Here is a 54,787-nt window from a genome sequence, read left to right as displayed (position 1 = left end):
CACCTCGCGGGCCGGGTCGAAGCCGCGGCCCGTCGGGATCCGGCTCAGGGCCACGGAGACGGCCGCCGGGCCCTTGCCGTCGTCGTACACGACGTAGGCGAGCGGCCCGGCCTCGTCGGCCGTCCCCCGGCCCTCCTGGCCGCTGAACGTGCCCCCCGGCAGCAGCCTCTCGAGCGTCCTGACCACTTCGCGGGCGGAGAACCTGCCCGCCGCGGGCGTGGCCGTGCCCTTCGCGGCGACGGAGGAATCGGCCGGACCGTGAGTGCTGCCGGACGGTACGAGCAGGGCCCCGCCCACCCCCACGAGGGCGAGCCCTGCCGCACCCCCCGCGACGGCGGCCCGCCGCCGCAGCCGCAGCCGGCGACCGCGCGCCTGGCCCGCGGCGGCGAGCGCCGCCCGGTCGGTGTCGAAGGAGCCGCCCGCGTCGCGCAGGGCGACGGAGAGCTGCTCCTCGAAGGGGTCGGGGAACTGGTCAACGGGCATGGCACACCACCGGTTTCCGTGGCTCGAAGTGATGAGAGAAGTCGTGGGGGTCGTGTGCGGGCGCGACGCGAGCGGGCAGCTCGCCCTACGGCCGCGCGTACTCGCCGATGTCCTCGCCCAGCAGCTCCCGCAGCCGGCCGAGAGCCCGCACGCACCGGGTGCGCACGGCGGCGGAACTGGCGTTCATGGCCCCGGCCGTCTCCTCCACGGACCGGTCCTCCCAGTACCGCAGGACGAGGACGGCCCGGTCCTTGGCGGGCAGCCGGCCGAGGGCCTGCAGCAGCGTCAGCCGCAGCGTCACGTCGGCTCCCGCGCCCGCGGCGCGTTCGGGGACGACGTCCACGGCGCGCTCGCCGCTGCTGCGCCGGCGCTGGTGCGCGAGGAAGGCGCGGGTGAGGACGGTCTGGGCGTACGCGGCGGGGTTGTCGGCGCGCGCGACGCGCCCCCAGCGGACGTACAGCCTGCCGAGGGTCTCCTGAACCAGATCCTCGGCGAGGTGCGTGTCCCCCGCGGTGAGCAGACAAGCGGACCGGTACAGCTGCCCTGTCCGGGCCGCGGCGAACTCCGCGTACTCGTCCGCGCGGGCCTGTCTCATCGGCTCTCCCTCTTCGCTCTGTCCGTCCGTACCGTCCTCAACCCCACCGATGCGCCGGCCTCGCGGAAATGTTTCAGGGCCGGCGGAAACTTCTTCTCCCGGAGCCGGTGTGCGCAACCTGCCCCGGTTTGCCGCCACTTGCGCCGGAGGCAGTCTCCGAGAGGCCGTCGAAAGCGGTTCTCCGCCCACAACCACGTGGTTACAGTGCTGCTGTAGTCACGCAATGAAGTCACCCCGGTGCACCGGAGTAACACCGGCGCACCGGACCGCGGGAAGTCGGGGAGCTGCGCGTGCCAACTGCCATTGCCGTGACCGGCGCCGATCTGGCGCTGCCGCCGCAGGACGAGCGGACCCTGCCCGCGGCCGTCCTCGACGGCCTGGACCGCCGCCCCCTCGACGAGGCCGTCGCCGCCGTGCAGACCCTCGTCGACCAGCACGGCCATGTGATCGTCCTGTACTCGCGGGCCACACCGCCGGCCGTCGTACAGCGGCTGCACACCGTGCGCTCCCTCCTGGAGAGCGACCGCGTCGCCCTGTTCCGGCCCGAACTGCCCCCGCTGTCCGTCGCCGTGCTGGCCCGCCAGTTACGCCAGCTGGCCTCCTGCGACCTCGGCCCCGGCGTCCTCGCCTCCGCGGGACGGCTGCTCACCCACTACATCCACGCCGGCGCCCTCCTCGCCTCCGTCGCCCGCCTCGACCGCGTCCCCGTCGGCCTGAAGTCGCACGCCCGCTCCTGGATGCCGGGCAGCCAGTTCGGCGTCCTCGCCCACCCCCAGCCCCGGTTGGTCAAGGCCGACCCCGAAACGGTCCTGCCCGGACCGGAGTTCGGCACCTGGATGCTGGTCGCCCGCGGCCAGCTCCAGTCCGACTGGGTCACCGGCGTCCTCGCCCCCGCCTGGCAGGCGCAGGGACTGCGCGAGAGCGGACTGCCCGCCGAGTCCGCCCACTGGTGGGGCACCGGCCGGCTGATCGAGTTCTGCGCCTACCTCCCCGACCTGCCGGTCCTCTACCAACTGGTCGCCTCCGTACGCCAGACCGTCTGCCACTGGTGCGGCATCGACGTCATCGGCGACCGCTGCGTCTTCTGCTCCGCCACCCCGCCGCCGCCCGCCGAGATCACCGCCCGCCCCGCCCGCGCGCTCACCGCGGGCGGCTGAACAGCCCAGGAACCCAGCGCGTCCGTCCCGCTCGACCCGACCCCAACGAGGTTGCACGGAAATGAACTCCCGTCAGCGCCGCGGCGTGATCCTCCTGCTCCTGTCGGTCCTGTGCGCCCTCGGCGCCTTCGCCGGTGTCCTCTCCGTCATCGACGACGTGCGCTCCAAGGTCGGCCCGGAGGTCGCCGCGTACCGGCTCAGGGCGAACATCGCGCCCTACACGCCGCTCACCACGGCCCAGTTCGAGAAGATCGAGATGCCCGAGCGCTGGCTGTCCGACAACGCCGTCACCGACCTCGCCGCCATCCGCGGCAAGATCGCCGTGACGACCCTGAAGAAGGGCTCCCTGCTCCAGACCGACATGATCGTCGACCAGCCCGCCCTCCAGGCCGGCGAGCAGGAGGTCGCCATCATGATCGACGCGGCCACCGGCGTCGCCGGCAAGATCACCCCCGGCTCCTCCGTCAACGTCTACGCCACCTTCGAGGGCGCCAAGCAGAGCGACCCCGACCAGTCGAAGATCATCGTCACCAACGCCCGCGTCCTCGACGTCGGCGAGCTCACCGCGCTCAAGCCCGACGCCGACGACCGCACCCGCCGGCCCACCGACGCGGTCCCCATCACCTTCGCGCTGTCCACCCGCGACGCCCAGCGCATCACGTACGCCGAGTCGTTCGCCAAGCGCGTCCGGCTCGCCCTGGTGGCGCCCGGCACCCCCACCACGGTCCCCGACCAGGACCGGACGTACGAACTCGCCACGGACAAGTGAGAGGCCGCCGCCATGCCCACGAGGATCCTCCCGGCCGTCGGCGACGCGGACGCGGTCCGCTCCCTCACCACCCTGCTCAGCCAGCTCCCGGACGCCGAGCCCCTCACCCCCGTCACCGACTCCACCCAGCTCGTCGACGCCCTCGCCCGCCTCGCCGCGGAGTCCGTCGACGAACTCCCCGAGGTCGTCGTCGTCCACGAACGGATCGGCCCCGTACCGGCGTTGGAGCTCGTGCGCGAGGTCGCCCTGCGCTTCCCCGCCGTCGGCGTCGTCCTCGTCACCACCGACGTGAGCCCCGGCCTCTTCCAGGCCGCCATGGACGCCGGCGCCCGCGGCCTGGTCACCCTGCCGCTGAGCTACGAGGAACTCGCCAGCCGCGTCCAGTCCGTCGCCCAGTGGTCGGTCGGCGTCCGACGCCATCTCGGCCACGGCGGCGACGTGTTCACCGGCGTCGGCGGCACCGTCGTCACCGTCAGCGGCGCGAAGGGGGGCGTCGGCGCGACCCTGCTCGCCGTCCAGCTCGCCCTCGCCGCCCAGGCCTCCGGCCGGCCCACCGCCCTCGTCGACATGGACCTCCAGACCGGCGACGTCGCCTCCTACCTGGACGTGCAGTTCCGCCGCTCCGTCGTCGACCTCGCCGCCATCGCCGACATCTCGCCCCGCATCCTCGCCGAGGCCGTCTTCCGCCACGACAGCGGCGTCGCCCTGCTCCTCGCGCCCGGCGAGGGCGAACGCGGCGAGGAGGTCACCGACCGCGCCGCCCGCCAGATCGTCGGCGCCCTGCGCTCCCGCTACGAGGTCGTCGTCGTCGACTGCGGCGCCCAGCTCGCCGGCGCCGGGGCCGCCGCCGTGGAGATGGCCGACCGGGCCCTGCTGGTCACCACCCCCGACGTGGTCGCGGTCCGCGGCGCCAAGCGCGCCGTCCGCATGTGGGACCGGCTCCAGATCCGCAAGGCGGAGGAGACCACCGTCGTCGTCAACCGCCACGGCCGCGGTGCGGAGATCCAGCCCGCGCTGATCCAGCGCATCACCGGCACCGCCGTCGCGGCCACCACGGTCCCGGCCAACTTCAAGGAACTCCAGGCGGCCGTCGACGCCGGCCGCGTCCACGACCTCGACGGCAAAGGCGCCGTACGGCAGGCGATGTGGGCGCTCGCCGGGGAGCTGGGGCTGGTCCGGGCGCCCGGGGGCGAGCCGGCGCGCCGCGGGGGGCGCGCCCGGGAGCGGGGCGCGGGCGGCCTGCGGCGGCGGAAGGAGTGAGGGGGATGAGGGGGACCGCGAAGGCGATGAGAGCGGGACGGCTCGCACGGGACCGGGGTCAGGTCACGATCGAGTTCCTCGGCATGACCCCGCTGATCATCGTGACCCTGGCGGTGGTCTGGCAGTTCGTACTGGTGGGATACACGTTCTCGCTCGCGGGGCATGCCGCCGACGAGGCGGTGCGGGCGGGGACGGCGGCGCCACGGGGGGAGGAGCGGTCCGCGGCGTGCGAACAGGCGGGACGCAGGAACCTGCCGCCGGCGTGGATGGGGAACGCGGAGGTGACATGCGGCGGCGAGGGCTATGTGACGGCCCAGGTCACCCTGTACGTCCCCGTCCTCTTCCCGGGCCTGGTCGACTTCCCGTTCCCGGTGCACGGCCACGCCGGCGCCGTAGAGGAAGAGGACGGGGACTGACATGCGGCACGCACCCGCACGCCGGGCACGGGACCGGGGCCAGGTGGCCCTGGAGTACCTGGGTTTCCTCCCGCTGCTCCTCCTCGTCGCGCTGGCCGCCGTCCAGTTGGGGCTGATCGCGTACGCCGCCCAGCAGGCCGGCACCGCGGCCCGCGCGGGCGCCCGCAGCGCGTCCCTGGCCGGCGACGCGCAGGGGGACTGCGCACGGGCGGTGAGCGGCCGGCTCAACGCCCGCTGCGGCGGCCCCGTGTTCCTGGGCGACGAGGTCCAGGTCACGTCCACCGTCGACATCCCGTCCGTCATCCCCGGCATCGCCGACTTCGGCCAGGCCCACAAGACGGCCACCATGCCGGTCGACCACCGAAGCCCATGAGGAGGAACCGAAGATGAGCCTGAGGGCCCGCATCACCTCCCCCGAGGAGAACGGCGGCCGGGGCGAGGACGGCCACCTGGTCTCCTCGTACCGGGCGAAACTGCTGGAGGAGATCGACCTCGCCGAGATGAGCTCGCTCGCGGCGGCCGAGCGCCGGGCACGCCTGGAACGCGTCCTCGGGCACATCATCAGCCGCGAGGGCCCGGTGCTGTCCACCGTCGAACGCTCGCAGCTGATCCGCCGCGTCGTCGACGAGGCCCTCGGCCTCGGCATCCTGGAACCGCTCCTGGAGGACGCCTCCATCACCGAGATCATGGTCAACGGCCCCGACGCGATCTTCGTCGAGCGGGCCGGCCGGGTGGAGCAGCTCCCCCTCCGCTTCGCCTCCGACGACCAGCTGATGCAGACCATCGAACGCATCGTCTCCACGGTCAACCGGCGCGTGGACGAGACGAACCCCATGGTCGACGCCCGGCTGCCGTCCGGCGAACGCGTCAACGTCATCATCCCGCCGCTGTCGCTGACCGGCCCGACCCTCACCATCCGCCGCTTCCCGCGCTCCTTCACCCTCAACGAGCTGATCGGCTTCGGCTCCCTCGACGAGTCCATGGTCCATCTGCTGGCCGGCCTGGTGCAGGCCAGGTTCAACGTGATCGTGTCCGGCGCCACCGGCACCGGCAAGACCACCCTGCTGAACGCCCTGTCCGGGCTCATCCCCGACGGCGAACGCATCATCACCATCGAGGACTCGGCGGAACTCCAGCTCCAGCAGTCCCACGTGATCCGGCTGGAGTCCCGCCCGCCGAACGTCGAGGGCAAGGGCCGCATCACCATCCGCGACCTGGTCCGCAACTCCCTGCGGATGCGGCCCGACAGGATCGTGGTCGGCGAGGTCCGCGGCGGGGAGTCGCTCGACATGCTCCAGGCCATGTCCACCGGCCACGACGGCTCCCTCGCCACCGTCCACGCCAACAGCGCCGAGGACGCGCTGATGCGGCTGCAGACGCTGGCCTCCATGAGCGACGTCGAGATCCCCTTCGTCGCCCTGCACGACCAGATCAACAGCGCCGTCGACGTCGTCATCCAGCTCACCCGCTTCGCCGACGGCGCCCGCCGCATCACCGAGATCGCCCTGCTGGAGAGCCACGGCGGAGAGCCGTACCGGCTGGCCACCATCGCCCGCTTCAACGCCCGGCCGATGACCGCCGACGGCCGCGTCCACGGCGTCTTCGAGTACTTCCCCCTGCCGCGCCGCACCGCCGACCGCCTCCACATGGCGAGCCAGCCCGTCCCGCAGGCCTTCGGCGTGGCCCGCACCCTCGACGAACTGACGACCAGGGAAGCCCGGTAGCCGCATGGACCTCGACACCCTCATCAGCCTCACCACCGGCGCCGCCCTGCTGACCTGCGCCCTGGCCGTCGCCGGCCTGCACGTCTACGCCAGGGGCCGCGCGCAGCGCGCGGCGCTCGTGGAACGGCTGTCGTACACCGGACAGGTCGCGGCGAGCGGACGCCGGCGCCGCTTCCGCGCCCTGGACCGGCGGCTGCGCCGTACGGCGGCGGGCCGCAGGCTGGAACGGAGACTGGTGGCGACCGGACTCGACGTCACACCAGGGGAGTTCGCCGTCTGCATGCTGGCGGCGGTGGCCGGACTGTGGCTGATCGGCCAGGCCGCCCTGGCCCCCTTCTTCGGCCCGCTGGCCGGACTCCTGGGCCTCTGGGCGGCCTGGCAGTTCCTCAACTGGCAACGCCAGAAACGCATCGAGCGCTTCATCAACCAACTCCCCGAACTGGCCCGCATCCTGGCCAACGCGACCAACGCCGGACTCGCCCTGCGCACCGCGATCGGCATGGCGGCGGAAGAACTCGAAGCTCCCGCCGGGGAGGAACTCGCCAAAGTGGCGAACCAGTTGGCCGTCGGCCACTCCCTCGACGACGCGCTCGGCGAACTCGCCGACCGCCTCCCCTCCCGCGAACTGGTCGTCCTCGTCACCACGTTGGTCCTCTCCAACCGCGCCGGCGGCCAGGTCGTCGCCGCCCTGCGCAACCTGACCGAGACCCTGGAGGAACGCAAGGAGACCCGACGCGAGGTACGCACGCAGCTGTCCCAGGTGAACATGACGTCCTACGCGGTGCCGGCGCTGGGCGTCGGGGCGCTGTTCCTCATGGACAGCGTCGAGGACGGCACCCTGGACCGCATGACCGGCTCCGCCGTCGGCCAGGCCTGCGTGATCGTCGCCTTCGCCCTCTACGCCGTCGGCTACGTCCTCATCCGCCGCATGTCCCGCATCGACGTCTGAGGAGGGAACCCCCGGCATGGATCTCCTGCTCGCACTCCTCATGGGCGTCGCCGTATGGGGCGTCTTCACCGGCATCCGCATGTACCGCGCCGAGGTGAAACTCCCCGGCGACCTCGCCCTGGCCCTGGAGGTCGGCTCCACCCGCACCGGCGCCGTGGGCTCGCTCGTCGACCGCCTGGGCATGCGGTACGCGCCCGCCGTCCTGCGGCTCATGGGCCCCCGGCAGGTCGCCCGCTACCGGCGGCGCATCGACCTCGCCGGCAACCCCGGCGGACTCACCGTCGACCGCTACGCGGCCCGCCGCGCGGTCTACGGCGCGATCGGCGCCCTCGGCGTCCTCGCCGCGCTCCTCCAGGGCAGCTTCCTCATCGCCCTGCTGATGTTCGCCTTCGCCGCGTTCTGGTCCGAGGTCGGCATCTGGTCCGCGATCCGCGTCCGCAAGGACGCCATCGAACGCACCCTGCCCGACTTCCTCGACGTGCTGGCCGTCGTCGTCAGCGCGGGCCTCGGCTTCCGCCAGGCCCTGGACCGCGTCGCCTCCCGCTACCAGGGACCGTGGGCGGACGAGATCCGCATCACCCTGCGCCAGATGGACCTCGGCGTCAGCCGCCGCGAGGCCTTCCAGGAACTGCGCCGCCGCAACGACTCCGAACAGGTCGCCATGTTCGTCACCGCGCTCCAGCAGGGCGAGGAACTGGGCGCGCCGATCGTCGACACCCTCGTCTCCATCGCCAAGGACATGCGCCGCACGGACGCCCAGAACGCCCGCCGCAAGGCCGCCCGCGCCGTCCCCAAGGCCACCCTGATGATCACCACGTTCATGGTCCCGGCCACGATGCTCCTCCTCGGCGCGGGCATGCTGCTCGGCTCCGGCACCGACTTCAGCTCGATCACGGGCGAGTAGGGGGGAGGGGGATGGCCATGACGGCGGCGGCGCGACGGGAAGACAGAGGACTCAGAGCACTGTTCGGACGTCGGGCAGCGCCCCGTGAACCCGTCACCGGCCCGCCGCTCACCCTCCAGATCAACGCCCTCCAGGCGATGTGCCGGCAGGTCTTCGGCTTCCGCCTCGCCATGATCGCCCTGGCCGCCCCGGCGGCGCTCCTCAACGCCACCCCCGGCCTGGGCGTCCGCCTGGTGGGCGCGGCCGTCGTCATCACCTTCATGGGCTCCTACGTCCTCTTCCGCGACTGGGAGCGCTTCGGCCCCCTCCTCCTGCGCCACCCCAGCCTCCTGGCCGTCGACACCCTCTTCGGCACCCTGCTGCTGGTCTCCGCCGGCCCCGACACCACGCTCGCCTACGTCAGCGTCTGCACCCCGCTGCTCGCCGGCATCGTCTACGGCTGGCGCGGCGCCGCCTGCTTCGCGTCCCTCCAGTCGCTGATCCTCCTGCTGGTCCACGCCACCCTGGAGCGGGAGTCGGGCACCGGCCTCGCCGAAAGACTCGTACTGCCCGGCTTCTGCCTCATCACCGGGGCCGTGGGATCCACCCTGCGCGGCCTCATGCTGCGCTTCGGCACCGCCACCCAGGCCCTGACCGCCGTCCGGGCCCGGCTCGCCGTCACCGAGGCGGTCGCCGCGGAACGGGCCCGGCTCGCCCGCGAGATGCACGACTCCGTCGCCAAGACCCTGCACGGCGTCGCCCTCGCGGCGGACGGCCTGGCCCACTCCGCGGCATCGCCGCACCCCGACCCCGAGCGGGTACGGCAACAGGCCGAACTCGTCGCCCGCGCCGCCCGCCGGGCCGCCGCCGAGTCCCGCGAACTCCTCACCGACCTGCGCCGGGAATCCGACCCCGCACACGGTGTCGACGTCCTCGCCGAACTCGCCACCCTCACCCAAGACTTCGCGGCCCGCACGGACCTGCCGACCACGTACCACGCCATGGGCGACCACGCCTGCCTCCCCGTCCCGCCCGCCGTCGCCCGCCAGCTCCTGACGATCGCCTCGGAAGCCCTGGAGAACGCCCACCGCCACGCAGACCCCTCCCACATCCAGGTACGGGCGGGCGTGGACGGCGACCTCCTCCGCGTCGGCGTCCTCGACGACGGCCGCGGCCTGCCGGCCGACACCGACCTGCAACGACTGCGGGCCGACGGCCACTTCGGGATCGTCGGCATGACCGAGCGGGCCGCATCCGTCGGCGCCCGCCTCACCATCGGACCCCGCCCGGACGCCCTCGGCACCGAAGTCCTCCTGGAGCTCCCGCTCGACGCCCTGACCGACCACCCGCTCACCTCATGAGAGGAGGCCGCCCGATGCCGAACCAGCCGCCGCCCGGCCGGGAACCCGTCCGCACGACCGCCCCCACGCCCGTGCGTGTGGTCGTGGCGGACGACAACCCGGTGGTCCGCGCGGGCCTGACCGCACTGCTCCACCACCGGGAGGACATCGACGTCGTCGCGGAGGCCGCGGACGGCCGCCAGGCCTACGAGGCCACCCTGCGGCACCGGCCCGACGTCGTCCTCCTCGACGTCCGCATGCCCGGCGTCGACGGCCTCTCCGTCCTGCCCCACCTGGCGCCGATCGCCCCGGTGCTGATGCTCACCTACAGCGACGAGCACAGGATCGTCCAGGAGGCCCTGCTGCGGGGGGCCGGCGGCTACCTGGTCCACGGGGAGTTCACCGTGGACGAGCTGCTCTCCGCCGTACGGGACGCCTGCCGGGGCCGCGCCCACTTCACCCCGACGGCGGCCACCGCGGCCCTCGCCCACCTCCGCGCCGGTGCGACTGCACATGCTGACGTAGACTCAATCCCCCCATTCTCGGGAACTTTTACGGAACCGCTTTCGCAACTGCAATCGCCTGTGGGACAGTCACGGACAGGGTTCCGGCTCAGCGGGAGGGAGGCGGAGATCATGGACCTGATCGCCTCGGGCATGAACAACCAGCAGATCGCCGCCGCCTGCTTCATCAGCGAGAAGACGGTCAAGAACCACATCAACCGCATCTTCGCCAAGCTGCACAGCAGCAGCCGCGCCGAAGCGGCGGCCAAGTGGCTGGGCGCGGCGGTGACGACATGACGCGCCGCCGGGTGACGACTTGGGCCCGGCTTTGGGCCCTGGGGCCCTCCCCCTCTTCCCGCCGCTCGCCCTACGTTCCTCGTGCCGGTAACGCCTCATACGGAGAGGAACGCCATGAGCGACCTGATGCTGAAGACCACCGTCGCGGCCAGGACCCGGGTGAGCGGGTGGGCCGACACGACGGTCCGGGCGATGCGCCGGCGCGGCGACCGGGGGCAGACGGCGGTCGAGTACCTGGGCATCATCGCGGTGGTGGTGGCGATCGTGGTGCTGATCGCCAACACGAACCTGGGGGCCACCATCGTCAACAAGCTCCGGACGCAGATCGAAAAGGTGGCGCCCTGATCCGTTGCCGCGGATACGCCGACTCAGGGCAGGCCTTCCCCATCTACATCACGGTGGTGGCGGGCCTGCTCTTTGTCGCGTTCGCGTTCTTCGCGGTCGGTCAGGCGGCGGTGAAGCGCAACGAGGCGCAGACCGCCGCGGACGCCGCGGCGCTGGCGGCGGCCCAGGAGACCAGGGACGAGCTCGCCGACCTGTGGGCGCTGGCCGTTCTCGACCCGACGAAGTGGCTGGGCATCTTTCAGGGCGAGGGCGGAAGCGACCAGTGTGACCGGGCGGTCGAGCTGGCCGCGATGAACGACGCTTCGGCCCGATGCGTCTTTGACGGCTCTCTGAGCTACAGAGTCGAGGCGGCCACGAACAAGCCCATCGGCGAGTCGGTCGTTCCCGGCACGGCCGGCAAGCGGGCGCACGCTGACGCCGTCGCGGTGATCGAGCCGCTGTGCGACTTCGTCCTACCCGGCCAGACCCCGCCGGGCAACACACTGCCCACGCTCAAGTGCGACGACGACGTCGACTGGGTGCTGGACCCGGCGGACCTGACCGACCTGCCCGGGCCCGAGGACCTGTTCGACGTCCACCTGGCCGACGGCTGACGAAGAAAGCGGAGTGATGAACATGCGATGCACGGCGAAGGCCCGAAGGGGGATGGTCGCGCTGGCGGTCGTCGCGGGGCTCGCCCTGGGCTCGGCCGCGTGCGGGAGCGGAGGTGACGGCAGCGACAAGAAGCCCCAGGCCTCGCAGTCCGCCTCCAAGCCCGAAGGATCGAAGCCCAACCCGCAGGAGGCGCAATCAGAGGCGCCGATCGCCGAGGTGAAGGGCCCCAGCGGACTCCTTCTCCGCATCACCTCCGCGGTACGGGATTCCGGTGGCTTCGTCACCGTCAACGGTTCCCTTAAGAACGACGGGGCGGAAGTGGCCGTGATTCCCCAACAATTGAGCGGCAACGAAACCGAGATCATCAACAACGGGCTGTCCTTGGGCGGCGCGACCCTCGTCGACTCCAAGAGCAAGAAGCGCTACTACGTACTGCGCGACACCGAAGGCCGACCTCTGACGACCACCGGGTTCTCGGCCCTCAAGGCCGGCGAATCGATCGACGTCTTCCTCCAGTTCCCGGCCCCGCCCGCCGACACCGCCGACGTCTCCTTCCAACTCCCGCTGTTCCCCAGCGCGGTAGTCAAGATCTCCGGGTGAGGCCGCCATGACCCCACGCCTCACCCTCGCGGTCGTCACGGCCACCTTGGTGATCGTCGGCACGGCTCCCGCCGCGCACGCCGACACCTCGCCCAGCGTCCCCCCGGGCACCGAACCCACCGCCGCCGCACCCGTGAAGGTCGACGCCAACGACCCGGACCTCAAGCTGCCCGAGGGCGGCACCCTCGCCGAGCCCAAGGTGCTGGACATCAAGGAGGTCGTCGAGGACGAGTCGGGTGACGAGCGGCGCGAGGACACCAACGCGGACGTGACGTTCGCCCTCCAGGCGGAGGTCCTGTTCGGCAAGGACAGCGCGCGACTCGGCGCGGCGGCGAAGGCACGGGTCGCGGCGATCGCCGCCGAGATCAAGAAGCAGAACACCACCCTGGTCCGCGTCTTCGGCTTCACCGACAACCTGGGCTCCTCCGCCCACGGCGACGTCCTGTCGAAACAGCGCGCCGACGCCGTACAGGCGGAACTCGCCGGCGACCTGAACAACCCGGGCATCACCTTCGAGGTGCGCGGCTACGGCGAGCAGTACCCCATCTCCGACAACTCCACCGAGGAGGGCCGCAAGAAGAACCGCCGGGTGGAGGTCACCTTCCCCCGCACGACGAACTGACGACCTCGACCCGCACCCCGGCCCCCATCCCCCACCCCGCCATCGCACCGGCCTCCGCCTCCAGTACGTGCCGGGCTCGTGGGCGGGGCAGGCCCAGGCGGTTCGGGGGCATGGTGCGCACCGTGAGGACGCGCAGGTCGCGGTCCAGGTAGGCCACGTCGATGGGGATGCGCATGCGGAAGGTGTGGACGCTGTTGGCGGGGGACAGGAGCAGCACCCCGTCCACGGACGTCCGCCCCAGCAGCCCCCGTGTGCGGGCGCGGTAGGAGGACGCGATCTCCAGCGGGACGGTGACCGCCCCCGCCTCCCCCTGCACGACCAGATGACCCCGTCCGTCACGCCAGCGCGCCATGGCGCCCTCCCTCACCGGATCCGTAAAGCACTTGTCGTCGCGGCGGACGGCGGATAGGAAAGGATCATGACCGCACTCGGCGCCCTCTTCCGACCCCAACTGCCGCCCGAACGGCTGCGCGAGATCGCCCGTCTCGCCGACGGTACCGGGCTGGACGAGCTCTGGCTGTGGGAGGACTGCTTCCGGGAGGCGGGGATCTCCTCGGCGGCGGCCGCGCTCGCCTGGACCGAGCGGGTCCGCATCGGCGTCGGGCTGCTGCCCGCCCCGCTGCGCAACGTCGCGCTCACCGCGATGGAGGCGGCCACCCTGCACCGGATGTTCCCGGGCCGTGTCGTCCTCGGCGTCGGCCACGGCGTCCAGGACTGGATGGGCCAGGTCGGCGTCCGTGCCGCGTCCCCGCTGACGCTGCTGCGTGAGTACACCCTCGCCCTGCGCGGTCTGCTGAACGGCGAGCGGCTCACGAGCGGGGGGCGTTACGTGACGCTGGACGACGTCGCCCTGGACTGGCCCCCGCAGAGCGGCGCCGAGGTGCTGGTGGGCGGCATCGGCCCGCACACCCTGCGGCTGTCCGGCGAGGTCGCCGACGGCACCGTCCTCAACGAGTCCTTCTCGCCGGACGGCGTGCGCGAGGCCCGCCGGATCATCGAGGAGGGCAGGTCGGCGGCCGGCCGGGACGACGGACACCACCGGATCGTCGTCTACCTCACCACCGCCACCGGCCCCGACGCCTCCGCGCGCCTGAACCGCGAACTGGCCGCGACCGGCCTCACCGGCGCCCCCGGGCTGGGCGTCGCCGGCGACGCGGCCACGGTCGCGGAGACCGTCCAGCGGTTCGCCGACGCCGGCGCCGACACCGTCGTCCTCCTCCCGACGGCCGACGAACCCGACCCCGAGGGTTTCGTCCGGTTCGCCGGGGACGCCGTACGACCGCTGGTGAAGTGACATGACGCACACTCACGGGGAGAGAGCCGCCGCCGGGCGCACCTTCGAGGACCTCGTCGCCGAAGGCGCCGCCGTGCCCACCGAGGGGTGGGACTTCTCCTGGTTCGAGGGGCGGGCCACCGAGGCGCGGCCCTCCTGGGGGTACGCCGTGTCGCTGGCGGGACGGCTGGCCCTCGCGAGCGCGGCGCTCGACCTGGACACGGGCGGAGGGGAGGTCCTGGACTTCGCCCTCGGCCGTGCCGCCCCCAGGGCCCCGGTCCTCACCGTCGCCACCGAGGGCTGGCCGGCGAACGTGGCCAAGGCCACCGCCCTGCTCCGGCCGCGCGGCGTCGCGGTCGTCGCCGTCCCCGAGGACGCGCCCCTGCCCTTCGCCGACGACGCCTTCGACCTGGTCTCCAGCCGGCATCCGGTACGGCCGCCGTGGGCGGAGATCACCCGGGTCCTCCAGCCGGGCGGCACCTACTTCGCGCAGCACGTGGGCCCGCGCAGCGTCTTCGAACTCGTCGAGCACTTCCTCGGCCCCCTGCCGGACGAGGTCAGCTCCGCCCGCCACCCCGACCGCGAGCGCGCCGACGCCGAGGCCGCCGGCCTGGAGATCGTCGACCTGCGGGCGGAGCGGCTGCGTGTCGAGTTCCACGACATCGCCGCCGTCGTCCACTTCCTGCGCAAGGTGGTGTGGATGGTGCCGGGCTTCACCGTGGCGGGCCACGAGTCCCGGCTGCGCGCGCTGCACGAACGGATCGAGTCCGAGGGCCCGTTCGTCGCCCACAGCACCCGTCACCTCGTCGAGGCGCGCAAGCCGTCCCGCTGACCGGGAGGGGAGGCGGTCCGCCGCCATCCTGGTCATTGCTGACCAGACATCAACAACCCATTGAGACAACGTAGTTCTCGATCGGGAAGCGGGTTCGTGTCCGCACCCCGGCCGGTACGGCCGGGAACCGCCGCCGAAACCGCTTGCCCGCTCGCCGTGCATCCGCCGCCCACCGCCCGGCAGCCCGCGCGCCACCCGCAGCCTCCGCGACCTTCAAGGCTCCCTGCCGCTGCAACGCCGCGAAGAGGGCCGCCCCCAAGGCCCGCACCCCGGCGCGGAATCGGACATTCCATGTCACTCCGCAGCAGAGTGACCCTCATCTCCACGCGGTTTCCACATTGTTATCGCGAACAGCTCGCATCTGCTTCCCGCCTCACGTAAGTTCAGTTTCAGGCCATTCGCGTGAGCAAAGCTGCGCGGGCGTCACCGCGCGGAGGAGGGGGCCGCGCGGTGCCGTCGGCGTCAAGGGGACGCACGTGTCCGGGGTAGCCCGTCGGAGGGACCCCGGGCGCGGCGACCCGCCGCGAGGTGAAGTGGCCTCAACGCCTCCACTTCCACCGTGTGCGACCTGGTTCGCCTGCGAATCCGCCGTTTTCCGGCCATGATTCACCCGAATGCCTGCCTCCGGGCGACCATCGCCCCGTCGCCGCGCGATTTCGGAGAGTAATTGTGGTGCGCCGATGCACGCGGCATCCCTCACGAAGGGTTATGGTGGGAACCCCCCCTCGGGCCGGTCCGTCTCCCCCCCCACGGACCGGCCCGTTTTTCTGCCCGCATCCGGGTGACTCGACCGAAGCAAGCGCCCGAGCACCCCACCCCGCTCGCACCCGACCGCTCCCGGAGAGGTAGGCTGCGCCTCGCGGGGACCGCCACCGCACGGAGGGGCTGACAATCACGTGAACCTGCGCGACAAGCTGCGCGGCCTGTTGGTGAGGCTGTACGCGCGCCGGGTGGAAGGCCACCTGGACCACGCTCAGGTGCCCAAGCACATCGGCGTCATCATGGACGGCAACCGCCGCTGGGCGAAGGCCGCCGGCTCCACCACCGTGCACGGCCACCGGGCGGGCGCCGAGAAGATCGAGGAGTTCCTCGGCTGGTGCTCCGAGACCGACGTCGAGGTGGTCACCCTCTGGCTGCTGTCCACGGACAACTTCGACCGCGCCAAGGAGGAACTCGTACCGCTCCTCGGCATCATCGAGGACGTCGTGCGCACCCTCGCCGCCGACGGCCGCTGGCGCGTCCACCACGTGGGCACCCTGGACCTGCTCCCGGCCGGCATGCAGCGCACCCTGAAGGAAGCCGAGGAGAGCACCGCCGACAAGGACGGGATACTGGTCAACGTCGCCATCGGCTACGGCGGCCGCCAGGAGATCGCCGACGCCGTGCGCTCGATGATCCTCGACGCCCACGACAAGGGCGTCCCGATGGAGGAGCTCGCCGACTCCGTCACCGTCGACATGATCGGCCGCCACCTCTACACCAAGGCGCAGCCCGACCCCGACCTGGTGATCCGCACCAGCGGCGAGCAGCGGCTGTCCGGGTTCATGCTGTGGCAGACGGCCCACTCGGAGTACTTCTTCTGCGAGGTCTTCTGGCCGGCCTTCCGCAAGGTCGACTTCCTGCGCGCCATGCGTGACTACGCCGCGCGCCACCGCCGCTACGGCGGCTGACAACCGGACACGGGCAGGGGCGCGTTTCAGCGCCGTGGAGCGGTCACACGCGGCCCACTGGGCCGTTCGAGTACCCCGTTCGGGGCAGAAGTAACGCGGAGTTCACCGGTGCGCCGTCATATGCCGTGGCATGGCGGCGTGTGTTCGAGGGAATAAGCCAACCAGGTCGACGCCCGAACCACGGGTGTCGGATCTCAGCGGACGGCACGGGGCCGTCCGCCCGGGAGGCCCCTTGCACCAGCCCGACCGTGCGGTCCGCACGGACGCAGCGGAGGGCCGGTTCTCGGCCCGTGCAGACGGCCGACTTCCGGCCCAGTTCCACTCCGTCGCTCCCCGACCTCATCCGAGGGGGTACGTCCTTCCGTGGTGACCAGCACAAAGCGCCACAAGCCCGACCGGCGCACCTACGTTCTCGACACCAGCGTCCTGCTGGCCGACCCGAACGCCCTGACCCGATTCGACGAGCACGAGGTCGTGCTCCCCATCGTCGTGGTCACGGAGCTGGAGGCCAAGCGGCACCATCCCGAACTCGGCTACTTCGCCCGGCAGGCCCTGCGCCTGCTGGACGACTACCGGGTGCAGCATGGACGCCTCGACGCCCCCATCCCCATCGGGGACCTGGGCGGGACCATCCGTGTCGAGCTCAACCACTCGGACCCCAGCGTGCTGCCCACCGGCTACCGCCTGGGGGACAACGACTCACGCATCCTCGCGGTCGCGCGCAACCTGCAGGCCGAGGGGTTCGACGTCACCGTCGTGTCGAAGGACCTCCCCCTGAGGATCAAGGCGTCCTCGGTCGGCCTGCTGGCGGAGGAGTACCGCGCCGAACTCGCCATCACGGACGCCTCCGGCTGGACCGGGATGTCCGAACTGAGCCTGTCCGGCGAGCAGGTGGACATCCTCTTCGAGGAAGGCCGCGTCTACGTCCCGGAGGCCGCCGACCTCCCCGTGCACACCGGTCTGACCATCCAGTCAGAACGCGGCAAGGCACTGGGCCGGGTCACGCCCGACGGCAACGTCCGCCTCGTGCGCGGCGACCGGGAGGCGTTCGGCATCAAGGGCCGCAGCGCCGAGCAGCGGATCGCGCTGGACCTGCTGCTCGACCCGGACGTCGGCATCCTGTCGATGGGCGGCCGGGCCGGCACCGGCAAGTCGGCGCTGGCGCTGTGCGCGGGTCTCGAGGCGGTGCTGGAGCGCCGTCAGCACCAGAAGGTGATGGTCTTCCGTCCGCTGTACGCGGTGGGCGGGCAGGACCTGGGCTATCTGCCGGGCACCGAGGCCGAGAAGATGGGCCCCTGGGCGCAGGCGGTGTTCGACACGCTGTCGGCCGTCGCCTCCCGCGAGGTCATCGAGGAGGTCACCGCCCGCGGCATGCTGGAGGTCCTGCCGCTGACCCACATCCGCGGCCGCTCGCTCCACGACGCGTTCGTCATCGTGGACGAGGCCCAATCCCTGGAACGGAACGTGCTGTTGACCGTTCTGTCCCGGATCGGCGCCAACTCGCGGGTCGTTCTGACCCATGACGTGGCGCAGCGGGACAACCTGAGGGTCGGCCGCTACGACGGTGTCGTCGCCGTGGTGGAGAAACTGAAGGGGCATCCGCTCTTCGCGCACGTCACCCTGAGCCGGTCCGAGAGGTCCCAGATCGCGGCACTCGTGACCGAAATGCTGGAGGACGTGCAGATCTGACCCGCTCACCCCGTTTTACGGGGCCCGTACGGCAGTTGGCGCCGTCCGGCAAAGGCCGTGAGCCTAGCCGGGCGGCGCCTCCATGTGTGGCCGAACCCTGAAATTCCCGGGGCCAAACGGGGTGTGAGCTTTCACACGCAACTCGGAATTGCCTCGCGGCGTCCGGTTACGGCAAAGTCTCATTCCTGTCAGGCCCCGCATACGACACACGTGTACCCCCAGCGGTCCACAGCATCGAAGCACCACCTTCAACTCCATATCCGCGTCGTATGCCGCCCGAGCATCACACGGCTCTCCCGCAAGGGAGTCGACCACCGGGCCCGCGCCTCCGTGACCCCGCAGTTGGGAGGCCAGCGCCAGGGGCACGATTGCGTCCGCCAGGGTCACCGCGGCGGGCGCTGCTGGAAGGAAAACCGTGTGAGCCGGATCTCGGTCCGGGGATTCGCAGTGGCCTCGGCCACGGCGGTCACCGCTGTCGGAAGCGTCGTCGGCGTTGCCTCGGGCAGCACCGCGCAGGCCAACGACGCAGAGGCGACGGCGGGCGAGGCCACGCTCCTCGCGGATGTGCCGGTCGGCCTCCAGGCCACCGTCCAGACGACGTCCCTGACGGAGCAGGCCAGCGTCCAGGCGATCGCCGCGGACGAGAGCGCCAAGAAGGGCGCCGAGGAAGCCGCTCGCAAGGCCGCCGCCAAGACCGCCGTCGCGAAGAAGGAAGCCGCCGAGAAGGCGGCCAAGGACGCCAAGAAGCGCGCGGAGCTCAAGGCCGCCGCCAGCCGCAGCGCCTCCGACTTCCCCGTCCTCAGCCACTACAGCGTCGAGCAGATCCAGGCGATGGCACGGCAGATGGTCCCCAGCGGCCAGTTCCAGTGCTTCAGCAACATCGTGGACCACGAGTCCGACTGGAAGATCGACGCGGTCAACCCCTCCTCCGGCTCCTACGGCCTGTTCCAGGCCCTGCCGGCGTCCAAGTACTCGTCTGCGGGCGCCGACTGGCGGACCAACCCGGCCACGCAGATCAAGTGGGGCCTGAACTACATGAACGACCGCTACGGCAGCCCGTGCGAGGCCTGGTCGTTCTGGCAGGCGAACCACTGGTACTGAGCACCGGCGGCCCCGGCCGCGCGCACCACTTCCATCTGACGCCCAGAGGTAAGGAAAACGTGTGAGCCGGATACCGGCCAGAGGATTCGCCGTGGTGTCGGCCACCGCGGTCACCACTGTCGGCGCGGTCATGGGCGTGGCCCAGGCCAACACCGGACAGCCCGGCGACGAGGCCGAGACCAAGGCGAGCGGCTCCGCTCTCCTCGCCGACTTACCTGTAGGCGCACAGGCGCAGGTGCAGACCGCCTCGCTGACCGAGCAGGCGGACGCCCAGGCCATCGCCGCGGACTCCACCGCCCGCAAGTCGGCGGAGGAGGCGGCCCGCAAGCAGGCCGCCGAGGACGCGGTGGCCAAGCAGAAGGCCGCCGCGGACAAGGCGAAGGCCGACAAGGCCGCGCAGGAAACCAAGGAGCGCGCGGAGCTCCAGGCCAAGTCGGCCCAGGCCACGACCGAGAGCGCCGTCACGGGCGGCAGCAGCGCGAACTTCCCGCAGCAGTCGTCGTACTCGGTCTCCGAAGTGCAGGCCATCGCCCGGCAGATCGTGCCCAGCGGCCAGTTCCAGTGCTTCAGCAACATCGTGGACCACGAGTCCACCTGGAACTACCGGGCCGTCAACCCCTCTTCGGGCGCCTACGGCCTCGTCCAGGCCTACCCCGGCTCCAAGATGTCGTCGGTGGGCGCCGACTGGCGGACCAATCCGGCCACGCAGATCAAGTGGGGCCTGAACTACATGAACGACCGCTACGGCAGTCCCTGTGACGCCTGGGCGTTCTGGCAGGCCAACGGCTCCTACTGAGCCCGCCCCGCGCCCGGCCGCGACTCCTTCGACAGCCCCTCCCCGTCCCCGGGTGAGGGGCTGTCGCCCTGTACGGTCGAAGCCGACGACTCCAGGGCGACATCAGGTCACCCGGAGGGGGGGAACCGGTGAGGGAGAGACGGGGGAAGAGGACGGACATGTCGCGACTGCCAGGGTGGCTTGGCCGACTGGGCACGGGTCTGAGCGAGATGGGCGAGCGGCTCGACCAGCGCCGCGCCGAGGCCGAGCGGAAGGACGACGGCATCGAGCCGCCGCTGCCGGACATCGTCCAGGCGCTCCCCGAGGAACTGCCGCCGCACGTCCAACGCCCCGACCCCGCCCACGTCGTGCCGTGGGGGGTGCGGGTCGCGGCCGAGGCCGGCTGGCGGCTGCTGGTGCTGGCGGGCACCGTCTGGGTGCTGATGAAGGTGATCAGCGCGGTCCAACTCGTCGTACTGGCCTTCGTGGTGGCGCTGCTGCTGACGGCGCTGCTGCAGCCCACGGTCGCCCGGCTGCGGCGGAAGGGCGTCCCCCAGGGGCTCGCCACCGCGCTGACCGCCATCCTCGGGTTCGTCATCATCGGCCTGATGGGCTGGTTCGTGACCTGGCAGGTCATGGAGAACATCGACAACCTCTCCGACCAGGTCCAGGACGGCATCGACGACCTGCGCCGCTGGCTGCTCAACAGCCCCTTCCACGTCACCGACAAGCAGATCAACGGCATCGCCCAGAACCTGCGGGACGCCATCGGCGCGAACACCGAGCAGATCACCTCGGCGGGCCTGGAGGGCGTCACCGTCGTCGTCGAGGCGCTCACCGGCATCCTGCTGGCGTTCTTCTCGACGCTGTTCCTGCTCTACGACGGCAAGCGCATCTGGGAGTGGACGCTGAAGCTGGTGCCCGCGGCGGCGCGGCCCGGCGTGGCCGGCGCGGGCCCGCGCGCGTGGGCGACGCTGACGGCGTACGTGCGCGGCACGGTGGTCGTCGCGCTGATCGACGCCATCTTCATCGGCCTCGGCATCTACTTCCTCGACGTGCCCATGGCGGTCCCGCTCGCCGTCTTCATCTTCCTGTTCTCCTTCATCCCGCTCGTCGGCGCGGTCGCCTCCGGCGCGCTGGCGGTGGTGGTGGCGCTGGTGACGCAGGGTGTGTTCACCGCGGTGATGACGCTGGCCGTGGTGCTGGCGGTGCAGCAGATCGAGGGGCACATCCTCCAGCCGTTCATCCTCGGGCGGGCGGTGCGGGTGCATCCGCTGGCGGTGGTCCTCGCGGTGGCCTCCGGCGGGATGGTCGCGGGGATCGGCGGGGCGGTGGTGGCGGTGCCGCTGGTGGCGGTGTCGAACACGGTGGTGTCGTATCTGCACGCGTACTCGCGGGAGGCGGCGGTGCGGACGGCTCCGCGGCCGCGGGGGGCGACGGCCCTGGACGCGGCGCCGGTGAGCCCGCCCGCCTCGGAGGAGTCGTCGTCGTAACGGCGACGGCACAGGCCGGGGGTCCGGGGGCGGAGCCCCGGTACGACGACGGGCCCCGCCCACCACAGGTGAACGGGGCCCGAGGCGCGTGGCGCGGTTACTCGGAGAGAATCGACTCCGCGTCCAGCGTCACGCCGACCGCCTGGATCACCGAGGCGATCTTGAACGCCTCCTGGATGACCTCACGCTCGACGCCGGCCTTGCGCAGCACCTGCTCGTGCGAGTCCAGGCACATCCCGCAGCCGTTGATCGCGGACACGGCGAACGACCACAGCTCGAAGTCGACCTTGTCGACCCCGGGGTTGCCGATGACGTTCATCCGCAGACCGGCCCGCAGGTTGCCGTACTCGTGGTCGGACAGCAGGTGCCGGGTGCGGTAGAAGACGTTGTTCATCGCCATCACCGCGGCGGCGGACTTGGCGGCCGTGTAAGCCTCCGGCGACAGGTTCGCCTTGGCCTCCGGCTCCAGCTCGCGCAGGACGATGGGGGAGCGGGAGGCGATCGCCGTCGCCAGCACCGTGCCCCACAGCTGCTGCGCGGGAAGGTCGGAGTTGCCGATGACCGAGCCCAGGTTGAGCTTGAGGTCCTTGGCGTAGTCCGGGACGCGCGACTTCAGGGTGTCGAGGGACATGTCAGATCACTCCCCGGCCAGCAGCGCGACCGGGTCGAGGGTGTCCTCGCCCTTGGACCAGTTGCAGGGGCACAGCTCGTCGGTCTGCAGGGCGTCCAGGACCCGCAGGACCTCCTTGGGGTTACGGCCGACGGAGCCCGCGGTGACCATCGTGAACTGGATCTCGCGGTTGGGGTCCACGACGAACACGGCGCGCTGCGCGAAGCCGTCCTCGCCCTCGATGCCCAGGTCCCGCATCAGCTCGTGCTTGGAGTCGGCCATCATCGGGAACGGCAGGTCCGTCAGGTCCGGGTGGTCCTTGCGCCAGGCGTGGTGGACGAACTCGGAGTCACCGGAGAAGCCGAGAATCTGCGCGTCGCGGTCGGCGAACTCGTCGTTCAGCTTGCCGAACGCGGCGATCTCGGTCGGGCAGACGAAGGTGAAGTCCTTGGGCCATGCGAAGACCACCAGCCACTTGCCCTCGTAGGACTTGTGGTGGATCTGCTCGAACTCCTTGCCCTTCTCCAGGGAGACACAGGCCGTCAGTTCGAACTCGGGGAACTTGTCACCAACAGTGAGCACACGCTCTCCTTGCAGCGAAGAAGCGTCCGGATCGCGGACGCTTCTCATGGGTTGGACGAGTGCGACTCTGGCACAGGGTGCATTGATTAGAGAAATCGCTACACTCGGTCGGGTTGATCGGAGGTGGCTATCAGTGACCGTGGGTGACCTGAATCCCAAGAGTGCCGGCGTCGGCGTGGGCGTCGGAGCCAAGCGGCGGCTCCCCAGTCTCGCCCAGTTGCGCGCCTTCGCGGCCGTCGCCGACCATCTGCACTTCCGGGACGCGGCCGCCGCCATCGGCATGAGCCAGCCCGCCCTGTCCGGCGCCGTCGCCGCGCTGGAGGAGGCACTCGGCGTGACCCTCCTGGAGCGTACGACGCGCAAGGTACTGCTCTCCCCGGCCGGCGAGCGGCTCGCCGTACGGGCCAGGGCGGTGCTGGCGGAGGTCGGCGCGCTGATGGAGGAGGCCGAGGCGGTACGGGCGCCCTTCACCGGGGCGCTGCGCCTCGGCGTCATCCCCACCGTGGCGCCGTACCTCCTGCCCACCGTCCTGCGCCTGGTCCACGAGCGCTATCCGCGCCTCGACCTCCAGGTCCACGAGGAGCAGACCGCCAGCCTCGTCGACGGGCTGCACACCGGCCGGCTCGACCTGCTGCTCCTCGCCGTGCCCCTCGGCGTCCCCGGCACGGTGGAACTCCCCTTGTTCGACGAGGACTTCGTGCTCGTCACGCCCCTGGGGCATCCGCTCGGCGGCCGGGACGGCATCGCCCGCGAGGCACTCAAGGAGCTGAACCTGCTGCTCCTGGACGAGGGGCACTGCCTGCGCGACCAGGCCCTGGACGTCTGCCGTGAGGCCGGCCAGGAGGGAGCGCCGGTCACCACCACCGCCGCCGGGCTCTCCACGCTCGTCCAGCTCGTCGCCGGCGGCCTGGGCTGCACCCTGCTGCCGCGCACCGCCGTCACGGTCGAGACCAGCCGCAGCACCCAGTTGCGCACCGGCCGCTTCGCCGACCCCGCCCCCACCCGGCGCGTCGCCCTCGCCATGCGCGCGGGCGCCGCGCGCCGGGCCGAGTACACGGAGCTGGCCGACGCCCTGCGCGAGGCGTTGCGGCCGCTGCCCGTACGGGTTCTCGGGGCCGGCGGCTGACCGCTCACACCTGGTCAACCGAGCGCCCGATCCGGTGAATTGAGCGCCCTGCGAGAACCCGAACGGTCAACTTCTCTCACCCTGGGGGCAGCTGGGGAATCCGCCACTGGAACATCCGCCCGCCCTGATACACCTTCCCTCCTCAGTGCTACGCGTCAGGCGTATGTGCGACAGGCCAAGGGGAGTGATGTCGGGCTACGAGCTGCTGGCACGCGAACTGGCCGCGTGCGGGCGTGACGGCTTCACCGGCGAGGTGCGGGTGTCCGGCTCACCCGGCGGCACGGTCCACCTGCGCGGCGGACTGGTCGTCGCCGTCGAGTCGCCGGGCGCTCCGGGACCGGACGCGCTGTTGCTGCGCTCAGGCCGGATCGGCGGCGAGGAGTGGGCCGATCTGGTCCGCGAGTCCGGCGGATCGCGCTGGCCGGCCGCCCAGCTCATCGCCCAGGGCCGCACCGGCGCCGCCCAGCTCCGCGTCGTCTGCGTGATGGCCCTCCAGGACGCCGTGTTCGCGCTCGTCGCGGGCATCGTCGACGACTGCGAGCGCGGCCCCGGCGACGGCAGCCCGCCCGCCGCCATCCCCGTCGGTGAACCGCCCACCCGGCTGCTCCAGGACGCGGCACGCAAGGTCAACGCACTCCTCGCGCTCCCGTGTCCGGTGCGCCCCGAGCGGGAACGCCCCGCGCCAGCCCTGCCGTCGTACGACGCCACCCGGCTCGGCCCGCTGCAACGGGAGCTGCTCCTGCACGCCGACGGCCGCCGCACCTCCCGTGACCTGGCCTTCCTCACCGGGCGCGGGGTGTACACCGTCACCGTGGAGGTGGCCCGGATGCTCGGGGAGGGACTCCTGGAGTGCCCTCGCACACCCGCGCCGATCCCGGTCCGGCTCCCACCCGGCGGACAGCCCGTCCGCCCCCGCGAACCCGCACCGCCCCCGCCCGCACCCGCTCAGGCCCGTCCTCCCGAACCGGCCGCGCTGCCCCGCCGCCGTCCCGGCGCCAGCGGCATCACCGAGGCGATCGGCGGCGAACGCGGCGGGACGGGCTGGAAGGAGTTCTTCCGGCTGCGCAACCCGACCACGAAATAGGCCCCCCGCAGGTACGCGACAGACGACAGACGGTCATATGCGAACACAGACAAGGGAGTTCCACCCATGGACCACCAAGCCCTCGCGCGGGAGATGCGCGGCCTGCGCGAGCAGGTGAGCGGCATCACCGACACCGCGGTCGCGGCGGCCGACGGCCTGCTCATCGCCGCCGACACCGCGGACTCCATCGACCCCGACGGCCTCGCCGCCCTCGCCGCGGCCGGCCTCGGCCTCGCCCGCCGCACCGCCGAGGCCACCTCCCGCGGTTCCCTCGACCGCACGGTGACCTACGGCAGCCACGGCTGCGCCGCGTTCTACGCGGTCGGCGACACCGCGCTCATGGTCGTCCTCGGCGACGAGGGCATGGACGTGGAGCGCCTGCATCGGGCGACCCAGCCGGCCCTGCGCCGCATCGACCTGATCCTCACCGACCGGGCCCCGGAGCCCACCCCGTTCGCGCAGCCCCACAAGGCAGCCGAAGGAGTCTGAAAGGATGGCGACGAAGCGTATGACCCCCGGTTTCTCCGACCAGGTGATGGGCCTGGTCAAGTCGTTGCGCACGGATGCCCCCGACTGCCTCGCCTCGGGCGTCGTCGACATGTCGACCGGCATGCTGCTGTCCTACGAGACCGTCGACAACCACCCGCCGGAGGTCCTCGACCTGCTCGCGGGCGCGACCCTCGACCTGTTCCAGGGCCGGACGGTGGTGATGATCGAGGACGTCTTCAAGGAGCGTCGCGGGAGCACCGGCGACAACCACTTCTTCCAGGAGATCCTCGTCAACAGCGAGAACCTCACCCACCTGTTCGTGAGGATGAACGAGCAGCAGGACGTCGTCGCGGTGGTCGTCTGCCGCAAGTCGGTCAACGTGGGGATGCTGTTCGCCCAGGTGCGGCGCGTGGTGAAGGAGTACAGCCTCTGAGACGGACGACGGCCCCCTCCCCGGGCGGGGAAGGGGCCGTCGCCGGTGCCCACGGGCCGGCGCTCACTCCGTGCGCAGGCCCTCCGGCCGCATCAGCCGCACCAGCGGCGGCAGGCTGAGCAGCGTCACCGCCAGCACGACGGCCGCGCCGATGCCGGTCATGGACAGCACGCTCGCCCAGTCCACGCTCACCGGCGTGTCCGTCATCATCAGCAGCACCGTGCCCAGCGTGATCCCCACCAGCGAGGCCAGCAGCAGGCCCAGCCCGATCGGGATCGCCGTCTGCCACAGCACCGACAGGCTCAGCGTGCGCCGCCGGGTGCCGAAGGCGACCAGCGAGGACAGCAGCTTGCGCCGCTCCCGCAACTGCTCCAGCTGCGACACCAGCAGGCTCGCCCCGATCAGCGCCAGCACACAGGTGGCGCCGACCAGAAGGCCGGTACGGATCTTGTCGAAGGTCTCCGACCGCTCCTCGTCCGTCCACATCGAGGCCTCGCCGATCGGGTCGATCCGCCCGGCCGTGTTCCGCACGTACTCGGCCGCGTCGGCCACCTTGTCGTCGAGCGAGAGGTAGACCTGCACGGACACCGCACGCTCGGACCCCGCGGGCAGCGCGGCGGGCGTCAGCAGAAAGCCGCCGCGCAGCTGCCCCGTCGGGTCGGTGACCGGACGCACCCGCTCGATGCCCGCCGGCACCGTCCAGCCGTACGGGCTGGCCTGGCCGTCGTCGAACCACAGGCGCGTGCCGGGCTTCGACACCGCGGGCGTGGCGGACCCGTAGTCGCCGCCCTCGACAAGGAAGGAGTCGCCGTCGCGGCAGGAGGGGATCGAGGCCACCGAGCGCAGGGTGGCGCAGTCGGCGACGGTGATCTGGGTCAGCTCCTCGGCGTCCCTGCGCCGGTCGTTGACGTAGGCCTCACCGAAGACGTTGACCTTCCGCACCCCCTCGGTCGCGTCGAACGCCGCCGCCGTACCGGCCAGGGCCGTCCCCTTCGGCAGCCACACCTGCATCTGCGCCCGGGAGAGGTCGTTCCCGGTCTCCTCGGTGTACTGGCCCTCCACCCCGGTGAACAGCATCTGCAGGGCGATGGCGCCCGCCACCGCGACCGCGATGCCGTTCACCATGCGGGCGGCCGTCCCGCTGCTCAACTGGAGCCTGCGGATCGCCAGTTGCCAGGCGAGGCCGCCCGCGCCGAGCCGGGCGACGACCGCCTCCACGATCCACGGCAGCAGCGCGGTCACGCCGACGAGCAGCAGCAGCACGCCACCGGAGACCAGGTACTGGTTGAAGTCCCCGTTGCCGCGGCCCTTTCCGATCATCGGGTAGAGCAGCCCGACCCCGGCCAGCGGCACCAGCAGCCGCCACCACAGCCGGCGGCGCGGCGGCTTCGCCGTGCGCACCACGCCGAGCGGCTCGATCACCACGCCCCGCAGCGCGAACAGCGTGACCAGCACGGCGGCGGCCGGGACCGCGACCGCGACCAGCAGGGCCAGCGCGGGGGAGGGGTCCAGATAGCTGGGGAACACGCTCACGTCGAGCAGTTCCATGGACCCGGCGGCCTGCCGTCCGATCAGGAAGAACACCGTGCCGAAGACGAGGCCCACCACGGCGCCGGCCATCGCCTCGCCCGCGGCCATCCTCCGGGTCATCCCGCTGTCGGAGCCCACCAGCCGCAGGGCCGCGAGCCGCCGGTCGCGGCGCTCGCCGCCGAACCGCACGGCGGCGGCGATGAAGACGGCCACCGGCATCAGCAGCACCAGGAAGACCACGAGGGTCAGCAGGACCAGGATGGGGTCCATGCTCTGCGGGGTCGGATCCGGGTCGCCGAACCGGTCGATGCGGGCGATCCGGTAGGTCTCGTCGGTGATCACGAGGTGGTCCACACCCCGGAAGTACGCGAACTCCTGCGAGCCGATCAGTCCAGACTCGCCGATGGTGCCGACGATCCGGTCCGGCAGCCGCTCCCGCAGCAGCTTCCCGTCGTCCGACTCCAGCAGCCGCTTCAGCGCCGGGGAGACCACCATCTCGCCCACACCCGGCAGCCGCGAGAGCCCCGGCGGCACCGGCGCCCGCGGCCCCTCCGGCTGCACCTCACGCCCGCGCACCTCCTTCTCGCGGAAGGTCGTGGGGACGTCGGCGACCAGCAGCGTGGCGTCCGACCTGGGTATCTTCGGGTTGTTGAACGTGACGTCGGTGCGCGCCTCCTCCCGCTCCTGCCGTACGGCCAGAGCGTTGGGGATCGCGGTGGTGAGCAGCAGCAGCGCCACTCCGAGTCCCACGCCGACGGCGGTGAGCAGCATCCGCGCCCACCCCTCCCGCCCGCCGGCGAAGGCGAACCTGGCCCCCATGCCCAGGTCCGACACCCACAGGCGACGTCTCATATCGCCCGCTCCATGTCCCGCGACTTCCCGTCCCGTACGACGATCTCGCGGTCGGAGTAGGCCGCCACCCGGGCCTCGTGCGTCACCAGCACCACGGCGGCGTTGGTCGACCGGGCCGCCTCGGTGAGCAGTTCCATCACGCGTTCGCCGTTGAGGGAGTCCAGCGCGCCGGTCGGCTCGTCGGCGAACACCACCCGGGGGTTCGTGACCAGCGAGCGGGCCACGGCGACGCGCTGCCCCTGGCCGCCGGACACCTCGCCGGGCCGCTTCCTGGCGAGGTCGTCGACCTCCAGCCGCTCCATCCAGGCCAGCGCGGCGCGCTCGGCCTGCTTGCGGGAGGTGCCGTTCAGCCTGAGCGGCAGCGCCACGTTCTCCACGCAGGTCAGCTCCGGCACCAGCTGGCCGAACTGGAACACGAACCCGAACTCCGAGCGCCTGAGGGCGCTGCGCCGGGTGTCGTTCATCGTCGCCAGCTCCTGCCCGTCGTAGAGGATCGAGCCCGAGTCGGGTGTGACGATCCCGGCGAGGCAGTGCAGCAGGGTGGACTTGCCGGACCCGGAGGGGCCCATCACGGCGACGACCTCGCCGGGGTGGATGGAGAACTCGGCGCCGTCCAGCGCCAGGGTCGGCCCGTACGCCTTGCGCAGGTCGTGTGCGGCCAGCAGGGAGCCCGCGGGAGCGTTCACGCGGTCACCGCCTCTCGGAGCTTGTCGAGGCGCGCGGCGGTGAGCTCCAGCCAGCGCAGATCGGCTTCCAGGTGGAACAGGGCGTGGTCGCAGATCAACTGGTCGGCCAGGTCGCCCTTGCGTTTGCGGTCGGTGAGGATCCGCATGCTGCGCAGATGCTCGGAGCGTTGGGCGTCGAGGATCTCGGTGGCGTCGCGCCGGGTGAGCAGGGCCAGGACGACCTTGGTGTAGAGGGTCGACTGGAGGTATTCCTCCGGCTTCTCCGGGGTCGCCAGCCACCGCTGCACGTCGGTGATGCCGGCGTCGGTGATGGCGTAGCGCTTGCGCTCGGGGCCGCCGCCCGCCTCGATGCCGTCGACCTCCACGAGGCCGTTCTTCAGCAGCCGCGACATCGTCGAGTAGACCTGGCCGTAGTGGAGCGGCCGGTCGTGACCGAACTTCTCGTCGAAGGCCCGCTTCAGGTCGTAGCCATGGCGGGGCCCGGACTCCAGGAGTCCGAGGAGCGTGTGACCGATGGACATGGTCAGGACTGTACATGCGGTGTATACCCGCGATGTATACACGGTGTGCGGAGACGGTGGCGCGGTGTGCGAGTGCGCAGGTGGGAAGGGGTTGTCACCGTTTCGCTACAGCGCCGCCGCGGGTGCGCCCCGGGGCGTTCAGGTCGGTGGAGGACCGGGGGGCGGGCTCCCGGGCGGCCGTCCGCGGCGCGGGATCGGCCCGGTGTCGCGCGGCAGCCTCCCGGCCTCGGCGAGGGCGCGGCGCAGCAGGAACTCGATCTGCGCGTTGGCGGACCGCAGTTCGTCCCCGGCCCACCGGGCCAGGGCCTCGTACACCAGCGGGTCCAGCCGCAGCAGCACCTGCTTGCGCTGCTGCGGCCGACGCCGAGGGGACGTCCCCTCTTCGGGCGGGGTCACTGGTAGAGCGTCCCGGTGTTGAGCACGGGCTGGGGCGCCCGGTCCCCGCAGAGCACCACCATCAGGTTGGACACCATCGCCGCCTTGCGCTCCTCGTCGAGTTCCACGATGTCCTGCTCGGCGATCCGCTGGAGCGCCGCCTCCACCATGCCGACCGCGCCGTCCACGATCTCCCGCCGGGCCGCGACCACCGCGCCCGCCTGCTGCCGCTGGAGCATCGCGGAGGCGATCTCCGGGGCGTAGGCGAGGTGGGTGAAGCGGGACTCGATGATCCGCACGCCGGCCGCCTCCACGCGCGCGTGGAGCTCGACGGCGAGCTTCTCGGTGATCTCCTCGGCGTTGCCCCGCAGCGAGAGCTCGCTCTCGTCATGGGCGTCGTAGGGGTACTCGATGGCGATGTGCCGGACGGCGGCCTCGGTCTGGGTGGCGACGAACTCCAGGAAGTCGTCCACCTCGAAGCTGGCCTGGGCGGTGTCCTGCACGTTCCACACCACGACCGCGGCGAGCTCGATCGGGTTGCCGTAGGCGTCGTTCACCTTCAGCACCGAGGTCTCGTGGTTGCGCACCCGGGTGGAGATCCTCTCGCGGGAGGTGAAGGGGTTCACCCAGCGCAGTCCGTCCTCGCGGATCGTCCCCCGGTAGCGGCCGAAGAGCTGCACCACCCGGGCCTCGCCCGGCGCGACCATGTTCAGCCCGCACATCGCTATGAAGGAGGCCAGCGCCACCACGACGCCGCCGACGATCAGCCCGGCCTTGGCGGCGGTCACGGTCATGGCCGCGCCGGCCAGGATCAGCGCGACGCCGGCCAGCAGCCCCAGCAGGCCGGTGAGCAGGGCCAGCCCGCCGCCGACGCTGCGCGCCGGGAACTCGTGCACGCGCGGGGCGGGCATCGCGGGCGCGTCGACGGTGTCCGACGGGCGGACGGCCGACGGGTCTGCCGTGGACGGGTCGTGCGCGGTCATGGGGGTCCCCCGTTTCTCGAACTCAGCTTCGTTCTAGCTAAGTGATATCACTTTACCTCGGGATGGCAACCCTGAACCCCTTTCGCACGTCGAATCCCTTGGAACGGGGGCCGGTTCCAGCGGACGGGGTGCTGATTCTCACCCCCGGCCGGGGCCGGATCGAGGGCCCTTTGTCATAGAGAGCGGTGTTAGCTTTCTGAGCTGACTGCCTCCGGGCACGGGTGTGACAGCCGAGTAGGAAGCGGAGCGAGCGGACTCATGGGACGAGCGGACGACAGACGAGCGCGCCAGCGCGGTGGCCGCCGCGCGGCGCCCAAAAATCGTTCGTCACGGGCGGAGGCACCGCCCACACACAGCAGGCCGGCGTCCCCGGCCGAGGAGACGCCGCCCGCGGCCACCAGCACCGCCACGGCCACCGCCTCCACCGGCGGCCGCGCCGCCGCCCGCCGGGGGGCCAAGAAGGGCGCCAAGGCCGGCAAGGCCGACCGGAGCCTCATACGCCGCATGTTCACGTGGAAGAAGGTGCTCGGCACGTTCCTCGGCGTGTCCCTGCTCACCATCGGCGCGTTCATCGTGCTCTACGTGACCACGCCGATCCCGGACACCGCCAACGCCGAGGCCCAACTGCAGAGCAACGTCTACAAGTTCAGCGACGGCACGCTCCTCGCCCGCGACGGCAAGCTCAACCGCGAGAACGTCGACCTCGCCGACGTCCCCAAGGCCGTCCAGCGCACCTTCGTCGCCGCCGAGAACAAGTCCTTCTACGACGACGCCGGCGTCGACCTGCGCGGCACCGCCCGCGGTGTCCTCAACACCCTCATGGGCAAGGGCGCGCAGGGCGGTTCGACGATCACCCAGCAGTACGTCAAGAACTACTACCTGACCCAGGAACAGACCGTCACGCGCAAGCTGAAAGAGCTGGTCATCTCCCTGAAGCTGGACCAGGAGGAGTCCAAGGAGTACATCCTGGCCGGCTACATCAACACCAGCTACTACGGCCGCGGCGCCTACGGCATCCAGGCCGCCGCCCAGGCCTACTACCGCGTCGACGCCGACAAGCTCACCGTCGCACAGGGCGCCTACCTCGCCGCACTGCTCCAGGCCCCCAGCCAGTACGACTGGTCCTCCGCCACCCCCACCGGCAAGCGGCTGGTCCAGCAGCGCTGGAACTACGTCCTGAACAACATGGTCGAGGAGAAGTGGCTGGGGCAGTCCGAGCGCGCCGGCATGAAGTTCCCGATCCCGAAGGAACCGAAGGCCGCGCCCGGCATGCAGGGCCAGGTCGGCTACCTGGTCGACGCCGCCAACGGCGAGCTGGAGAAGCAGCTCGTCTCCCAGGGCGTCGCGGCGAACGCCAAGGAAGCCGAGGCGATGGTCAACGCCGGCGGCTGGAACATCACGCTCAACATCGACAAGAAGAAGCAGAAGGCGCTGGAAGCCTCCGTCAAGGAGCAGCTCACCGACAAGCTGGACCCGAAGAAGCGCTCGGTCGACGCCGACGTCCAGGCCGGCGCCGCCTCGGTGGACCCGAAGACGGGCGCGGTCGTGGCGATGTACGGCGGCGTGGACTACGTCAAGCACTACGTCAACAACGCCACCCGCGCCGACTACCAGCCCGCCTCCACCTTCAAGCCGGTGATCCTGGCCGCCGCCCTGGACAAGGGCGCCAAGACCCAGGACGGCGACGAGATCACCGCGAACACCGTCTACGACGGCACCAGCAAGCGCCCGGTCAAGGGCAGTGACATCGGCTTCGCCCCCGAGAACGAGGACGAGCGCGACTACGGCGACGTCACCGTCCAGACCGCGATGAACAAGTCCATCAACTCCGTCTTCGCGCAGATGGGCGTCGACGTCGGCATGGACGAGGTGCTCAAGACCGCGAGCGACCTCGGCATGAACACCAAGGACCTGAAGGCGGTGCCCGCCCAGACCCTCGGCACCATGGGCGCGAGCCCCCTGCAGATGGCCGGCGTCTACGCCACCCTCGACAACCACGGCAGGAAGGTCACCCCGACCCTCATCAAGTCGGCGCAGAACAGCGCCCACTCGGTGCAGCCGGCCGACGGCGTCGGCGAGCAGGTCATCGACCGCAAGGCCGCCGACTCGGTCACCTCCGTCCTCACCGGCGTGGTCGACGACGGCACGGCCAAGCTGTCCGTGCGCGACAACCCGCTGCGCAAGGGCCAGAAGGTCGCGGGCAAGACGGGCACCTCCGACTTCAACAGGTCGGCCTGGTTCACCGGTTACACCCCCGACCTGGTCACCTCGGTCGGCCTGTTCGGCGAGTCCGCCAAGCCCCCGCACGCCCAGGTCCCGCTGACCGGCGCGACCAACGGCCTGAAGGGCGACGACGGCCGCGTCAACGGCGGCACCTTCCCGGCCGAGATCTGGGCCGGGTACACCTTCGGCGTCTCCACCAAGGTCAGCAAGTTCGACCTGGAGACCGACCAGGGCGCCGCCGTCCAGCAGCCCCCCTCGCCCAGCCCGTCGCCGTCGCAGTCCGAGGAGCCGTCGCAGGAGCCGAGCAGCGAGCCGCCCACGAGCAGCGCTCCGCCCAAGAGCCCCTCGCCCTCCCAGTCGCCGACCACTCAGGAGCCGTCGGAGTCCCCGACCACCGCGGAGCCGTCGGAGTCGCCGACCACCGAGGAGCCGCCCACCACGGAGGACCCCGCCAACCCGCTCGACCCGCAGCTGGGGAGCGGGACGGGACAGTAGGCGGCGGGAACGGCGGAGGGCGCCCGGTGATCACCACCGGGCGCCCTCCGCCGTCGTCATCCGGTCACTGACCGCCCTTGTTCAGCTCGAACCAGACCACCTTGCCGGTGCTCAGCCGGGTGGCGCCCCACCGGCGGGCCAGCCGGTTCACCAGATACAGCCCGCGGCCGCCCTCGTCCGTGGCCCGCGCCTGCCGCAGCCGCGGCAGCTGCGGCACGTCGTCGCCCACCTCGCAGCGCAGCACGTCCGTGCGCAGCAGCCGCAGCGTCACCGGCCGCGTGGCGTAACGCACCGCGTTGGTGACCACCTCGCTCACCAGCAGCTCGACCGAGTCGGTCAGCTCCTCCAGCCCCCAGCGGGACAGCGCCCGCCGGGCCAGCCGGCGCGCCTGCCCCGGAGCGGCGTCCTCCGGTTCCAGGTACCAGTACGCCACGTCGCTCGGGGCGATCCCGTCGAACCGGGCGGCGAGCAGCGCGATGTCGTCGTCCCGGTCGCCCGGGCCGAGCATGTCGAGCACCTCGTCGCACAGCGCCTCCAGCGGCGGCGGGTGATCCGGCCCGGTGAGCTGCGCGGTCGCCGCGAGCTTCTCCCGCAGCTGCTCTATGCCGGTCGCCACGTCCCGCAGCCGGGACTCCACCAGGCCGTCGGTGTACAGCAGCAGCGTCGCCCCGGCGGGCGCGTCCAGCTGCACCGCCTCGAAGTCGACGCCGCCCACGCCGATCGGCGCGCCCGGCGGCACCCGCAGCACCTCGGCCCGGCCGCCCAGATGCAGCAGGACGGGCGGCGGATGGCCGGCGTTGGCGATGGTGATGCGGTGCGAGACCGGGTCGTACACCGCGTACAGGCAGGTCGCCATGCGGTCGGTGCCCAGGCGCTGGGCCTGCTCGTCGAGGTGGTGCAGCACCTCCTGCGGCGGCAGGTCCAGCCCGGCCAGGGTCTGCGCGGTCGTGCGCAGCTGGCCCATGATGGCCGCGCTGGTCATGGAGTGCCCCATGACGTCGCCCACCACCAGCGCCACCCGGCTGCCCGGCAGCGGGATCGCGTCGTACCAGTCGCCGCCGACCCGCGCGGTCTCCGCGGCCGGCAGATAGCGGGACGCCAGCCGTACGCCCGTGGGGCGCGGCAGGGTCTCCGGGAGCATCGTGCGCTGGAGCTCGTCCGCGATGTACGCCTCACGGTCGTACAGCACGGCCTTGTCGATGCCGAGGGCGCTGTGCGTGGCGAGCTGGGCGGCGACCAGCAGGTCGTCGTTCTCGAACGGCATCCGGTCCGGCCGGCGTATGAACACCGCCGCGCCGATCACCCGGCGCCGGCCCCGCAACGGGGCGAGGATCGCCCGCTGCTGGTCGGGCACCTCCAACTGGCTTTCCGCGCCCAGGAGTTCGGGCAGCGCGGCGAGGGCGGCCGGGGCGTCCGCGAACACCGGGCGCACCCCGCGCAGCACCTCCGCGAGCGCCCCGCCTGGCCGTACCTCGCACAGCTCGGCGATCGCCGCCGACAGTTCGGACAGCTCCGGCGCCTCCGGCGGCGCCGCCAGGGCCGCGAAGCCGCTCTCGGTGTCCCGCTCCTCCGGGATGCGGTCGGTGCGCCGCAGCCGCAGCACCACCCGGTCCGCGACCGTCCGCTCGTCACCGACCGGCAGCGGGTCGCGCAGATAGACGAGGATCGCGTCGGAGAACGTCGGCACGGTCGCCCGGCACAGCCCCATCACGATCTCGTCCAGGTCCAGACCGCGGGCGATCCGCCGGGTCGCGGCGCCCACGAAGCGCAGCCGGTCCCCGTCCCGCCGCATCGGCGTGGGCCGGCCGGGCGCCGGGATCTGCCCGGTGCGGCGCTCCCGGCCGTCGGCCGCCTGCTCCAGCACCCGGTCGTAACCCATGTCCGCGGCGCGTTCGGCTACCCGGTCGGTCCGCGGGTCGGCCCGGGCGCCGGGCTGGACCGGGATGGACTCGGGCGCGGGGCGCGGCCGGTGGGTGTCCGACTCGGCGGTCGCCGGCTGGGAGTGCTCGGGCTCGGAACCGGCCGGATCTTGCCCCATGATGCCCTTGCTCCCCCTGATCGCTTTGCTCCCTTTGCTCCCCTTGCCTCCCCGACCCGCCGGACCCGCCGGGCTGCCCGGCCGGTCCGGCGCCGGGTCGCCCGGCGCTGCGGAGGTCGGTCCGGTGGCGTCCTCCGGCGCGTGCGCCGGGGTACGGGGGAGCGCCCCACGGGACTCCGTGGGGTCCACGCCCTGGGGGCGTTCGAACGAGGTGGGCTGCTCCGTCACGCGTGTCGAATCCGTCCGTCCGGGGCTGCGTGCCGCGCACGCAGTCGGTCCCGCAGGAATCCCGATACCCGGAATACGTGTCCCCGGAACGGATTTCCCGCGTGGTCAGAGGCTGTTCCCGTGCCGCCGGTGGACCGTGCGCGGCCCCCGGGGCCTCTCCCGGGGCGTGTTCCGGACGTCCCGTCCGCCCCGCCGGTGCCGCCCTCGTACCCCTCGCTCACGTCCTGCCGCCCCTCGGTGACGTTCGGTCAGACCCGGCACGTGCTCCGGGAGTTGCTGTTGCGCATCCTTGCGGAGGACGATCCTACGTTTGCTGCCCGGGGGCACATCAAGGGTCTCATGTGGACAGGTGCGCGGGCGTGCGGTCCCAGTCCTCCGGCAGCAACGGTACGGCCCAGGACGGGTCGGGGCGCCAGTGCTGCCAGCCGTCCGCGAACGGGGACGCCCACGCCGAGATCTCCGCCACCGCCGAACGGCCCGCCTCCCGCACCCGCTCGGCCACTTGAGCGCCCATCAGGCCGTCCGCCTGCGCCTGCGCGAACTCGTCCTCGTCGCACCAGCCCCAACTGCGGTCCGGGTACACACAGATGTCCAGGAAGTGGTCCTCGGAGTCCACCCCGCCCTCCCAACGGGCCAGCGGCTCCTCGAGGTTGACGTACCAGTTCTTGAACTTCCAGCCCGGCTCCCAGAACAGCCACACCGACCACGGCTCGCCGGGCCGGGCCAGCTTCAGCACCCCGGTGCCGAACCAGCGGTCGCGCACCACACCGCGCGGCTTGGTGTAGCGGGTGGCCAGCGGCTCCCGGTGCAGCGGGGTGCCGTCCGCGAGCACCGGCTTCACGCACTGGGTGCCGGGCGCCATCCACACGGCGAGCAGCTCCGCGTCGTCGCGCACCACCGTGACGGGACGGGCGATGTGGATGCGCGCGCCGCCGTTCTCGCGGTAACGCCACAGGATCTGGTCCCCGGGCTCCCAGTGGACCGCCGCACCGCCCGTTCCCACGCTTCTCACCGCTCCGCCGTCTGCCATGGAGAGATATTAGGTGCCCCGGGCACCCGACGCTGCGGTTCCTGTCACGGTTCGCCCGTCAGCGGCGAAAGGTCACGGGCGCGTCATCCGCAGGACATCCAGCGCCTCGTCGAGCTGCTGGAGCGTCAGGTCGCCCCGCTCCACATAGCCGCCGTCGAGCACCGCCTCCCGGATCGTCTTCCGCTCCGCCAGCGCCTTCTTGGCGACCTTCGCGGCCTCCTCGTACCCGATGTACTTGTTGAGCGGAGTCACCACGGACGGCGAGGACTCCGCGTACTCGCGGGCGCGTTCGCGGTGCGCGACGATGCCGTCCACGGTCCGGTCGGCGAGCAGCCGCGAGGCGTTGGCCAGCAGCCGCACCGACTCCAGGACGTTCTTGGCGATCACCGGGAGCATCACGTTGAGCTCGAAGTTGCCGGCCGCCCCCGCGGTCGCGACGGTGGCGTCGTTGCCGACGACCTGCGCGGCCACCATCAGCACCGCCTCCGGGATCACCGGGTTCACCTTGCCCGGCATGATCGAGGAGCCGGGCTGGAGGTCGGGGAGGCTGATCTCCGCCAGCCCGGTCATCGGCCCCGACGCCATCCAGCGCAGATCGTTGGCGATCTTCGTCAGGCCCACCGCGACGGTCCTCAGCTGCCCGCTCGTCTCGACGATGCCGTCCCTCGCGCCCTGCGCCTCGAAGTGGTCGCGGGCCTCCGTCAGCGGCAGTCCGGTGACCCGGGCGACCTCCTCGATCACGGCCGCGGAGAAGCCCGGCGGGGTGTTGATGCCGGTGCCGACGGCGGTGCCGCCCAGCGGCAGCTCGGCCAGCCGGGGGAGGGAGGCCCGCAGCCGCTCCACTCCGTAGCGCACCTGCGCGGCGTACCCGCCGAACTCCTGCCCCAGCGTCACCGGGGTGGCGTCCATCAGATGCGTGCGCCCCGACTTCACCACGTCGGCGAACTCCTCCGCCTTGCGGCCGAGGGCCTCGGCGAGGTGCTCCAGGGCCGGGATCAGGTCCCGGGTGACGGCGGCGGTCGCGGCGATGTGGATCGACGACGGGAACACGTCGTTGGAGGACTGCGAGGCGTTGACGTGGTCGTTCGGGTGCACGTCCCGGCCCAGCCGTTCGGTCGCCAGGGTCGCGATCACCTCGTTGGCGTTCATGTTGGACGAGGTGCCCGAGCCGGTCTGGAACACGTCGACGGGGAAGTGCTCGTCCCAGTCGCCCGCGGCGACCTCCCCGGCCGCGTCCTGGACCGCCTGCGCGACGTCCTTGTCCAGGACCCCCAGCTCGGCGTTGACCTTGGCCGCCGCCTGCTTGATCCGGGCGAGCGCCTCGATGTGCGCGCGCTCGATGCGCTGCCCGGAGACGGGGAAGTTCTCCACCGCGCGCTGCGTCTGCGCCCGCCACTTCGCGTGCGCGGGGACGCGGACCTCGCCCATGGAGTCGTGTTCGATGCGGTAGTCGCTCATGCCTGGTACAGCGATCGAAACGCCGGTGATGTTCCTGCCGCCCGGTGAACGTCCCGGGACGGCCCCGCGCGCATCCTGTGCCCCACGCCTCAGCGAGGCCCGCCCGGGCCGGCTACAGGCCTCACCCGGCTCGCACCGGCGAACGGACGCCCGCCCCTGGCGCGACCAGGGGCGGGCGTCCGTTCAGCGGATCACGCCAGGCCGGGACCGCGCACCGGGATCGAGGTGAACGTCGGGGCGGGGGCGGGGTCCTTGAAGAAGTCGTTGCCCTTGTCGTCGACGACGATGAACGCCGGGAAGTCCTCGACCTCGATCTTCCACACGGCCTCCATGCCGAGCTCCTCGTACTCGACGACCTCGACCTTCTTGATGCAGTCCTGCGCGAGCCGGGCGGCGGGACCGCCGATCGAGCCGAGGTAGAAGCCGCCGTGCGCGCCGCACGCGTCGGTGACCTGCTGCGAGCGGTTGCCCTTGGCCAGCATCACCTTGGAGCCGCCGGCCGCCTGGAACTGCTCGACGTAGGAGTCCATGCGCCCGGCCGTCGTCGGACCGAACGAGCCCGACGCGTAGCCCTCGGGCGTCTTGGCCGGGCCCGCGTAATACACCGGGTGGTCCTTCAGGTACTGCGGCATCTCCTCGCCCGCGTCAAGGCGCTCCTTGATCTTGGCGTGCGCGATGTCGCGGGCCACGACCAGCGGGCCGGTCAGCGACAGCCGGGTCTTCACCGGGTACTTCGTCAGCTCGGCGAGGATGTCGTCCATCGGCTGGTTCAGGTCGATCTTCACGACGTCCGACGACTCGTCGAGGTGCTCGTCGGTGGTGTCCGGCAGGAACCGCGCCGGGTCGGTCTCCAGCTGCTCCAGGAAGACGCCCTCGGCGGTGATCTTCGCGACGGCCTGGCGGTCGGCCGAGCAGGAGACGGCGATCGCGACCGGGCAGGACGCGCCGTGCCGGGGCAGCCGCACCACGCGCACGTCGTGGCAGAAGTACTTGCCGCCGAACTGCGCGCCGATCCCGATCTTCTGCGTCAGCTCGAAGACCTTCTCCTCCAGCTCCTTGTCCCGGAACCCGTGCCCGAGCGGCGAGCCCTCGGCCGGGATCTCGTCCAGGTAGTGCGCGGAGGCGTACTTCGCGGTCTTCAGCGCGTACTCCGCGCTGGTGCCGCCGACGACGATCGCCAGGTGGTACGGCGGGCAGGCGGCCGTGCCCAGCGAACGGATCTTCTCCTCCAGGAACTTCATCATGGAGGCCTCGTTCAGGACGGCCTTCGTCTCCTGGTAGAGGAACGACTTGTTGGCGGAGCCGCCGCCCTTGGCCATGAACAAGAACTTGTACGCGCCGCCGTCGGTGGCGTACAGCTCGATCTGCGCCGGGAGGTTGGAGCCGGTGTTCTTCTCCTCCCACATGGTGAGCGGAGCCATCTGCGAGTAGCGCAGGTTGAGGTTCAGGTAGGCGTCGTAGATGCCGCGGCTCAGGGCCGCCTCGTCGCCGCCCTCGGTCAGCACGTTCTGGCCGCGCTTGCCCATCACGATCGCCGTGCCGGTGTCCTGGCACATCGGCAGCACGCCGGCGGCCGCGATGTTCGCGTTCTTCAGCAGGTCCAGCGCCACGAACTTGTCGTTGGCCGACGCCTCGGGGTCGTCGATGATCCGCCGCAGCTGGGCGAGGTGGGCCGGGCGCAGGTAGTGCTGGATGTCGTGGATCGCCTCGGCGGCGAGCTTGCGCAGCGCCTCCGGCTCCACCTTGAGGAAGGTCCGCCCGTCGGCCTCGAAGGTGGAGACACCCTCGGAGGTCACCAGCCGGTACGGGGTGGTGTCCTCTCCCATGGGGAGCAGATCGGTGTACTCGAACTCAGGCATCTCGCCCATTCCTCACTCGACAGACAGCGCGGCTGACCTCCGTTGGCAGCGCCCACCAGCGTAGAACCTGCCCGGAGGGGCGGGGCTTGTGAGGTAAGGCTCAGTTCGGCGGCCGGCTCCGTCCGGCGGGCCCGTCCGCGGCACACGATCGGGGGACTATCGCGATCTATCGTGTTTGGGTACGCTGCTGCCGTGGACCTTCAGAAGCAGACCGCCCCCGCTGCCGCCGCCGAGCTGCGCGCCTCGGACGCCGACCGCGACCGTATCGCCGACATCCTGCGCGACGCCCTCGCCGAGGGCCGGCTCACCGCCGATGAGCACGCCGAACGCGTCGAGGGCGTCCTCGGCGCCAAGACGGTCGGCGAACTGGACGTCTACATACGGGACCTGCCCGCCGCTCACCAGCGGCACGCCCCGCCCCACGCGTCCGCGCCCAACCGCCCGCCGGCCGGCGCGATCCCCGCCGACCCGGACGACAACCTGGTCGCGATCTTCAGCGCGAACGTCCGCAAGGGCCGCTGGCGCGCGGGCCGCCGCATCCATGCCTACGCGATCTTCGGCAGCGTCGAGATCGACCTCAGCGAGGCCCTGTTCGAGTACCGGCAGGTCGTCATCAAGGCCATCTCCGTCTTCGGCAGCGTCGAGGTCCACGTCCCGGAGAACGTCTCGCTGCGCGGCACCGGCGGCGGCGTCCTCGGCCACTTCGAGGTGGAGACTCTCGACTCGCCCGAGCCGGACGCCCCGGTGGTCTACGTCGACGGATGGGCGGTCCTCGGCAACATCGAGGGCCGGCCGAAACGCGGGCGGCTCGTCGCGGACATCCTGGACCGCGTCCATCGCAAGGTCGACAAAAGCTTGCGCAAACACCTCGACCGGTGACGCCGGTCGAAGCGGCTTTGCCTGGCGGCGACTGGGAACCCTGTGCATAGGCGCGCGCACAGCGGGTAGGGCTTGCTGCGTCGTCTCTCGCTCGCGAAGCCGTCGTCAGGAGTAGACCGTGCTGCAACCGCCGCATTCGTCCTTGCAGGTAGCCGCCGTGCCGGCCCAGCGGGTGTCAGCGCGCGACAGGGACCAAGACGCTCCATGGCACACCGAGGCGGTGTGCCGGCGCGACGAGGCGGGGCTGTTCTTCGCCCCGTCGAAGGAGCCGACCGCCGCCCGGCTCTCGCGCGAGGAGGCGGCCAAGCGGGTCTGCGCCCGGTGCCCCGTGATGGTGGAGTGCCGCGAGCACGCCCTGCTGCAGCCCGAGCCGTACGGCGTCTGGGGCGGCCTCACCGCCGCCGAACGCCGCGTGGTCCTGGCCCGGCGCCGCCGCCGCGACCTCGACCTGAAGGCCGCGCACACCACGGGCCGCATAGCCGCGGCAGGCTGACGCGAAAAGGGCGCCCCCTCCGCACCGGGGGCGCCCTTCTCGATTCCGGACCCGGGGGTTCCTTGGCGGGACGCGGGCTTCCAGGGGCGCGGGGCGGTATCGATCTGCGGCGCCGCCGCGTGGGCGCGACCAGCCACAGCGATCCCGCACGCGCACGACGGCCCGCAGACCCCCCGAACAGCCCGCTCGGCTACTTCGCGCGGTCGAAGTCGATCGCCGAGTACGCCCGCAGCTTGCTCAGCCGGTGCTCGGAGTCGATCCGCCGGACCGTGCCCGACTTGGAGCGCATCACGATCGAGTCGGTCGTGGCCGTCTCCGCCCGGTACCGCACCCCCCGCAGCAGCTCACCGTCGGTGATGCCGGTGGCGACGAAGAACACGTTCTCGCCCTGGACGAGGTCCTCGGTCGTCAGCACCCGGTCCAGGTCGTGCCCGGCGTCGATCGCCCGCTGCCGCTCCTCGTCGTCCTTGGGCCACAGCTTGCCCTGGATGGTGCCGCCCAGGCACTTCACGGCACAGGCCGAGATGATGCCCTCGGGCGTACCGCCCACGCCGAGCAACAGGTCGATGCCGGTGCCCTCGCGCAGCGCCAGGATGGAGCCGGCCACATCGCCGTCGGAGATCAGCTTGATGCGGGCCCCGGTCGCCCGGATCTCCTCTATGAGGCCCTGGTGCCGCGGCCGGTCCAGGATGACGACGGTGACGTCCTCGGGCGTGCCCCGCTTGGCCTTCGCGACCCGGCGGATGTTCACCGAGACCGGCGCGTCGATGTCCACGAAGTCGGCGGCCTCGGGGCCGGTGACCAGCTTGTCCATGTAGAACACGGCGGACGGGTCGAACATGGCCCCGCGCTCGGTGGCGGCGAGGACGGCGATCGCGTTCGGCATGCCCTTGGCCGTCAGCGTGGTGCCGTCGATCGGGTCGACGGCGATGTCCACCTCGGGCCCGGTCCCGTCACCGACGCGCTCGCCGTTGAAGAGCATCGGCGCCTCGTCCTTCTCGCCCTCGCCGATGACGACCACGCCGTTCATCGACACCGTGGAGACGAGGGTCCGCATGGCGCGTACCGCGGCGCCGTCGGCGCCGTTCTTGTCGCCGCGCCCCACCCAGCGGCCCGCGGCCATCGCGGCGGCTTCGGTCACGCGGACGAGTTCGAGGGCGAGGTTGCGGTCGGGCGCCTCGGAGGGAACGTCCAGCTCGGACGGGAGATGATGATGCTCGGTCATCGATCGCACCTTTCTGATACGGCGACGGCCGTATGAGGGTTCGAAACCTGACTCTATCGCCAGTCCGACAAAATGAGCAGGGGACCCCACGGATGAGCGGCCCGGGCACCTGCGACGATAGGGGGCGTGGCAGGTAGGAAAGGCAAGACGCAGACGGTCCGGGACATGGTGCTCTCCCTGGGTCTGATCATGGTCGCCGGCTTGGTGATGTACATGTTCGTCCCGCACGACGACACCCCGCCTGAGACCAAGGCGGTCGACTACCGCGTGGAGCTCCTCACCGCCCGCCGCGCGGCCTCGTACCCGGTCGCGGCGCCCGAGGGGCTGCCGGCGACGTGGAAGGCGACGTCGGTGCGGTTCCGGGGCGATCAGTTCGACGCCTGGCACCTGGGCTTCCACACGCCGGACGGGGAGTACGTGCAGATCGAGCAGTCGACCGAGAAGCGCTCCACGTTCGTCGAGAAGGCGACGCAGAACGCCCGCCGGACGGACAAGACGGAGCAGCTGGCGGGCCGGACCTGGGTCCGCTACGCCGACGGCCGCTACAACGCGCTGGTGCAGGAGGGCGCGGACGGCTCGACGACGGTGGTGGCCGGCACCGCGTCGTGGGCCGGTCTGGCACAGATGGCCCAGGCCCTGAAGACGGCGTGAGCGGCCTGGTGGCCCGACGTTGAAGCGGGTGAGCGGCCAGGCGGCCCAGGCGCTGACGGCGGCGTGAGCTGCCCGGTGGTCCGGTGCTGACGCCGGTGAGCGGCCGGGTGCCCCAGGCGCTGAGGGCAACGTGAGTGGTCCCGTTGCCCGGCGCTGAAGACGGCGAGCGGTCAGGCGGCCCAGGCGCCGAAGGCGGCGTGAGCGTGCGGCGGCCGAGGTGCGCCGCCCCCCCCGACGCGAGACAGGCCCCCGGCGATCATCGCCGGGGGCCTGCGTCATGCGGTTGGCGCTCAGACGGTGGTGACCACGTCGTCGTAGGCCAGGCGCGGGGAGCGCGGGTAGGACGCGTTCTCGGCCGGCTTGCCGATGTTGACGACCATCAGCGGGGTGTGGTCGTCGTCCAGGAACTCCTTGCGGACGCCCTCGAAGTCGAAGCCGGTCATCGGGCCGGCGGCGAGACCCGCGGCGCGGACGCCGACGATGAAGTACGCGGCCTGGAGGGCGGCGTTCACCGTGGCGGAGCCCTCGCGGGCGGTGCGCTCGGCGAAGAAGAGGTCCTTGGCCTGCGGGAACGCCGGGAACAGGGTCGGCAGCTCCTCGTGGAACTCGTTGTCGGCGGAGAGGATCGCGACCAGCGGCGCGGCGGCGGTCTTGGCCTGGTTGCCCTCGGCCATGTGCTGCACCAGGCGCTCGCGGGCCTCGGGGGAGCGGACCAGCGTGATGCGCAGCGGGGTCTGGTTGAAGGCGGTCGGGCCGTACTTGACCAGGTCGTAGATCGCCTGCACCTGCTCGTCGGTGACCTGCTCGTCGGTGAACGCGTTCGCGGTGTGGGCCTCGCGGAACAGCAGGTCCTGGGCGGCGGGGTCAAGAACGAAAGACATGCGGGAACTTCCTCCAATGCGCGTCCCGATCCGAGGGCACCGGACCGGCTGACAGGAAGACCGTACGCCAAAGAAGTTCAACGTTCAACAAGGCGGGGATGTGAGGGGTATGACGTGATCCACCTCACGGAATGCCGGTGCGCGGCGTGAGGCGTCACGGGCCACCCGGAGCCTCACGCACGCCCCTTCGCGCGCCCCCGTCAGGCGTCCCCGGAGGGGCTCCCGTCCCCCTCGCTTTCCTCCTCCTCGGCGAGCGCCGCGTCCAGCCGGGCCCGGGCGCCCTCCAGCCAGCGCCGGCACACCTTGGCCAGCTCCTCACCGCGCTCCCACAGGGCGAGGGACTCCTCCAGCGTCGTGCCCCCCGCCTCCAGGCGGCGCACCACCTCGATCAGCTCGTCGCGCGCCTGCTCGTATCCGAGCGCCTCGTCCGTCCTGCTCGTCATGCACCCGATCCCTGCTCGTCGACAATCACCATGAACTCGCCCTCGGCGACCCGCGCCCGCAGCGGCTCCGCCGCCGCCACCTCCTCCGGCCCCCGGACGACATGCCCGTCGGCCTTCTGCAGCACGGCGTACCCCCGTTTCAGCGTCGCGGCCGGGGACAGCGCCACCACGCGCGCGTGCGTGTGCGTCAGCTCGGAGTCGGCGCGGTCCAGGAGGTGCCCCAGCGTGCGCCGCGACCGGTCGGTGAGCGAGGTGACGTGGTCCGCCCGCTCCTCGATCATCCGGTGCGGATCCTGTATCACGGGCCGCGCCAGCGCGTGGGCGAGCCCGCGCTCCTCCCGCTCCACGAGCGCCTCCACGCACCGCCGCGCCCGGCCGCGCAGCATCCGCACCCGCTCCAGCTCCTCTCCCACGTCCGGCACGACCTTCTTCGCCGCGTCGGTCGGCGTCGAGGCCCGCAGGTCCGCCACATGGTCCAGCAGCGGATTGTCGGGCTCGTGCCCGATCGCCGACACCACCGGCGTACGGCAGGCCGCGACCGCCCGGACCAGCTGCTCGTCGGAGAACGGCAGCAGATCCTCCACGCTTCCGCCGCCCCGCGCGACGATGATCACGTCCACGTCGGGCATGGCGTCCAGCTCCTTCACCGCCTGCACGACCTGCGGCACCGCGTGCACCCCCTGCACCGCGACGTTGCGCACCTCGAAGCGGACGGCGGGCCAGCGGTGCCGGGCGTTCTCCAGCACGTCCCGCTCGGCGGCCGAGGCCCGCCCGCAGACCAGTCCGATCAGCTGCGGCAGGAACGGCAGGGGCTTCTTGCGCTCCCGGGCGAACAGGCCCTCCGCCCCCAGCGACTTCTTCAGCTGTTCGAGCCGCGCCAGCAGCTCCCCGACGCCCACCGGCCGAATCTCGACCGCCCGCAGCGACAGCTGCCCACGCGGCGCGTACCACTCCGGCTTGGCGTGGACGACGACCCGCGCGCCCTCCCCGACGACGTCCGCGACGGCGTCGAACGCCTGCCGGAAGCAGGTCACGCTCACGGAGACGTCGTACGACGGATCCCGCAGCGTGAGAAAGACGACGCCCGCGCCCGGACGCCGCGACAACTGGGTGATCTGCCCCTCGACCCACACCGCGCCGAGCCGGTCGATCCACCCCCCGATGAGCCGGGACACCTCGCCGACCGGCAGCGGGGCCTCCGCGGACGTGTTGACAGCCATGCGGCGAGGGTAGTGGCCGCGACTGACATTTCAGCCCGTCCGGCGCTCGAGGACGAGGCCCGTCAGGGCCGAAGCGGGGCCCTGGGGGCGGCAGCCCCCGGCCGCCATCGGTGGCCGGCACCCGGCCTTACGATGGACCACATGACTGCTTCGCCTGGCCGCCGTGTCCTGCTCGCCGCCCCGAGGGGCTACTGCGCCGGTGTGGACCGCGCCGTGATCGCCGTCGAGAAAGCCCTGGAGCAGTACGGCGCCCCCGTCTACGTCCGCCACGAGATCGTCCACAACAAGTACGTCGTGCAGACCCTGGAGAAGAAGGGCGCGATCTTCGTCGAGCGGACGGAGGAGGTGCCCCCGGGCAACATCGTCATGTTCTCCGCCCACGGCGTGGCCCCCGTCGTCCACGAGGAGGCCCGGCGCGGCCGCCTCGCCACCATCGACGCCACCTGCCCCCTGGTCACCAAGGTCCACAAGGAAGCCGTCCGCTTCGCCGACGACGACTACGACATCCTGCTGATCGGGCACGAGGGCCACGAGGAGGTCATCGGCACCTCCGGCGAGGCCCCCGACCACATCCAGCTCGTCGACGGCCCCGGCGACGTCGCGGGCGTCGAGGTCCGCGACCCCTCCAAGGTCGTCTGGCTGTCCCAGACCACGCTGAGCGTGGACGAGACCATGGAGACGGTGGACGCGCTCAAGGAGAAGTTCCCGCAGCTCATCTCCCCGCCGAGCGACGACATCTGCTACGCCACGCAGAACCGTCAGCTCGCGGTGAAGCAGATGGGCGCCGAGGCGGAGCTGGTGATCGTCGTCGGCTCGCGCAACTCCTCCAACTCCAAGCGGCTCGTCGAGGTCGCCAAGCTGGCCGGCGCGCGCGAGGCCTTCCTGGTGGACTTCGCGAGCGAGATCGAGGAGGCCTGGCTGGAGGGCGTGACCACGGTCGGCGTCACCTCCGGCGCGTCCGTCCCCGAGGTCCTCGTCGAGGAGGTCCTCGCCTGGCTCGCCGAGCGCGGCTACGAGGACGTGGAACTGGTCAAGGCCGCCGACGAGCACATCACCTTCTCGCTGCCCAAGGAACTCCGCCGCGACCTGCGCGAGGAGGCGGCGGCACTGGTCGCGCAGCGCGGCGGCAGCGGTGCGGCGGGAGCGGACTCCCCGGCACCCGCTGAGTGACTGTAAGTCGGCCGTCGTAACGTGGAGCCATGCAGATCTTCGGCGTGGACATCGGCGGATCCGGAATCAAGGGCGCCCCGGTGGACCTGGACAGGGGCGACCTGGCGGAGGAGCGCTTCAAGGTGCTCACCCCGCACCCGGCGACGCCCGACAGCGTGGCCGACGGCGTGAAGCAGGTCGTAGAGCACTACGGCTGGACGGGCCCCGTCGGCCTCACCTTCCCGGGTGTGGTCACCGGCGGATCCCACGTCCGCACGGCGGCCAACGTGGACAAGAACTGGATCGACACGGACGCGCGGGCCCTGTTCAGCGAGCGGCTCGGCGGGCTGCCGGTCACAGTGGTCAACGACGCGGACGCGGCGGGCGTCGCCGAGATGGCCTTCGGCGCCGGCCGCGACCGCAGCGGCACCGTGATCCTGCTGACCTTCGGCACGGGCATCGGCAGCGCCGTCTTCGTGGACGGCGCCCTGGTCCCCAACACCGAGCTGGGCCACCTCGAACTGAAGGGCCACGACGCGGAGAAGCGCGCCTCCAGCAAGGCCAAGGAGGACAACGACCTGACGTGGGAGCACTGGGCCCATCGCGTGCAGAAGTACCTGGCGCACGTCGAGATGCTGTTCTCGCCGGAACTCTTCATCATCGGCGGCGGCGTCAGCCGCAAGTCGGAGAAGTTCCTCCACTACATCGAGGGCATCGAGGCGGAGATCGTCCCGGCGCAGCTGCAGAACAACGCGGGGATCGTGGGCGCGGCGATGCACGCGGCCAAGCAGGCGTGACAGGGCGGGGCGGGCGTCTCCCCGCCCGCCCCGCCTCCCCCGTCGGCCTACCGCATACCGCCTACCGCATGCCGCCGCCCCGCACAGTCCTCTCCCGCAGGGCGGCCCTGCGGCGGCGGGCCATCCGTGCCAGGCCCCGGCCCAGCGCCACCAGCCCCGCCACCAGCGTCCCGCTGTACAGCCAGCCGACCTGCGTGCCCAGGGCGGTGAACAGACTCATCAGCCGATGCCCGATCCCGTCCCCCGCCTCGGTCATCGGCAGCAGCCCCAGCGTGTAGGCGATCGGTACGACGACCGGCGCCGCCACCAGCTCCGTCCCGCTCACCCAGAGGCCGGCCAGCACACAGAGGGGCATGAACAGCACGCCGTACACCGTCGGCGAGGCCCCGAACAGCAGCTCGTCGAGCCACCCCAGCGTGAGCGCCGTCCCCCCGAAGAGGAGACCGGCGCCGAGCCCGGTGAGCCGGGGGTTGGGCAGGCGCCGTACGGGCGACGCGGCGGGCGGAGCGGCCGGCGCGGGCCTGGTGCCGCCGAGCGGCCGCCGGCGGACGACGTCGTGGCCGTGCCCGGCCGGCCCGCCGCCCCGCCCGGCGCCCCCGGGACCCTTGCCTCTCTCGCCGCCCCGGCCTCCACCACCACTGCCCCCGTTCCGCCCCACCTGCGGCGGGACGGGTGGGGTGCGGCCTCGCGGGGTGCTCTGCCGTGGGCGCGTCCTGTGGTGCTCCATCGGACCAACTTAGGTCGGTTAATGTGCCGAATCGGGCCCGGGACACGCCGGGGGACGGGCCTCGAGGTTGCGTTCGAGAGGCCAGCGGGGCCGGGCCCGGGCACGCCGTAAACTGGTGGATCGGCCAGCCCGCTGGCCCCTGGCCGTCTGGCCCCCTGGCCCTCTGACTACGGGAAGTCGCAACGTGTCGCTCACGATCGGAATCGTCGGTCTGCCGAATGTCGGCAAGTCGACCCTGTTCAACGCCCTGACCAAGAACGACGTGCTCGCGGCCAACTACCCGTTCGCCACGATCGAGCCCAACATCGGTGTGGTCGGCGTCCCCGACCCCCGCCTGGCCAAGCTGGCGGAGATCTTCAACTCGCAGCGGGTCCTCCCGGCGACCGTCGACTTCGTGGACATCGCCGGCATCGTGCGCGGCGCGAGCGAGGGCGAGGGCCTCGGCAACAAGTTCCTCGCGAACATCCGCGAGTCGGACGCGATCTGCCAGGTCATCCGTGCCTTCAAGGACGAGAACGTCGTCCACGTCGACGGCAAGGTCTCGCCGAAGGACGACATCGAGACGATCAACACCGAGCTGATCCTCGCCGACCTCCAGACCATCGAGAAGGTCCTGCCGCGCCTCCAGAAGGAGTCGCGCATCAAGAAGGACATCGCCCCGAAGGTGAAGGCGGTCGAGGAGGCGAAGGAGATCCTGGAGAAGGGCGACACGCTCTTCGCGCACGGCATCGTCCAGGGCACCGAGCGCAACGAGCTCCTCCACGACCTGCACCTCCTCACCACCAAGCCGTTCCTCTACGTCTTCAACGTCGACGAGGACGAACTGGTGGACGAAGACTTCAAGAACGAGCAGCGCGCTCTGGTCGCCCCGGCCGAGGCGATCTTCCTGAACGCCAAGCTGGAGGCGGACCTCGCGGAGCTCGACGAGGCCGACGCCATGGAGCTGCTGGAGTCGGTCGGCGCGGAGGAGCCGGGCCTGGCGACTCTGGCCAGGGTCGGCTTCAACACCCTCGGCCTCCAGACCTACCTCACGGCCGGCCCCAAGGAGTCCCGCGCCTGGACCATCAAGAAGGGCGCCACGGCCCCCGAGGCGGCCGGCGTGATCCACACGGACTTCCAGAAGGGCTTCATCAAGGCGGAGGTCATCTCCTTCGCCGACCTGGTGGAGACGGGTTCGGTCGCGGAGGCCCGCGCGAAGGGCAAGGCCCGCATGGAGGGCAAGGAGTACGTCATGCAGGACGGGGATGTGGTGGAGTTCCGCTTCAACGTGTGATCGATCAATTGCTGTACGCGACTCGTTGACGTCCGAGTTCGGGGTCGAGCCCTCTCGTGAACTCGGCCCCTTAGCTGGCGTTTGCAGGCAGTTATGCCTGCCGAGTGGCTGCGCCTGATTGGCAGTGGATCGCCTCACTCCGCGATGCTGCGAAGCAGGCCAGCCCGCTTGCGGTCCCAGAGCGTCTCGTGCGGCTTGCTCACGGAGTTTCCTGCGATTGCCGAGGCGCTGCGGCGGGAGCAAAGCGGAACAACAGCCGTCAGGCGCATCCAGCACTGGGACGCGAGAGCGACGGTGGCACGCGAGCCCCTTTCGGAGCACCGTTGGGGCAGCTCACGTCGGAGGAAACTGCTGTCAGCTCCGAGCGGGATCAGGTAGCCGTGCCTGCGGTGCGGGGGCCCGTAGAGGCTTGTTGTCGGAGATCATTTGTGGTCACACGGTGCGGACGACAGTGGCCGGTTTGATGTCCTGGGCGTCGATGAGGGTGCGGATGTCGTCAGGGTCCGAGGTCCAGATAATGGCCCCGAGGCTGGCTGCCATGGTCACGACGGTGGCGTCGACGATGTCGGAGGTGCCCGCCTTGCCGCAGAGGATGCCTGCGGCTTTGGCGGCTTCGAGGCCGACGGGCACGACGTGGCACCCGGCGAGGAACTTGCCGAGTCTGACCTGGCGGCGAGAGTCCCGCCATGCCTGGCTGACGACGACGGACGGGACGTGGATGTCCCTGCCGTCTTCGAGAGCCAGGCTGTGGCGGGCCCACATGCGCCGGTCGTCGTTGTCGATGGCGATGAGCACCCCGGCGTCGTACAGGTAGGGGATGTTCACGCGGCCGAGACTCCCGAGCTGCTGAGGTATTCGGCGTCGGCGGCGGCCAGATCCGCGCGGGCGGCGGCGAGCTCTTCCGGGGTGAAGGCGCCGTGTTCGGCCTGCCACTGCTGGATGACGGCCCGGCCGGCCCGCAGGCGCAGCTCGCGTTCTGCTGCTCCGGCGACGAACCGGGACAGCGGGATGCCTTCTTCCTCGGCGGCTCCGGCCAAGGCTTCGACCAGAGATTCGTCGAGAGTGATAGTCACCTTCTTGGTAGCCATACATCAACCATAGCGCGATATGGCCTTCGCGGCTGAGGCGTGGCAGGAGAGCCGCTTCACCGTCTAGTTGACCCAGCGAAGGCCGTCTGACCTGCGCGGAGCCGTGCTGACTTCGGTCAGCGCGGGGGAGTGGCTGGGCCGCTTCGTCGCCCTGTGGCTGGGCATCGGCGGAATGGTGTGCGTACGCCTTTTGGATCTCGACCTGCTCCCCGTCGGAGTGGAGTCGGGATCAGGTGTCGTAAACCGTGGAGCGATGCCCGACGTGGACGACCCACACCACGAGCTCTCCCTTGTCGATCGTGTAGAGGACCCGGTAGTCGCCGAACCGCAGTCGACGGCGTTCTGGCTGTGACACGAGCGCGGTGGTGTTGAAGCCGAGGGGGTCGCTCTCCAGTTCGGCCAGTTTGGCCAGGATGCGCAGGGCTATGTCGCGAGGGACCTTCCGGAGTTCGGCCTGTGCCTCCGGCCGGAAGACGGTTCGGTATTCACTCACCGCGCGCCAGCGTCTCCCCCATGATGTCCTCGATCGGGATGCCGGATGCCGGGTTGGCCATGCGTTCGTCGATGATCCGGTTGATCTCGCGCTCTTCCCATTCCTGGTACTTGCGGAGCACCTCGATGGAGACGACGGCGGCAACCTGCTTGCCCCGTCGGGTGATCACGGTGGGCACGTCATCTCGATCGGCGCGCTCCACGACCTCGGCCAGGTGCGCACGTACATCGCGGATGGACTCTATGGGGAGTGGCTGCGTCATGCGCTCAAGCGTACCGAGTGTGCCATGTGTACACAACGGTCAGAGGGTGAAGACGATCTTGCCGAAGTGGGTGCCCGAGGACATGCGGGTGAAGCCTTCGGGGGCTTCGGTCAGGGGGAGGGTGTGGTCGATGGTGGGGCGGGTGCCGGTGGTGGTGCAGAAGGCGAGCAGGGACGTCAGCTCGTCCCTGGTGGCCACGGTGGAGCCGATGACGGTCAGTTCCCGGCGGAAGACGCGGGTCAGTTCGGCGTGGGCGGGGCGGTCGCCGGTGGTGGCGCCGGAGATGACCAGGGTGCCGCCTCGGCGGAGCGAGCGGACCGAGTGGGACCAGGTGGCGGCGCCGACGGTCTCGAGGACGGCGTCGACCGGGTGGGGCAGGCGCGCGCCGGGTTCGACGGCGTCGGTGGCGCCCAGGGCGAGGGCGCGGGCGCGTTTGAGGTGGTCGCGGCTGGTGGCGTAGACGCGGAGGCCGGCGGCTCGGCCGAGGGTGATCGCGGCGGTGGCGACTCCGCCGCCGGCGCCCTGGACGAGGACCGAGTCGCCGGGGCGGACGCGGGCCTGGGTGAAGAGCATGCGGTAGGCGGTGAGCCAGGCGGTGGGGAGGCAGGCGGCCTCCACGAAGGAGAGGCCGGGGGGCTTGGGGACGAGGTTCGCGGTGGGGACGGTGACCTGCTCGGCGAAGGTGCCCTGGTACTTCTCGGTGAGGATCGAGCGTGACTCGCCGGGGGCGAGCCCGTGGCCGGTGAGGCCGACCACGGGATGGACGACGACCTCGTTGCCGTCCTCGTCGACGCCGGCGGCGTCGGTGCCCAGGATCATGGGGAGCCGCTCCGCGGTGAGGCCGACCCCGCGCAGCGACCACAGGTCGTGGTGGTTCAGCGAGGCGGCCCTGACGGTGACGCGGCTCCAGCCCGGGCGGGGGCGCGGGGCCGGAAGCTCCCCGAGGCGCAGGCCCCGCAAGGGTTCGGGCAGTCCGATCTCGGCGGCGTAGGCGGCGAACATGTCGGGGAGCTCACCACTCCCGCTGCGGGAAGTTCTCGCCGCCGCACCAGTGGACGACGGTGCCGCCGTAGCTCATGCCGGCGCCGAAGCCGAGCAGCAGGACCTTGTCGCCGGGGACGAGGCGGCCCGTGCGCTCGGCCTCGGCGAGGGCGATGACGACGCTGGAGCCGCTGGTGTTGCCGAACCGGTCGGCGACGATGACGGCCTTGCCGGCCGGCTGGCCGAGGCGGCGGACCAGCTCCCGTACGAGGGCGGGGTTCGCCTGGTGGGTGACGATCAGCTTCAGCTCGTCGAGGGCGACGCCCGCCGACGCGATCACCTCGTCGACGAAGCCGGGGACCACCGAGAGGGCGAAGTCCTTGACGCCCTTGCCGTCCATGCGCGTCACGTTCGCTCCGCTGAAGCGGTTCAGCCGGCCTTCCTCGGCGACGCGTTCGATATACGCCGTGTAGTAGCGCTCCGGGTCCGTGCCGAGGAGCGTCCGGCCGATGCCGGGGCTGTCCGCACAGCGCTCCAGGAGGTAGCAGGCCGCGCCGTCGCCGAAGATCGCGTGCTGGGTGCGGTCGTCCGGGTCGTTGAGCTGGGCCACCGTGTCGGCGACGACGACGGCGACGCGCTCGTACTGCCCCGACTCCATGTACTTGTGGCCGACGTCCAGGGCGAAGAGGCCGCCTGCGCAGCCGCCCGCGTTCACGTCGAAGCCGGGCACGCCGCGGACCTGCGCCTTGCGCAGGACCAGTGTGGCGACCGCCGGGATCATGTGGTCGGGGGTGGAGGTGCAGCAGATCAGCAGGTCGATGCTCGCTGGGTCCACGAAGGCCCGCTTGCAGGCGTCCTCCAAAGCGCCGAGCGCCAGGTCCGAGGTGAACTCGTCGGGCCCGGCGATCCGCCGGCCGGTGATGCCGAGCCGCTCGCGCATCCAGGCGTCGCTGGTGTCGAAGCGCTCGACGAGCTGCGCGTTGGTGACCTCCCGCTCAGGGAGGCAGACGCCTATGGAGCGTATGCCGACGCCGGTGGGCACCCGCGTACTGTCGACGGACCCCGTCATGGTGGACTCGCTTCCCCTGTCTCGGACACTGCCCTGTCAAGAACTGCGGTGCCGCAGGCCGGACGACATCCGCACCGCACCGTCGACGCGGATCGTCTCGCCGTTGATCATCGGGTTGTCGATGACATGGGCGACCAGCGCGGCGAACTCGGCCGGGTCGCCCCACCGCCGCGGATGCACGAGATCGCGGTCCAGCTCCGCGCGGGCCGCCTCGGGCACCGAGGCGACCGCCGGCGTCGCGAAGAAGCCCGGCGCGACGGTGACGACGCGGATCAGCGACCCGGCCAGCTCGCGCGCGAGGGGCAGCGTCATGGAGACGACGCCGCCCTTGGACGCGGCATAGGCCGCCTGCCCGACCTGCCCCTCGAAGGCCGCGAGGGAAGCGGTGTTGACGATCACGCCGCGCTCCTCGCCGGCCGGCTCGTTCGCGGCCATGCGCGCGGCGGCCAGGCGTACGACGTTGAACGTGCCGACCAGGTTGGCCGTGACGACCTGCACGAACCGGTCCAGGGAGTGCGGGCCCGACCGGCCGAGCACCCGTGCCGCGTGCGGCACTCCGGCGCAGTTCACGACCGCGCGGAGGGGGCCGTGCCGCTCCGCCGCGTCCAGCGCCCCGGTCACGTCCGGCTCGCTCGCCACGTCGCTGCGGACGAACACCGCCTTCCCGTCGAGGGACTTCAGCGCCGCCTCGCCGCGCTCCTCGCTCCGGCCGAGGAGGACCGGGACGACACCGGAGGCCACCAGCCTCGCGGCGACGGCGAGTCCGAGGCCGGACGTGCCGCCGGTGACCAGCGCTGACGTGGTGGATGACATCAGTTCTCCTCGTCCGGGCCGCCGGGACGCCGGGAGGCGCCGAGACGTTCCGAGATGATCGCGGCAAGCTCGCGCGGCCGGTGGGTGACGAAGTAGTGCCCGCCGCCGGGGATCTCGGCCAGCTCGACGTGGGCCGCGTACCGCTTCCAGTCCGTGTACGCGTGCGCGTAGCCGCGGGTGGCGGCGTCCTCGTCGCCGATGACGACGACGAGCGGCGCGTCGAGCAGCCGGTGGCGGCCCTCCTCGGCCTCGATCTGGAAGCGCAGGCCCTGTGTCATGTCGTGCCGGAGCACCGCCAGGACCGTCCGCAGATCCGTTTCGTCCAGGACGCCGTCGAAGCCGCCGAGCGACTTCATGTGGGCGTAAAGGGA

The 54,787-nt window shown here is 71.5% G+C and carries 59 protein-coding genes (2 of these 59 running past the window's edge); 32 read left to right on the top strand and 27 right to left on the bottom strand.

Going from position 1 to position 54,787, the window contains the following annotated elements:
- Positions 1–483: the 5' portion of a hypothetical protein gene (locus tag ACFYXA_RS19055; RefSeq protein ID WP_389034141.1), read on the bottom strand. The gene continues 777 nt to the left of window position 1, outside the view; 483 of the gene's 1,260 nt are visible here — the first part of the coding sequence; the start codon lies at positions 481–483; its stop codon lies off the left edge, out of view.
- 85 nt (positions 484–568) lie between these two features.
- On the bottom strand, positions 569–1,078 hold the full coding sequence (locus tag ACFYXA_RS19050) for a SigE family RNA polymerase sigma factor (protein WP_130441503.1): 510 nt from the start codon (positions 1,076–1,078) through the stop codon (positions 569–571).
- A 290-nt stretch (positions 1,079–1,368) separates the two neighbouring features.
- Here ACFYXA_RS19050 and ACFYXA_RS19045 point away from each other — a divergent pair, with 290 nt between their 5' ends.
- The 14 genes from ACFYXA_RS19045 to ACFYXA_RS18980 all read left to right on the top strand — a co-directional run bounded on the left by ACFYXA_RS19045 (position 1,369) and on the right by ACFYXA_RS18980 (position 12,537).
- Positions 1,369–2,235, top strand: a complete 867-nt coding sequence (locus ACFYXA_RS19045; RefSeq protein WP_389034137.1) for a hypothetical protein — start codon at positions 1,369–1,371, stop codon at positions 2,233–2,235.
- Between the two features lie 61 nt (positions 2,236–2,296).
- The gene (gene cpaB / locus ACFYXA_RS19040) at positions 2,297–3,004 is read left to right on the top strand and encodes a Flp pilus assembly protein CpaB (protein WP_130441507.1); all 708 of its coding nucleotides are present in this window, start codon (positions 2,297–2,299) and stop codon (positions 3,002–3,004) included.
- A gap of 12 nt (positions 3,005–3,016) precedes the next feature.
- Positions 3,017–4,264, top strand: coding sequence for an AAA family ATPase (locus tag ACFYXA_RS19035; RefSeq protein WP_352246780.1), 1,248 nt, complete (start codon positions 3,017–3,019; stop codon positions 4,262–4,264).
- A gap of 5 nt (positions 4,265–4,269) precedes the next feature.
- Positions 4,270–4,680 (top strand): TadE/TadG family type IV pilus assembly protein, encoded by a 411-nt coding sequence (locus ACFYXA_RS19030; protein WP_389034132.1) that lies wholly within the window; start codon positions 4,270–4,272, stop codon positions 4,678–4,680.
- Between the two features lies 1 nt (position 4,681).
- Positions 4,682–5,053, top strand: a complete 372-nt coding sequence (locus ACFYXA_RS19025) for a TadE/TadG family type IV pilus assembly protein (protein WP_352246778.1) — start codon at positions 4,682–4,684, stop codon at positions 5,051–5,053.
- Between the two features lie 13 nt (positions 5,054–5,066).
- On the top strand, positions 5,067–6,404 hold the full coding sequence (locus ACFYXA_RS19020; protein WP_351097807.1) for a CpaF family protein: 1,338 nt from the start codon (positions 5,067–5,069) through the stop codon (positions 6,402–6,404).
- A gap of 4 nt (positions 6,405–6,408) precedes the next feature.
- A complete protein-coding gene (locus tag ACFYXA_RS19015) occupies positions 6,409–7,353 on the top strand; it encodes a type II secretion system F family protein (protein WP_389034127.1) in 945 nt (314 codons plus the stop codon).
- 16 nt (positions 7,354–7,369) lie between these two features.
- Positions 7,370–8,257, top strand: a complete 888-nt coding sequence (locus ACFYXA_RS19010; protein WP_352246776.1) for a DUF5936 domain-containing protein — start codon at positions 7,370–7,372, stop codon at positions 8,255–8,257.
- An 11-nt stretch (positions 8,258–8,268) separates the two neighbouring features.
- On the top strand, positions 8,269–9,597 hold the full coding sequence (locus ACFYXA_RS19005) for a sensor histidine kinase (RefSeq protein ID WP_389034122.1): 1,329 nt from the start codon (positions 8,269–8,271) through the stop codon (positions 9,595–9,597).
- Between the two features lie 14 nt (positions 9,598–9,611).
- Positions 9,612–10,376, top strand: coding sequence for a response regulator (locus ACFYXA_RS19000; protein ID WP_389034119.1), 765 nt, complete (start codon positions 9,612–9,614; stop codon positions 10,374–10,376).
- Positions 10,377–10,490: 114 nt separating this feature from the next.
- Positions 10,491–10,721: a Flp family type IVb pilin gene (locus ACFYXA_RS18995; RefSeq protein WP_389034116.1), complete on the top strand. Its 231-nt coding sequence runs from the start codon at positions 10,491–10,493 to the stop codon at positions 10,719–10,721.
- Positions 10,718–11,314 carry a pilus assembly protein TadG-related protein gene (locus ACFYXA_RS18990; RefSeq protein WP_389035067.1) on the top strand — a complete coding sequence of 199 codons (597 nt, stop codon included), beginning with the start codon at positions 10,718–10,720 and terminating at the stop codon, positions 11,312–11,314. The genes ACFYXA_RS18995 and ACFYXA_RS18990 overlap by 4 nt, the downstream gene beginning before the upstream one ends.
- 16 nt (positions 11,315–11,330) lie before the next feature.
- Positions 11,331–11,915, top strand: coding sequence for a hypothetical protein (locus ACFYXA_RS18985; protein WP_389034113.1), 585 nt, complete (start codon positions 11,331–11,333; stop codon positions 11,913–11,915).
- Positions 11,916–11,922: 7 nt separating this feature from the next.
- Complete coding sequence (locus ACFYXA_RS18980) at positions 11,923–12,537, top strand: OmpA family protein (protein WP_352246771.1); 615 nt, start codon at positions 11,923–11,925, stop codon at positions 12,535–12,537.
- Here the strand turns inward: ACFYXA_RS18980 and ACFYXA_RS18975 are convergent.
- Entirely contained in the window at positions 12,512–12,889 is a 378-nt protein-coding gene (locus ACFYXA_RS18975) for a DUF192 domain-containing protein (protein WP_389034109.1), read from the bottom strand. The genes ACFYXA_RS18980 and ACFYXA_RS18975 overlap by 26 nt on opposite strands.
- A gap of 66 nt (positions 12,890–12,955) precedes the next feature.
- Here ACFYXA_RS18975 and ACFYXA_RS18970 point away from each other — a divergent pair, with 66 nt between their 5' ends.
- The 7 genes from ACFYXA_RS18970 (at position 12,956) to ACFYXA_RS18940 (ending at position 21,370) form a co-directional block, all read left to right on the top strand.
- Positions 12,956–13,831, top strand: coding sequence for an LLM class flavin-dependent oxidoreductase (locus tag ACFYXA_RS18970; protein ID WP_352246769.1), 876 nt, complete (start codon positions 12,956–12,958; stop codon positions 13,829–13,831).
- Between the two features lies 1 nt (position 13,832).
- Positions 13,833–14,642: a methyltransferase domain-containing protein gene (locus ACFYXA_RS18965; RefSeq protein ID WP_352246768.1), complete on the top strand. Its 810-nt coding sequence runs from the start codon at positions 13,833–13,835 to the stop codon at positions 14,640–14,642.
- An 896-nt stretch (positions 14,643–15,538) separates the two neighbouring features.
- Positions 15,539–16,312: an isoprenyl transferase gene (locus ACFYXA_RS18960; RefSeq protein ID WP_130441532.1), complete on the top strand. Its 774-nt coding sequence runs from the start codon at positions 15,539–15,541 to the stop codon at positions 16,310–16,312.
- A 363-nt stretch (positions 16,313–16,675) separates the two neighbouring features.
- Positions 16,676–18,001: a PhoH family protein gene (locus ACFYXA_RS18955; protein ID WP_130441536.1), complete on the top strand. Its 1,326-nt coding sequence runs from the start codon at positions 16,676–16,678 to the stop codon at positions 17,999–18,001.
- Positions 18,002–18,418: 417 nt separating this feature from the next.
- The gene (locus ACFYXA_RS18950; protein WP_352246767.1) at positions 18,419–19,102 is read left to right on the top strand and encodes a transglycosylase SLT domain-containing protein; all 684 of its coding nucleotides are present in this window, start codon (positions 18,419–18,421) and stop codon (positions 19,100–19,102) included.
- 61 nt (positions 19,103–19,163) lie between these two features.
- The gene (locus ACFYXA_RS18945; protein ID WP_389034102.1) at positions 19,164–19,898 is read left to right on the top strand and encodes a transglycosylase SLT domain-containing protein; all 735 of its coding nucleotides are present in this window, start codon (positions 19,164–19,166) and stop codon (positions 19,896–19,898) included.
- A gap of 158 nt (positions 19,899–20,056) precedes the next feature.
- Positions 20,057–21,370, top strand: a complete 1,314-nt coding sequence (locus tag ACFYXA_RS18940; RefSeq protein WP_352246765.1) for an AI-2E family transporter — start codon at positions 20,057–20,059, stop codon at positions 21,368–21,370.
- Positions 21,371–21,467: 97 nt separating this feature from the next.
- Here the strand turns inward: ACFYXA_RS18940 and ACFYXA_RS18935 are convergent, their stop codons facing one another.
- Positions 21,468–22,001, bottom strand: coding sequence for an alkyl hydroperoxide reductase (locus ACFYXA_RS18935; RefSeq protein ID WP_130441544.1), 534 nt, complete (start codon positions 21,999–22,001; stop codon positions 21,468–21,470).
- A gap of 6 nt (positions 22,002–22,007) precedes the next feature.
- Complete coding sequence (locus tag ACFYXA_RS18930) at positions 22,008–22,562, bottom strand: peroxiredoxin (protein WP_023547062.1); 555 nt, start codon at positions 22,560–22,562, stop codon at positions 22,008–22,010.
- 133 nt (positions 22,563–22,695) lie between these two features.
- Here ACFYXA_RS18930 and ACFYXA_RS18925 point away from each other — a divergent pair, with 133 nt between their 5' ends.
- From ACFYXA_RS18925 to ACFYXA_RS18910, 4 genes are all read left to right on the top strand, one after another.
- A complete protein-coding gene (locus tag ACFYXA_RS18925) occupies positions 22,696–23,688 on the top strand; it encodes a LysR substrate-binding domain-containing protein (protein ID WP_389034097.1) in 993 nt (330 codons plus the stop codon).
- A gap of 187 nt (positions 23,689–23,875) precedes the next feature.
- On the top strand, positions 23,876–24,772 hold the full coding sequence (locus tag ACFYXA_RS18920; RefSeq protein ID WP_389034094.1) for a MarR family transcriptional regulator: 897 nt from the start codon (positions 23,876–23,878) through the stop codon (positions 24,770–24,772).
- Between the two features lie 66 nt (positions 24,773–24,838).
- Positions 24,839–25,261, top strand: coding sequence for a roadblock/LC7 domain-containing protein (locus ACFYXA_RS18915; RefSeq protein ID WP_352246761.1), 423 nt, complete (start codon positions 24,839–24,841; stop codon positions 25,259–25,261).
- 4 nt (positions 25,262–25,265) lie between these two features.
- Positions 25,266–25,694, top strand: a complete 429-nt coding sequence (locus ACFYXA_RS18910; RefSeq protein WP_351097839.1) for a hypothetical protein — start codon at positions 25,266–25,268, stop codon at positions 25,692–25,694.
- Positions 25,695–25,757: 63 nt separating this feature from the next.
- Here the strand turns inward: ACFYXA_RS18910 and ACFYXA_RS18905 are convergent, their stop codons facing one another.
- The 5 genes from ACFYXA_RS18905 to ACFYXA_RS18885 form a co-directional block, all read right to left on the bottom strand.
- Positions 25,758–28,076, bottom strand: coding sequence for an FtsX-like permease family protein (locus tag ACFYXA_RS18905; RefSeq protein ID WP_352246759.1), 2,319 nt, complete (start codon positions 28,074–28,076; stop codon positions 25,758–25,760).
- Positions 28,073–28,762: an ABC transporter ATP-binding protein gene (locus tag ACFYXA_RS18900; protein ID WP_351097844.1), complete on the bottom strand. Its 690-nt coding sequence runs from the start codon at positions 28,760–28,762 to the stop codon at positions 28,073–28,075. Before ACFYXA_RS18900 ends, ACFYXA_RS18905 begins: the two co-directional genes overlap by 4 nt.
- On the bottom strand, positions 28,759–29,283 hold the full coding sequence (locus tag ACFYXA_RS18895; RefSeq protein ID WP_352246757.1) for a PadR family transcriptional regulator: 525 nt from the start codon (positions 29,281–29,283) through the stop codon (positions 28,759–28,761). Before ACFYXA_RS18895 ends, ACFYXA_RS18900 begins: the two co-directional genes overlap by 4 nt.
- A gap of 138 nt (positions 29,284–29,421) precedes the next feature.
- Complete coding sequence (locus ACFYXA_RS18890; RefSeq protein WP_352246756.1) at positions 29,422–29,679, bottom strand: hypothetical protein; 258 nt, start codon at positions 29,677–29,679, stop codon at positions 29,422–29,424.
- Positions 29,676–30,641: an SPFH domain-containing protein gene (locus ACFYXA_RS18885; protein WP_389034086.1), complete on the bottom strand. Its 966-nt coding sequence runs from the start codon at positions 30,639–30,641 to the stop codon at positions 29,676–29,678. Before ACFYXA_RS18885 ends, ACFYXA_RS18890 begins: the two co-directional genes overlap by 4 nt.
- Positions 30,642–30,899: 258 nt before the next feature.
- On the opposite strand from ACFYXA_RS18885, the gene ACFYXA_RS18880 reads away from it, so the two are divergent.
- Positions 30,900–33,359 (top strand): transglycosylase domain-containing protein, encoded by a 2,460-nt coding sequence (locus ACFYXA_RS18880; protein WP_389034083.1) that lies wholly within the window; start codon positions 30,900–30,902, stop codon positions 33,357–33,359.
- 64 nt (positions 33,360–33,423) lie between these two features.
- On the opposite strand, the gene ACFYXA_RS18875 is transcribed toward ACFYXA_RS18880, so the two are convergent.
- The 4 genes from ACFYXA_RS18875 to ACFYXA_RS18860 form a co-directional block, all read right to left on the bottom strand.
- Positions 33,424–35,625, bottom strand: a complete 2,202-nt coding sequence (locus ACFYXA_RS18875) for a SpoIIE family protein phosphatase (RefSeq protein ID WP_389034080.1) — start codon at positions 35,623–35,625, stop codon at positions 33,424–33,426.
- Between the two features lie 337 nt (positions 35,626–35,962).
- Positions 35,963–36,655 (bottom strand): DUF402 domain-containing protein, encoded by a 693-nt coding sequence (locus tag ACFYXA_RS18870; protein WP_352246752.1) that lies wholly within the window; start codon positions 36,653–36,655, stop codon positions 35,963–35,965.
- A gap of 72 nt (positions 36,656–36,727) precedes the next feature.
- Positions 36,728–38,113 (bottom strand): class II fumarate hydratase, encoded by a 1,386-nt coding sequence (locus tag ACFYXA_RS18865; protein ID WP_352246751.1) that lies wholly within the window; start codon positions 38,111–38,113, stop codon positions 36,728–36,730.
- A gap of 191 nt (positions 38,114–38,304) precedes the next feature.
- Complete coding sequence (locus tag ACFYXA_RS18860) at positions 38,305–39,972, bottom strand: fumarate hydratase (protein ID WP_351097858.1); 1,668 nt, start codon at positions 39,970–39,972, stop codon at positions 38,305–38,307.
- A 192-nt stretch (positions 39,973–40,164) separates the two neighbouring features.
- On the opposite strand from ACFYXA_RS18860, the gene ACFYXA_RS18855 reads away from it, so the two are divergent.
- The gene (locus ACFYXA_RS18855) at positions 40,165–40,851 is read left to right on the top strand and encodes a DUF1707 domain-containing protein (protein WP_351097860.1); all 687 of its coding nucleotides are present in this window, start codon (positions 40,165–40,167) and stop codon (positions 40,849–40,851) included.
- A gap of 118 nt (positions 40,852–40,969) precedes the next feature.
- Positions 40,970–41,344, top strand: a complete 375-nt coding sequence (locus ACFYXA_RS18850; protein WP_130441576.1) for a WhiB family transcriptional regulator — start codon at positions 40,970–40,972, stop codon at positions 41,342–41,344.
- Between the two features lie 190 nt (positions 41,345–41,534).
- On the opposite strand, the gene glpX is transcribed toward ACFYXA_RS18850, so the two are convergent.
- A complete protein-coding gene (gene glpX, locus ACFYXA_RS18845) occupies positions 41,535–42,569 on the bottom strand; it encodes a class II fructose-bisphosphatase (protein ID WP_130441578.1) in 1,035 nt (344 codons plus the stop codon).
- 126 nt (positions 42,570–42,695) lie between these two features.
- Between glpX and ACFYXA_RS18840 the strand changes: the two genes are divergently transcribed.
- On the top strand, positions 42,696–43,220 hold the full coding sequence (locus ACFYXA_RS18840; RefSeq protein WP_389034071.1) for a DUF4245 domain-containing protein: 525 nt from the start codon (positions 42,696–42,698) through the stop codon (positions 43,218–43,220).
- A gap of 290 nt (positions 43,221–43,510) precedes the next feature.
- On the opposite strand, the gene ACFYXA_RS18835 is transcribed toward ACFYXA_RS18840, so the two are convergent.
- The 3 genes from ACFYXA_RS18835 to xseA all read right to left on the bottom strand — a co-directional run bounded on the left by ACFYXA_RS18835 (position 43,511) and on the right by xseA (position 45,764).
- The gene (locus ACFYXA_RS18835; protein WP_130441582.1) at positions 43,511–44,101 is read right to left on the bottom strand and encodes a malonic semialdehyde reductase; all 591 of its coding nucleotides are present in this window, start codon (positions 44,099–44,101) and stop codon (positions 43,511–43,513) included.
- A gap of 200 nt (positions 44,102–44,301) precedes the next feature.
- A complete protein-coding gene (locus tag ACFYXA_RS18830; protein WP_389034067.1) occupies positions 44,302–44,544 on the bottom strand; it encodes an exodeoxyribonuclease VII small subunit in 243 nt (80 codons plus the stop codon).
- Complete coding sequence (xseA, locus tag ACFYXA_RS18825) at positions 44,541–45,764, bottom strand: exodeoxyribonuclease VII large subunit (protein WP_352246748.1); 1,224 nt, start codon at positions 45,762–45,764, stop codon at positions 44,541–44,543. The genes ACFYXA_RS18830 and xseA overlap by 4 nt, the downstream gene beginning before the upstream one ends.
- A 132-nt stretch (positions 45,765–45,896) precedes the next feature.
- Here xseA and ACFYXA_RS18820 point away from each other — a divergent pair, with 132 nt between their 5' ends.
- Positions 45,897–46,934 (top strand): 4-hydroxy-3-methylbut-2-enyl diphosphate reductase, encoded by a 1,038-nt coding sequence (locus ACFYXA_RS18820; RefSeq protein WP_352246747.1) that lies wholly within the window; start codon positions 45,897–45,899, stop codon positions 46,932–46,934.
- 29 nt (positions 46,935–46,963) lie between these two features.
- Positions 46,964–47,710: a polyphosphate--glucose phosphotransferase gene (gene ppgK / locus ACFYXA_RS18815; protein WP_389034062.1), complete on the top strand. Its 747-nt coding sequence runs from the start codon at positions 46,964–46,966 to the stop codon at positions 47,708–47,710.
- 61 nt (positions 47,711–47,771) lie between these two features.
- Here ppgK and ACFYXA_RS18810 read toward each other — a convergent pair whose 3' ends face one another.
- A complete protein-coding gene (locus ACFYXA_RS18810; protein ID WP_389034059.1) occupies positions 47,772–48,437 on the bottom strand; it encodes a DUF6542 domain-containing protein in 666 nt (221 codons plus the stop codon).
- Between the two features lie 184 nt (positions 48,438–48,621).
- Between ACFYXA_RS18810 and ychF the strand changes: the two genes are divergently transcribed.
- Positions 48,622–49,710 carry a redox-regulated ATPase YchF gene (ychF, locus tag ACFYXA_RS18805; RefSeq protein ID WP_389034056.1) on the top strand — a complete coding sequence of 363 codons (1,089 nt, stop codon included), beginning with the start codon at positions 48,622–48,624 and terminating at the stop codon, positions 49,708–49,710.
- 432 nt (positions 49,711–50,142) lie between these two features.
- On the opposite strand, the gene ACFYXA_RS18800 is transcribed toward ychF, so the two are convergent.
- The 8 genes from ACFYXA_RS18800 to ACFYXA_RS18765 all read right to left on the bottom strand — a co-directional run.
- Positions 50,143–50,535 (bottom strand): PIN domain-containing protein, encoded by a 393-nt coding sequence (locus tag ACFYXA_RS18800; RefSeq protein ID WP_352246742.1) that lies wholly within the window; start codon positions 50,533–50,535, stop codon positions 50,143–50,145.
- A complete protein-coding gene (locus tag ACFYXA_RS18795) occupies positions 50,532–50,798 on the bottom strand; it encodes a hypothetical protein (protein WP_352246741.1) in 267 nt (88 codons plus the stop codon). Before ACFYXA_RS18795 ends, ACFYXA_RS18800 begins: the two co-directional genes overlap by 4 nt.
- A gap of 229 nt (positions 50,799–51,027) precedes the next feature.
- Entirely contained in the window at positions 51,028–51,291 is a 264-nt protein-coding gene (locus ACFYXA_RS18790; RefSeq protein WP_389034051.1) for a type II toxin-antitoxin system RelE/ParE family toxin, read from the bottom strand.
- Positions 51,284–51,553 (bottom strand): type II toxin-antitoxin system Phd/YefM family antitoxin, encoded by a 270-nt coding sequence (locus tag ACFYXA_RS18785; RefSeq protein ID WP_389034048.1) that lies wholly within the window; start codon positions 51,551–51,553, stop codon positions 51,284–51,286. The genes ACFYXA_RS18790 and ACFYXA_RS18785 overlap by 8 nt, the downstream gene beginning before the upstream one ends.
- A 39-nt stretch (positions 51,554–51,592) precedes the next feature.
- On the bottom strand, positions 51,593–52,555 hold the full coding sequence (locus tag ACFYXA_RS18780) for a zinc-binding dehydrogenase (protein ID WP_389034045.1): 963 nt from the start codon (positions 52,553–52,555) through the stop codon (positions 51,593–51,595).
- A 10-nt stretch (positions 52,556–52,565) separates the two neighbouring features.
- Positions 52,566–53,603 (bottom strand): 3-oxoacyl-ACP synthase III family protein, encoded by a 1,038-nt coding sequence (locus tag ACFYXA_RS18775; RefSeq protein ID WP_389034042.1) that lies wholly within the window; start codon positions 53,601–53,603, stop codon positions 52,566–52,568.
- Between the two features lie 36 nt (positions 53,604–53,639).
- A complete protein-coding gene (locus tag ACFYXA_RS18770) occupies positions 53,640–54,416 on the bottom strand; it encodes an SDR family NAD(P)-dependent oxidoreductase (protein WP_389034039.1) in 777 nt (258 codons plus the stop codon).
- Positions 54,416–54,787, bottom strand: the end of a protein-coding gene (locus ACFYXA_RS18765; protein WP_389034036.1) for an amino acid adenylation domain-containing protein. It continues 3,588 nt past the right edge of the window; 372 of the gene's 3,960 nt are visible here — the last part of the coding sequence; its start codon lies off the right edge, out of view — the gene reads right to left on this strand; its stop codon occupies positions 54,416–54,418. Before ACFYXA_RS18765 ends, ACFYXA_RS18770 begins: the two co-directional genes overlap by 1 nt.

It is taken from the genome of Streptomyces sp. NPDC002566, from assembly GCF_042889585.1.
Taxonomy (GTDB): Bacteria; Actinomycetota; Actinomycetes; order Streptomycetales; family Streptomycetaceae; genus Streptomyces.
Note: the sequence above shows the minus strand (reverse complement) of the source record. Positions and strands in the feature narration are given on the sequence as shown.

What these genes read in the sequence shown, in the direction of transcription:
- ACFYXA_RS18985 (WP_389034113.1), top strand. Translation starts at nt 11,331, where the DNA reads ATGAACATGCGATGCACGGCGAAGGCCCGAAGGGGGATGGTCGCGCTG.
- cpaB (WP_130441507.1), top strand. Translation starts at nt 2,297, where the DNA reads ATGAACTCCCGTCAGCGCCGCGGCGTGATCCTCCTGCTCCTGTCGGTC.
- ACFYXA_RS18910 (WP_351097839.1), top strand. Translation starts at nt 25,266, where the DNA reads ATGGCGACGAAGCGTATGACCCCCGGTTTCTCCGACCAGGTGATGGGC.
- ACFYXA_RS18905 (WP_352246759.1), bottom strand. Translation starts at nt 28,076, where the DNA reads ATGAGACGTCGCCTGTGGGTGTCGGACCTGGGCATGGGGGCCAGGTTC.
- ACFYXA_RS18775 (WP_389034042.1), bottom strand. Translation starts at nt 53,603, where the DNA reads ATGACGGGGTCCGTCGACAGTACGCGGGTGCCCACCGGCGTCGGCATA.
- ACFYXA_RS19015 (WP_389034127.1), top strand. Translation starts at nt 6,409, where the DNA reads ATGGACCTCGACACCCTCATCAGCCTCACCACCGGCGCCGCCCTGCTG.
- ACFYXA_RS18970 (WP_352246769.1), top strand. Translation starts at nt 12,956, where the DNA reads ATGACCGCACTCGGCGCCCTCTTCCGACCCCAACTGCCGCCCGAACGG.
- ACFYXA_RS18835 (WP_130441582.1), bottom strand. Translation starts at nt 44,101, where the DNA reads ATGTCTTTCGTTCTTGACCCCGCCGCCCAGGACCTGCTGTTCCGCGAG.
- ACFYXA_RS19005 (WP_389034122.1), top strand. Translation starts at nt 8,269, where the DNA reads ATGGCCATGACGGCGGCGGCGCGACGGGAAGACAGAGGACTCAGAGCA.
- ACFYXA_RS19020 (WP_351097807.1), top strand. Translation starts at nt 5,067, where the DNA reads ATGAGCCTGAGGGCCCGCATCACCTCCCCCGAGGAGAACGGCGGCCGG.
- ACFYXA_RS18980 (WP_352246771.1), top strand. Translation starts at nt 11,923, where the DNA reads ATGACCCCACGCCTCACCCTCGCGGTCGTCACGGCCACCTTGGTGATC.
- ACFYXA_RS18810 (WP_389034059.1), bottom strand. Translation starts at nt 48,437, where the DNA reads ATGGAGCACCACAGGACGCGCCCACGGCAGAGCACCCCGCGAGGCCGC.
- ACFYXA_RS19035 (WP_352246780.1), top strand. Translation starts at nt 3,017, where the DNA reads ATGCCCACGAGGATCCTCCCGGCCGTCGGCGACGCGGACGCGGTCCGC.
- ACFYXA_RS18995 (WP_389034116.1), top strand. Translation starts at nt 10,491, where the DNA reads ATGAGCGACCTGATGCTGAAGACCACCGTCGCGGCCAGGACCCGGGTG.
- ACFYXA_RS19025 (WP_352246778.1), top strand. Translation starts at nt 4,682, where the DNA reads ATGCGGCACGCACCCGCACGCCGGGCACGGGACCGGGGCCAGGTGGCC.
- ACFYXA_RS18865 (WP_352246751.1), bottom strand. Translation starts at nt 38,113, where the DNA reads ATGAGCGACTACCGCATCGAACACGACTCCATGGGCGAGGTCCGCGTC.
- ACFYXA_RS18785 (WP_389034048.1), bottom strand. Translation starts at nt 51,553, where the DNA reads ATGACGCAGCCACTCCCCATAGAGTCCATCCGCGATGTACGTGCGCAC.
- xseA (WP_352246748.1), bottom strand. Translation starts at nt 45,764, where the DNA reads ATGGCTGTCAACACGTCCGCGGAGGCCCCGCTGCCGGTCGGCGAGGTG.
- ACFYXA_RS18820 (WP_352246747.1), top strand. Translation starts at nt 45,897, where the DNA reads ATGGACCACATGACTGCTTCGCCTGGCCGCCGTGTCCTGCTCGCCGCC.
- ACFYXA_RS19000 (WP_389034119.1), top strand. Translation starts at nt 9,612, where the DNA reads ATGCCGAACCAGCCGCCGCCCGGCCGGGAACCCGTCCGCACGACCGCC.
- ACFYXA_RS18915 (WP_352246761.1), top strand. Translation starts at nt 24,839, where the DNA reads ATGGACCACCAAGCCCTCGCGCGGGAGATGCGCGGCCTGCGCGAGCAG.
- ACFYXA_RS19030 (WP_389034132.1), top strand. Translation starts at nt 4,270, where the DNA reads ATGAGGGGGACCGCGAAGGCGATGAGAGCGGGACGGCTCGCACGGGAC.
- ACFYXA_RS19050 (WP_130441503.1), bottom strand. Translation starts at nt 1,078, where the DNA reads ATGAGACAGGCCCGCGCGGACGAGTACGCGGAGTTCGCCGCGGCCCGG.
- ACFYXA_RS18795 (WP_352246741.1), bottom strand. Translation starts at nt 50,798, where the DNA reads ATGGCTACCAAGAAGGTGACTATCACTCTCGACGAATCTCTGGTCGAA.
- ACFYXA_RS18880 (WP_389034083.1), top strand. Translation starts at nt 30,900, where the DNA reads ATGGGACGAGCGGACGACAGACGAGCGCGCCAGCGCGGTGGCCGCCGC.
- ACFYXA_RS19010 (WP_352246776.1), top strand. Translation starts at nt 7,370, where the DNA reads ATGGATCTCCTGCTCGCACTCCTCATGGGCGTCGCCGTATGGGGCGTC.
- ACFYXA_RS18860 (WP_351097858.1), bottom strand. Translation starts at nt 39,972, where the DNA reads ATGCCTGAGTTCGAGTACACCGATCTGCTCCCCATGGGAGAGGACACC.
- ACFYXA_RS18920 (WP_389034094.1), top strand. Translation starts at nt 23,876, where the DNA reads ATGTCGGGCTACGAGCTGCTGGCACGCGAACTGGCCGCGTGCGGGCGT.
- ACFYXA_RS18895 (WP_352246757.1), bottom strand. Translation starts at nt 29,283, where the DNA reads ATGTCCATCGGTCACACGCTCCTCGGACTCCTGGAGTCCGGGCCCCGC.
- ACFYXA_RS18935 (WP_130441544.1), bottom strand. Translation starts at nt 22,001, where the DNA reads ATGTCCCTCGACACCCTGAAGTCGCGCGTCCCGGACTACGCCAAGGAC.
- ACFYXA_RS18965 (WP_352246768.1), top strand. Translation starts at nt 13,833, where the DNA reads ATGACGCACACTCACGGGGAGAGAGCCGCCGCCGGGCGCACCTTCGAG.
- ACFYXA_RS18870 (WP_352246752.1), bottom strand. Translation starts at nt 36,655, where the DNA reads ATGGCAGACGGCGGAGCGGTGAGAAGCGTGGGAACGGGCGGTGCGGCG.
- ACFYXA_RS18940 (WP_352246765.1), top strand. Translation starts at nt 20,057, where the DNA reads ATGTCGCGACTGCCAGGGTGGCTTGGCCGACTGGGCACGGGTCTGAGC.
- ACFYXA_RS18780 (WP_389034045.1), bottom strand. Translation starts at nt 52,555, where the DNA reads ATGTTCGCCGCCTACGCCGCCGAGATCGGACTGCCCGAACCCTTGCGG.
- ACFYXA_RS18830 (WP_389034067.1), bottom strand. Translation starts at nt 44,544, where the DNA reads ATGACGAGCAGGACGGACGAGGCGCTCGGATACGAGCAGGCGCGCGAC.
- ACFYXA_RS18975 (WP_389034109.1), bottom strand. Translation starts at nt 12,889, where the DNA reads ATGGCGCGCTGGCGTGACGGACGGGGTCATCTGGTCGTGCAGGGGGAG.
- ACFYXA_RS18770 (WP_389034039.1), bottom strand. Translation starts at nt 54,416, where the DNA reads ATGTCATCCACCACGTCAGCGCTGGTCACCGGCGGCACGTCCGGCCTC.
- glpX (WP_130441578.1), bottom strand. Translation starts at nt 42,569, where the DNA reads ATGACCGAGCATCATCATCTCCCGTCCGAGCTGGACGTTCCCTCCGAG.
- ppgK (WP_389034062.1), top strand. Translation starts at nt 46,964, where the DNA reads ATGCAGATCTTCGGCGTGGACATCGGCGGATCCGGAATCAAGGGCGCC.
- ACFYXA_RS18885 (WP_389034086.1), bottom strand. Translation starts at nt 30,641, where the DNA reads ATGACCGCGCACGACCCGTCCACGGCAGACCCGTCGGCCGTCCGCCCG.